This is a genomic window from Chromohalobacter sp. 296-RDG (assembly GCF_029889885.1).
Classification (GTDB): domain Bacteria; phylum Pseudomonadota; class Gammaproteobacteria; order Pseudomonadales; family Halomonadaceae; genus Chromohalobacter.
Window position 1 is genome coordinate 1 of record NZ_JARANY010000025.1, and the last position, 40,593, is coordinate 40,593.

The 40,593-nt window shown below is 60.7% G+C and carries 35 protein-coding genes; 21 read left to right on the top strand and 14 right to left on the bottom strand.

Annotated elements, in window-relative coordinates; translation table 11 throughout:
• The first annotated feature begins 402 nt into the window (after positions 1 to 402).
• The 8 genes from OP495_RS10550 (at position 403) to tusA (ending at position 8,634) form a co-directional block, all read left to right on the top strand.
• Positions 403 to 1,116, top strand: a complete 714-nt coding sequence (locus OP495_RS10550) for a response regulator (protein ID WP_280564274.1) — start codon at positions 403 to 405, stop codon at positions 1,114 to 1,116.
• Positions 1,117 to 1,163: 47 nt separating this feature from the next.
• Positions 1,164 to 2,555 carry an ATP-binding protein gene (locus tag OP495_RS10555; RefSeq protein ID WP_280569091.1) on the top strand — a complete coding sequence of 464 codons (1,392 nt, stop codon included), beginning with the start codon at positions 1,164 to 1,166 and terminating at the stop codon, positions 2,553 to 2,555.
• 352 nt (positions 2,556 to 2,907) lie between these two features.
• Entirely contained in the window at positions 2,908 to 4,161 is a 1,254-nt protein-coding gene (locus OP495_RS10560; RefSeq protein ID WP_280569094.1) for an ABC transporter substrate-binding protein, read from the top strand.
• Between the two features lie 72 nt (positions 4,162 to 4,233).
• Positions 4,234 to 5,163, top strand: coding sequence for a sugar ABC transporter permease (locus tag OP495_RS10565; RefSeq protein ID WP_280564270.1), 930 nt, complete (start codon positions 4,234 to 4,236; stop codon positions 5,161 to 5,163).
• A complete protein-coding gene (locus OP495_RS10570; protein WP_280564269.1) occupies positions 5,156 to 6,034 on the top strand; it encodes a carbohydrate ABC transporter permease in 879 nt (292 codons plus the stop codon). The genes OP495_RS10565 and OP495_RS10570 overlap by 8 nt, the downstream gene beginning before the upstream one ends.
• A gap of 14 nt (positions 6,035 to 6,048) precedes the next feature.
• On the top strand, positions 6,049 to 7,176 hold the full coding sequence (gene ugpC, locus OP495_RS10575) for a sn-glycerol-3-phosphate ABC transporter ATP-binding protein UgpC (RefSeq protein WP_280564268.1): 1,128 nt from the start codon (positions 6,049 to 6,051) through the stop codon (positions 7,174 to 7,176).
• A 75-nt stretch (positions 7,177 to 7,251) separates the two neighbouring features.
• Positions 7,252 to 8,325, top strand: a complete 1,074-nt coding sequence (rlmM, locus tag OP495_RS10580; protein ID WP_280564267.1) for a 23S rRNA (cytidine(2498)-2'-O)-methyltransferase RlmM — start codon at positions 7,252 to 7,254, stop codon at positions 8,323 to 8,325.
• A 57-nt stretch (positions 8,326 to 8,382) separates the two neighbouring features.
• Positions 8,383 to 8,634 (top strand): sulfurtransferase TusA, encoded by a 252-nt coding sequence (tusA, locus tag OP495_RS10585; protein ID WP_280569096.1) that lies wholly within the window; start codon positions 8,383 to 8,385, stop codon positions 8,632 to 8,634.
• Positions 8,635 to 8,646: 12 nt separating this feature from the next.
• Here the strand turns inward: tusA and OP495_RS10590 are convergent, their stop codons facing one another.
• The 6 genes from OP495_RS10590 to OP495_RS10615 form a co-directional block, all read right to left on the bottom strand.
• A complete protein-coding gene (locus tag OP495_RS10590; protein ID WP_280569098.1) occupies positions 8,647 to 9,360 on the bottom strand; it encodes a hypothetical protein in 714 nt (237 codons plus the stop codon).
• Positions 9,361 to 9,527: 167 nt separating this feature from the next.
• A complete protein-coding gene (locus OP495_RS10595; RefSeq protein WP_280569101.1) occupies positions 9,528 to 11,702 on the bottom strand; it encodes a TRAP transporter fused permease subunit in 2,175 nt (724 codons plus the stop codon).
• A gap of 85 nt (positions 11,703 to 11,787) precedes the next feature.
• Positions 11,788 to 12,765 (bottom strand): TAXI family TRAP transporter solute-binding subunit, encoded by a 978-nt coding sequence (locus OP495_RS10600; protein WP_280564263.1) that lies wholly within the window; start codon positions 12,763 to 12,765, stop codon positions 11,788 to 11,790.
• Between the two features lie 307 nt (positions 12,766 to 13,072).
• Positions 13,073 to 14,458 (bottom strand): sigma-54 dependent transcriptional regulator, encoded by a 1,386-nt coding sequence (locus tag OP495_RS10605; RefSeq protein WP_280564262.1) that lies wholly within the window; start codon positions 14,456 to 14,458, stop codon positions 13,073 to 13,075.
• Positions 14,451 to 16,364, bottom strand: coding sequence for an ATP-binding protein (locus tag OP495_RS10610; RefSeq protein WP_280569103.1), 1,914 nt, complete (start codon positions 16,362 to 16,364; stop codon positions 14,451 to 14,453). The genes OP495_RS10605 and OP495_RS10610 overlap by 8 nt, the downstream gene beginning before the upstream one ends.
• Positions 16,365 to 16,465: 101 nt before the next feature.
• The gene (locus OP495_RS10615; protein ID WP_280564276.1) at positions 16,466 to 17,869 is read right to left on the bottom strand and encodes an MATE family efflux transporter; all 1,404 of its coding nucleotides are present in this window, start codon (positions 17,867 to 17,869) and stop codon (positions 16,466 to 16,468) included.
• 190 nt (positions 17,870 to 18,059) lie between these two features.
• Here OP495_RS10615 and OP495_RS10620 point away from each other — a divergent pair, with 190 nt between their 5' ends.
• Positions 18,060 to 18,605, top strand: a complete 546-nt coding sequence (locus tag OP495_RS10620) for an elongation factor P hydroxylase (RefSeq protein WP_280569104.1) — start codon at positions 18,060 to 18,062, stop codon at positions 18,603 to 18,605.
• A 64-nt stretch (positions 18,606 to 18,669) separates the two neighbouring features.
• Here OP495_RS10620 and OP495_RS10625 read toward each other — a convergent pair whose 3' ends face one another.
• Both OP495_RS10625 and OP495_RS10630 read right to left on the bottom strand, forming a co-directional pair.
• Entirely contained in the window at positions 18,670 to 19,149 is a 480-nt protein-coding gene (locus OP495_RS10625; protein ID WP_280564259.1) for a hypothetical protein, read from the bottom strand.
• Position 19,150: 1 nt separating this feature from the next.
• Positions 19,151 to 19,957, bottom strand: a complete 807-nt coding sequence (locus OP495_RS10630) for a TatD family hydrolase (RefSeq protein ID WP_280569127.1) — start codon at positions 19,955 to 19,957, stop codon at positions 19,151 to 19,153.
• Between the two features lie 162 nt (positions 19,958 to 20,119).
• Between OP495_RS10630 and OP495_RS10635 the strand changes: the two genes are divergently transcribed.
• Positions 20,120 to 22,069, top strand: a complete 1,950-nt coding sequence (locus OP495_RS10635) for an ATP-binding cassette domain-containing protein (protein ID WP_280564258.1) — start codon at positions 20,120 to 20,122, stop codon at positions 22,067 to 22,069.
• 79 nt (positions 22,070 to 22,148) lie between these two features.
• On the opposite strand, the gene OP495_RS10640 is transcribed toward OP495_RS10635, so the two are convergent.
• On the bottom strand, positions 22,149 to 22,604 hold the full coding sequence (locus OP495_RS10640; RefSeq protein WP_280564256.1) for a universal stress protein: 456 nt from the start codon (positions 22,602 to 22,604) through the stop codon (positions 22,149 to 22,151).
• Between the two features lie 96 nt (positions 22,605 to 22,700).
• Between OP495_RS10640 and OP495_RS10645 the strand changes: the two genes are divergently transcribed.
• Positions 22,701 to 23,201, top strand: a complete 501-nt coding sequence (locus OP495_RS10645; protein WP_280569105.1) for a preprotein translocase subunit YajC — start codon at positions 22,701 to 22,703, stop codon at positions 23,199 to 23,201.
• 96 nt (positions 23,202 to 23,297) lie between these two features.
• On the opposite strand, the gene slyA is transcribed toward OP495_RS10645, so the two are convergent.
• The gene (gene slyA / locus OP495_RS10650; protein WP_280564254.1) at positions 23,298 to 23,741 is read right to left on the bottom strand and encodes a transcriptional regulator SlyA; all 444 of its coding nucleotides are present in this window, start codon (positions 23,739 to 23,741) and stop codon (positions 23,298 to 23,300) included.
• A 79-nt stretch (positions 23,742 to 23,820) separates the two neighbouring features.
• Positions 23,821 to 24,951: a DUF5924 family protein gene (locus tag OP495_RS10655; protein ID WP_280569107.1), complete on the bottom strand. Its 1,131-nt coding sequence runs from the start codon at positions 24,949 to 24,951 to the stop codon at positions 23,821 to 23,823.
• Between the two features lie 316 nt (positions 24,952 to 25,267).
• Between OP495_RS10655 and fadB the strand changes: the two genes are divergently transcribed.
• The 3 genes from fadB to OP495_RS10670 all read left to right on the top strand — a co-directional run bounded on the left by fadB (position 25,268) and on the right by OP495_RS10670 (position 29,489).
• Positions 25,268 to 27,451 (top strand): fatty acid oxidation complex subunit alpha FadB, encoded by a 2,184-nt coding sequence (gene fadB / locus OP495_RS10660; protein WP_280569108.1) that lies wholly within the window; start codon positions 25,268 to 25,270, stop codon positions 27,449 to 27,451.
• A 26-nt stretch (positions 27,452 to 27,477) separates the two neighbouring features.
• Positions 27,478 to 28,656 carry an acetyl-CoA C-acyltransferase FadA gene (fadA, locus tag OP495_RS10665; RefSeq protein WP_280569110.1) on the top strand — a complete coding sequence of 393 codons (1,179 nt, stop codon included), beginning with the start codon at positions 27,478 to 27,480 and terminating at the stop codon, positions 28,654 to 28,656.
• A 230-nt stretch (positions 28,657 to 28,886) separates the two neighbouring features.
• Positions 28,887 to 29,489 carry a Yip1 family protein gene (locus OP495_RS10670; protein WP_280569112.1) on the top strand — a complete coding sequence of 201 codons (603 nt, stop codon included), beginning with the start codon at positions 28,887 to 28,889 and terminating at the stop codon, positions 29,487 to 29,489.
• 123 nt (positions 29,490 to 29,612) lie between these two features.
• Here OP495_RS10670 and OP495_RS10675 read toward each other — a convergent pair whose 3' ends face one another.
• Positions 29,613 to 30,284, bottom strand: a complete 672-nt coding sequence (locus OP495_RS10675; RefSeq protein WP_280564876.1) for a GntR family transcriptional regulator — start codon at positions 30,282 to 30,284, stop codon at positions 29,613 to 29,615.
• A 135-nt stretch (positions 30,285 to 30,419) separates the two neighbouring features.
• Here OP495_RS10675 and OP495_RS10680 point away from each other — a divergent pair, with 135 nt between their 5' ends.
• The 4 genes from OP495_RS10680 to madM all read left to right on the top strand — a co-directional run bounded on the left by OP495_RS10680 (position 30,420) and on the right by madM (position 34,678).
• Positions 30,420 to 31,787 (top strand): malonyl-CoA decarboxylase, encoded by a 1,368-nt coding sequence (locus OP495_RS10680; protein WP_280569129.1) that lies wholly within the window; start codon positions 30,420 to 30,422, stop codon positions 31,785 to 31,787.
• Between the two features lie 29 nt (positions 31,788 to 31,816).
• Positions 31,817 to 33,364 carry a malonyl-CoA synthase gene (locus OP495_RS10685; RefSeq protein ID WP_280564877.1) on the top strand — a complete coding sequence of 516 codons (1,548 nt, stop codon included), beginning with the start codon at positions 31,817 to 31,819 and terminating at the stop codon, positions 33,362 to 33,364.
• A gap of 117 nt (positions 33,365 to 33,481) precedes the next feature.
• On the top strand, positions 33,482 to 33,904 hold the full coding sequence (madL, locus tag OP495_RS10690) for a malonate transporter subunit MadL (RefSeq protein WP_280564878.1): 423 nt from the start codon (positions 33,482 to 33,484) through the stop codon (positions 33,902 to 33,904).
• A 12-nt stretch (positions 33,905 to 33,916) separates the two neighbouring features.
• Positions 33,917 to 34,678 (top strand): malonate transporter subunit MadM, encoded by a 762-nt coding sequence (gene madM / locus OP495_RS10695; RefSeq protein ID WP_280569115.1) that lies wholly within the window; start codon positions 33,917 to 33,919, stop codon positions 34,676 to 34,678.
• Between the two features lie 35 nt (positions 34,679 to 34,713).
• Here madM and OP495_RS10700 read toward each other — a convergent pair whose 3' ends face one another.
• The gene (locus OP495_RS10700) at positions 34,714 to 35,598 is read right to left on the bottom strand and encodes a LysR family transcriptional regulator (RefSeq protein ID WP_280569118.1); all 885 of its coding nucleotides are present in this window, start codon (positions 35,596 to 35,598) and stop codon (positions 34,714 to 34,716) included.
• Positions 35,599 to 35,719: 121 nt separating this feature from the next.
• Between OP495_RS10700 and OP495_RS10705 the strand changes: the two genes are divergently transcribed.
• The 3 genes from OP495_RS10705 (at position 35,720) to OP495_RS10715 (ending at position 39,526) form a co-directional block, all read left to right on the top strand.
• Positions 35,720 to 36,601: a hypothetical protein gene (locus OP495_RS10705; RefSeq protein WP_280569120.1), complete on the top strand. Its 882-nt coding sequence runs from the start codon at positions 35,720 to 35,722 to the stop codon at positions 36,599 to 36,601.
• A gap of 95 nt (positions 36,602 to 36,696) precedes the next feature.
• Entirely contained in the window at positions 36,697 to 37,980 is a 1,284-nt protein-coding gene (locus OP495_RS10710; protein ID WP_280569121.1) for a Xaa-Pro peptidase family protein, read from the top strand.
• 55 nt (positions 37,981 to 38,035) lie between these two features.
• Entirely contained in the window at positions 38,036 to 39,526 is a 1,491-nt protein-coding gene (locus tag OP495_RS10715) for a CoA-acylating methylmalonate-semialdehyde dehydrogenase (protein ID WP_280569123.1), read from the top strand.
• Positions 39,527 to 39,665: 139 nt separating this feature from the next.
• On the opposite strand, the gene OP495_RS10720 is transcribed toward OP495_RS10715, so the two are convergent.
• On the bottom strand, positions 39,666 to 40,593 hold a 928-nt coding region (locus tag OP495_RS10720), incomplete at its 5' end, for a glycine betaine ABC transporter substrate-binding protein (RefSeq protein ID WP_280569125.1).

The following is a 40,593-nucleotide window of genomic DNA, read 5'->3' on the forward strand; positions in this document are numbered from 1 at the left end:
TCAGGCATTTATTTCGAACCCCGGCCATTGGTCGGGGTTCATTCATTGAGGGCCTTCCCCATGGAGAGTCCCGGATGGCCGGCCCCGTCATCGTCAGGCATTTATTCGAAACCCCCCGCTTCGAAAGAGGCGGGGGTTTTGTCGTTTGGGGCCTGAAAAACAATGGGTTTGACTCCGACGAATGAAAAGCTACTACGTCGAGTATCGTCCAGGCGCCGATAAAACCCGCCAATGTTGCGTATGTACGTTATATTCCTCCCCCTTTGGTCGTGTCGCTCCCTGATTCTCTTGATGCGCAGGGGAAGCCATCGCATCATTCAGAAAGAATCGTGATGATAACCAACAAATATCCGCAGCGCCTTCTGTCGAATTGGGAAGCAGCGGCAGGGAGCGTCTCTCACTATGACAATGAATCATACGACAGTAGCTGTCATCGATGACGACGTCGAAATTCGTGAGTTGTTGCAAACTTACCTTGAGCAGCATGGTTTCAAGGTCGTGTTGGGGAGCGATGGCGATTCCTTATCGACCTTGATACGTAATGAAGATCCCGACTTGCTGATACTCGACATCATGATGCCGGGAGAGGATGGCTTGTCGCTTTGTCGTGATCTTCGCCGCCACAGCAACTTGCCTATCATCATGTTGACCGCCAGCGTGGATGAGACCGATCGTATTCTCGGGCTCGAACTAGGGGCCGACGACTACCTGGCTAAGCCCTTTAACCCGCGTGAGCTACTGGCACGCATCAAGGCGATATTGCGCCGTGTCAAACCTTTGCCGGCTGTGGCGACACGTATTATAAGGTTTGGACCTTGGTCCTTAGACCGAATTACGCGTGAGTTGATCGATGGTGCGGGCAATCGGAGTCATTTATCGGGTGCGGATTATCAGCTGCTAGGTGTGTTTCTTGATCACCCCGAGCAGGTTCTGTCTCGCGAGCGCCTGTTCGATCTGAGTCGAGGACGTCGTGCTCCGCCTCTGGATCGATCCATCGATGTACACGTCTGCCGCTTGCGTCAGCGCCTGGGAGAAGATGCCCAGCATTCGCAATTGATCCGCACCGTACGCGGGGCAGGTTATGTCCTGGCCACTCCCGTGGAATCTGTGATGTGAAGCGGTGGTGGCGTCCACGAACCCTAAGGGGCCGCTTCGTATTGATCATGTTGCTAGGCGTTTTAGGCGCGCAGATTGCCAGCTATGGCATCTGGAGTTGGCAGGAAAACCGTGAGCGCCTGGCGAGGCTCGATACCCTATCGCGTCATCTCGCCGAGAGTCTGGCCACCACCGTACGTTACTTCAATTCCTTGCCGTATGAGTATCGACATATCGTGCTCGATCAATTGCGCGATATGGGGGGGACCCGCTTCTTCGTCAGCGTCAACGATCACCGTATCCCCTTGCCGAGCACGAGTGGAGGCAACACGCGTGAGATGGTGGCCGCTACTTTGCGAGATGGGCTCGTGCAAGCGCTTGGGCAGCGCGAAATGTACATCGGATTTTCACGGCCCAGCGATCTGCGTGTGTTCAATAATGAAGTCCCCCTTGCGGAGCTCCCCGCCCATTGGGCACACCGCAGCTTGGCTATCACACCATTATCGACGCCCATTCTCGTCGTGCAAATGCCACTCGAAGGGGGCAATTGGCTGTTTGTCGCGACGTCCCTTCCCATGGCGGAGTCTCTTGAAGACGCCACTTGGCTATCCGCTGATCGACTTTTCGTCTCTATCGTCGTATTGCTGACGGTCATCGCCCTGTCGTTGTGGGGAATACGTTGGTCGACACGACCGCTCTCGATCCTGGCCAAGGCGGCGAGACGTCTGGGGGACGACCTTGAATCGCCGCCCCTTGCCGAACGCGGGCCACGTGAATTACGTGATACGGCGGCGGCGTTCAATCGCATGGGTGAACGAATTCGTCATCAGGTCGAGGAACGTGAGCGCTTGTTTTCCGCCATTTCGCACGACCTTAAAACACCCATCACACGCTTACGCCTGCGCGCCGAGATGCTCGATTCTGCCGATCAGCGCGAAGCTTTCATACGCTCCCTGGATGAAATGGATCAGTTGGTGAAGGGGGCCTTGGCGTCGGTGAAAGGGTTAGACCTTCATGAGACGACCTCCGCAATCGACATAGATGCTCTGGTGAAAGACATCATGGAAGATCTCGCCGTACATGACGGCGCTTCGATCCATCTTGAGGGGCGAGCAGGGTGGTTATCAGCGAAGCCCTTGGCACTCAAGCGTTGCTTGGCCAATCTCATCGAGAACGCCATTTTTTATGCGCAGTATGTGAATATCGCACTTCAACGGGATAGCGAGCATATTGTCATCGGCATCAGTGACGATGGGCCGGGCATTCCCCAGGCACAGCGGGAGCGTGTCTTCGAGCCCTTCGTGCGGCTCGAGCCTTCCCGGAGTCGTCACACGGGCGGTAGTGGTCTGGGGCTTGCCATTGCTCGGCATATCGTGCGTGCCCACGGTGGGGAGATCTACTTGAGCGAATCCGCTGAAGGCGGGTTGAGTATCCGGCTAAGCCTACCCTTGGCGCATTAAGCTTCCGGAGAAGGGAAGCGGCGTTGAATATTACAGAGCTGCAATATGTCGCCAAGACTTTGTAAGACTCGGAAACCCAAACGCATGTTGGCATGCGCTACGCTCGAAACCAGGTATCGGGGGCGTTCGATCCGCTGGCTCATAGTCGCCAACGAGGGACTGACGTAATAACGAAAACGGCCGCGGATGGCGCCATTCCTTCGAGTGTGAGCAGTGCTGGGCTTCGGGCCTTCTGTCTTCCTTCCTTGCCCCGTCGACGCTTCACTGGCCGCTCCCGAGACTGGTAAGACACGAGGACCCCCCTCGTGATTGAGCGACCCATGTCGCGATAACAACCATAAGGAGTTACGTCATGAAAACGATCCATGCGCTCGCAGCAGGTGCTTTGCTGGCTGCTGCCGTGGGACAGGCCAATGCTGCTGAAATTGAGGTTCTCCATTGGTGGACCTCGGGAGGCGAAGCCAAGGCTGCCAAGCTTCTCAAGGAAAAACTCGAGGACAAGGGACATACCTGGAAAGATTTCGCGGTTGCCGGCGGGGCCGGCGATAGTGCCATGACGGTACTCAAATCACGCGCACTCTCTGGAAACCCTCCCGCTGTGGCACAGATCAAGGGCCCGTTGATTCAAGAGTGGGGCGATATGGGGTTCCTGGGTAATATCGATAAAGCCGCCGAAGCCGATGGGTGGGACGACTTCCTTCCCGAGGAAATCGTCGCCGCCGATAAAGTCGACGGTCACTATGCCGCAGTCCCCGTCAATATTCACCGTATCAACTGGATCTGGGCCAACCCCGAGGTCCTGGAAGACTCCGGCGTCGATCACGTGCCGCAGACCTGGGACGAGTTCTTTGACGCTGCCGATAAGATTCGCGAGGCGGGCTACATTCCGCTCGCTCACGGTGGACAACCCTGGCAGGATGCGACCGTTTTCGAAGTGGTCATGATGGGGATCGGGGGCGGCGATTTCTATCGCAAGGCGTTCGTCGACCTGGACCCTGAAGCGTTGACCAGTGACACCATGATCGAGTCGCTCAAGACCTTCAAGAAGCTACGCGGCACGATGGACGACAACATCGCCGGCCGTGACTGGAACATCGCTACATCGATGGTCATCAATGGCAAGGCGGCCATGCAGATCATGGGTGACTGGGCTAAGGGTGAGTTCACTGCCGCAGGCATGATGCCGGGCGAGGACTACGAATGCGTTGCCCCGCCGATGACCGAAAGCATGTTCTCCTACAACACCGATAGCTTGGCCATGTTCGATGTCGACGATGAAGGTCAGCAACAGGCCCAACGGGACCTGGCGAGTATCGTGCTGTCGAAGGACTTCCAGGTCCAGTTCAATCAAGCCAAAGGCTCGATTCCGGTGCGCTTGGACGTCTCCCTCGACGATTTCGATGCCTGCGCCAAGGCGTCGCGTGAGGCCTTTGATGTCGCCCTGGACGAAGATGCGCTGGTGCCCAGCCTGGCACATGGCATGGCGGTGTCGGACAGCCAGCAAGGTGCGGTGTTCGATGTCATCACCAACTTTTTCAATGATCCTGACATGAAGGCCGAGACCGCCTCGGAGCGACTGGTCAGCGCCATACGCGCGGCCGAGTGAGGTGAGTCTTTGCTCGCTGCCGAATCTTGAATCGGTAGCGAGCAATCGTGTCTTTTCAAAAGGATATCGTCGATGCCATCAAATGTATCTGCGCCTGCTTCCGGAGAGCGACGACACCGACGCTCTCTGGCGGGCCATATTGAACGTGTATTGCCCCGTCTGGTAATAGCACCCTCGCTCGGGGTGGCGTTGTTTTTCGTCTATGGCTACATGCTCTGGACGTTTCTGCTGTCATTGACCAACTCGCGGATGTTGCCGCAATACGATTTCGTGGGGTTCGCGCAGTACGCACGACTCTTTGCCAATGAACGCTGGCACGTGGCGGCCACCAACTTGGTGGTGTTCGGTGGCTTGTTCATCGTGAGCTGTCTGGTGATAGGGCTACTGCTCGCGATTTTTCTCGATCAACGTATCCGACAGGAAGGTACGTTGCGCACGATTTACCTGTATCCGATGGCACTCTCCCTGATCGTGACCGGTGTCGTCTGGCGCTGGTTGCTCAATCCGGGATTGGGGATCCAGGCGATGGTGCGTGGCTGGGGGTTCGAAGACTTCACCTTCAACTGGCTCGTCGATAGCGACATGGCGATTTACACCCTGGTGATTGCCGCCGTATGGCAAGCGTCCGGGTTCGTGATGGCCTTGTTCCTGGCCGGTCTAAGGAGTATCGACGACAGCCTCTTTCAGGCAGCGGCGTTGGATGGCGCCAGTTTGCCGCGTATCTACACGCGCATCGTCCTGCCGAGTCTGCGTCCTGTGGTGTTCAGCGCGGTGATGATTCTCGCCCATATCGCCATCAAGAGTTTCGATCTGGTCATGGCGCTGACGGGAGGCGGCCCCGGCTACGCGACCGACCTGCCGGCCACTTTCATGTATGCACACACCTTTACACGAGGACAGATCGGCCTGGGGTCGGCGAGCGCGATCATGATGCTATGCGGCGTGTTGGCAATCTTGGTGCCGTATCTGTATTCCGAATTGCGAGGGCAGCGACATGGCTAACATGGTACGTCGACATACGACCTCGGCACGGCTCTGGCGAACTGGGTTATATACGCTACTGATCGTGGCGGCGCTGGTGTATCTATTACCGCTCGTGGTCATGCTTCTGACATCGCTGAAGCCCCTAGATGACATTCGTGCCGGTGGCCTCTTGTCGCTACCCAGCACGATCTCCTTCGAGGCCTGGAGCAAGGCGTGGGGATCGGCCTGCACCGGTATGCGCTGTAATGGCATGTCGGGCTACTTCCTCAATTCGATAGCCATCGTCGTCCCTGCCGTGGCGATTTCCTCTTTCGTGGGCGCGCTCAATGGTTACGTGTTGACCAAATGGCGGTTTCGCGGCGCGAACCTGTGTTTTGCACTGCTGCTGTTCGGCTGCTTCGTGCCGTTCCAGGTGGTGCTGATGCCCATGGCGAGGACGTTGGGCTGGTTGGGGCTGGCCAGTTCCACCAGTGGCTTGGTGCTTGTACATGTGGTGTATGGCATCGCGTTCACGACGCTTTTCTTCCGTAACTATTACGTGTCGATACCCGATGAAATGATCGCCGCCGCCAAGCTCGATGGAGCGGGGTTCTGGCGTATTTTCTGGCGTATTCTGCTGCCGGTATCGGGTCCCATCATCACCGTGACGGTCATCTGGCAATTCACTCAGATCTGGAATGATTTCTTGTTTGGGGTGTCGTTCGCGGGCTTCGACTCGCAGCCGGTGACGGTGGCACTTAACAATATGGTCAACACCTCCACCGGCGTTAAGGAGTACAACGTCGACATGGCAGCGGCCATGATCGCCGCTTTGCCGACACTGGTGGTGTATGTGTTGGCCGGAAAATATTTCGTGCGCGGGTTGACCGCGGGATCCGTCAAGGGTTGATTACAGAGGTCATTATGTCCGCTTTGAACATCCGTCACGTCAACAAGACATTCGGTAGCACGCAGGTACTCAAGGATATTTCTCTGGCGATCGATTCCGGGGAGTTCCTGATCCTGGTCGGCCCCTCGGGCTGCGGGAAGTCGACTTTGATGAATACCATCGCAGGGCTCGAGCCCGTCACCAGTGGCGAGATCCGCATTGGTGATGACGATGTGACCTGGCATACGCCGTCCGAGCGCGATATCGCCATGGTGTTTCAGTCCTATGCGCTTTATCCGAGCATGAACGTGCGCCAGAACATTTCCTTTGGTTTGGAAATGCGCAAGATGCCCAAGGCCCAGCGCGAAGAGGCGGTCTCGCGCGTGGCTGAGCTGCTGAAAATCACGCCGCTGCTTGATCGCAAGCCTTCGCAATTATCGGGTGGGCAGCGTCAGCGTGTCGCCATGGGCCGCGCCTTGGCGCGTGAGCCGCAGATCTATCTGTTCGACGAGCCGCTCTCGAATCTGGATGCCAAGCTGCGCGTGGAGATGCGCACCGAAATCAAGAAACTGCATCAGCGTCTCGGAACCACCATCGTCTATGTCACGCACGATCAGATCGAGGCCATGACGCTGGCCGATCGAATCGCGGTGATGCGCGACGGAGAAATCCTGCAGTTGGGCACGCCTCACGAAGTATACAATGATCCCGTGGATATGTTCGTGGCAGGCTTCATGGGCTCGCCATCGATGAACTTCCTTCCCGTCACGCTCGTGAGTCATGCAAGCGGTTATGCCTTGCAAGTCCATGATGAAGAACAAGGCGGGACGGCGTTGACGTTGCCTTGGCCGGTGGAGCGTGACACTCAGGAACTATCGGCCCGCGTCGGCGAGCGTTTGATCCTGGGGTTGCGGCCTGAGCATTTTCTCGAAGACGACGCCATACAAGAAGCGTCAGGTGAGGGTGCGCGGCTGGAGGTGACGGCAACAGTGGTCGAGCCGACCGGTGCGGATACCTTGCTGCAGGCGTGGCTGGGTGGCAGTGAGGTAACGACCCGCCTCGGCCCGAAGAGTCGTGTAGTGGCGGGAGACCGAGTGGTATTGCGCGCTGACTTGAGCCGTGCCGTCTTGTTCGATGAAAAGACCCAGCGGCGCCTGGCATAGCAAGGCGTCGGACGTGGCTTGCCTCGCGTACTGTCCGCTCGTTAGACTGCCGGCCCGCCGATCCTGGAGTCCAACATGGCCGTCTGTCCGCACGAGTGGCTACTCTATTGCCGTCCCGGTTTCGAGAAGGACCTGAGCGCCGAACTCTCTGACAAGACCGCCCATATGGGACAAGAAGGATACCCCATTGCAGCGCCGGGCAGCGGCCATGTGCGTTTCGTGCTCGACCCCGCCATGCCTGCCAATGACGTGCATCGTGGCCTACCGCTCGAGTCCTTGGTGTTTGCGCGGCAATCGCTGGTGGCATTTCCGCCCCTGGAAAATTTGCCTCGCGACGACCGGCTGACGGCGATCGTCGAGCTCGTTGTCGCCAGCGGCTGGTCGTTCGAATCGGTCTGGCAGGAAACGCCGGATACCAACGAAGAGAAGGCGCTGGCCGGCTTGATGAAAGCCTTGCGCAAGCCGTTGGAAAGCACGCTCAAAAAGCGCGGTGCGCTGCGTCGCAAGGCCGGTGGTCGGCGCTTGCATCTATTCTGGACGGCGGGCAATCGTGTCCAACTGGCGATAAGCTTCCCCGCTAACCGGGCCGAGCATCTCGGCGGCATATGGCGCCTGAAGTTCCCGCATGAAGCACCGAGTCGCTCGACCCTCAAGCTCGAAGAAGCCTGGCATGTCTTCGTGCCTCGTGATGCTTGGCCGGCGCGCCTTAACGATGCCATGCAAGCTGCCGATCTCGGTGCCGCCCCAGGGGGCTGGACCTATCAGCTCGTGCGCCAAGGCATGTATGTCTACGCCATCGATAATGGCCCCATGGACGCAACGCTGATGGCCACGGGGCAAGTCGAGCACTTGCGCGAGGATGCTTTTGTCTGGGAGCCCCCGATGCGCCTCGACTGGTTAGTGTGCGACATCGTCGACAAGCCCATGCGCGTCATCGACATGGTGGAACGCTGGTTGCTCCAGAGGTGGTGCCGTGAAGCGATCTTCAACCTGAAACTGCCCATGAAGAAGCGCTGGGAAGAAGTGGCGCGCTGCCTGACACGTCTTGAGGATAGTCTGCAGCGAGCCGGCGTGCGGGCACGGATACGCGCTCGCCATCTTTACCACGATCGCGAGGAAGTGACCGTGCATGTGGTCCTTCAGGATTGAGGTCGTCACGGCGATAGCGCATCATCGAGTTTGAGCGAACACGAGGTTACGTCATTTATGTCTGATCCCGAGACGTCCCTGCCTACGCCGGATGCGGTGCTGGATACTACTGGCCTGTATTGTCCCGAACCGATCATGATGATGCACAATCGGGTGCGGGACATGAACGTTGGCCAACTTCTAGAGGTCATCGCCACGGACCCCGCCACGACACGCGACGTGCCCAAATTCTGCACCTTCCTGGGCCATGAGCTCATCGCGCAGTTGGAGGAAGACGAACGCTATCGCTATGTCATTCGTCTAGCGTGACGTCTCTCTTCTTCAAGGCGATGAAGAGGGCGTCGTCATCACGGCGAGGGCCTCCATGGTGGTGGGGTCCTGCTGCTTGATCTGATTGGCGATATGACGCTGGAAGTAATACACCGTCTCATGACGACTATGGCCGGCGTAGAGGCAGGCATCGCCAGCCACGATCGGCGTCTGCTCGACACGTTTCTCGTCGACGAGTAGCGATTCTATATTGCCGTCGTTGTACAAGCGCCAGCCAAATACCTGCTTGAGTTGCCAGCTCTCGCCGTCGCCGTCGCCGTCGCTGGCGAGGCACAGCGCATGCGTGCCCTGAGTATCGGGTAGCTGCTGTATCAAGGTCGGGGCCGACGTTTCTTCATAGTCGAAATACGCGGCGGCATGTTCCAGTTCATGGACCTTGTGCTCGGGCGGCGCATGGAAGATCTCTTCCGTTTCAGGGTCGCGATAGCCGAAAAAGCGCCCATGATCGGGACTGTCCATCTCATGACAGGCGGTCAAGGATTCCATCCAGGGCACCAGGCCAACCACCTCGCCGCTTTCGCGGAGCCCCCAGGCCAACAGCGGCATGCCATACAGCGTGTCCGGGTCCGACGCCAGGTGATACAGCATCTCGAGGCCATCCAGTTCCGGCGCCAAGCGTAGAATGCGGCGCTGCGCCTGACGTCGCTGCCTCATGGTGTCCAGGTCAATGACCCGGGCGGTGCGTGGGGACGAAACGTTACCCATGGCAACCTCCTTGCGCAGCAGTGATAGGCCAAGACCTAGCTTCACTATTAGCACAGGCCAGCGTGGAAAGTTAAGCACTGAGGCAGTGTTTTTTCTGTTACCACACGTCACGCCCCCGAACGGTCAAGCCGAACGGGGGCGTTTTGGGGTAGAGCGGTCTCGGGAATTTAGCGCGGCGTGGCGGGAGACGTACCATTACGAGCGCGTTGCATGGCATAAAGCCCCACACCGATCATCAGGCCGATGATATCGGTGTAGATGCCGCCATAAATCATGCACAGAGCGCCTATCAGCATCACGAGGCGCTGCCAGGCCTTGACCGGCCCGAAGAGCCATGCCTGCACGGTGGCCGACAGCAGCACGATACCGAGCGTTGCGGTGACGCCGACACGCAGGATCTGTAGCCATGAGCCCTCCATCAGCATCGCCGGGCTGTAGAAGAACATGAACGGCACGATGAAGGCCGCCAGGCCGATCTTGAACGAGGCCACGGAGGTGGCCATGGCATTGTCGCCCGAGATCCCCGCCGCCGCGTAGGATGCCAGCGCCACCGGCGGTGTGATCGCCGAGACGACCGCGAAATAGAACACGAAGAAGTGCGCCACTAGCGGCTGAATACCGATGTCGATCAAGCCGGGTGCTACCACGGAGGCTGCAACGGCGTAAGCGGCGGTGGTCGGCATACCCATGCCCAATAGGATGCTGATGCACATGGCGAAGATCAGCGCCAGCAATTGGCTGACCCCGGCTAGGCCGAGCAGTAAGGACGAGAAGCGTGCCCCGACCCCCGTCAGCGCGATCACACCGACGATCAACCCGGCACAGGCGCACACGGCGATGATCTGAATCGACATCGTCCCGGCTAGTTGCAGTGCCCTGAGAATGGCTCGTATTCCCATCTTGTGCGGCGAGACCCAGCTCACCACGGCGGCGGATGCCGTCGCCAGCGTACCCGCGCGAATCACCGAGTAACCCATGAACAGTGCCGCGATTAGAATGATGATCGGCGCGAACAGATAGACTTGCTTGACGAGCTTCGAGAAACGCGGGATCTCGTCTTGACGCATGCCGCGCATGCCTTTGCGAGCGGCCTCGAAATCGACCATGAAATAGACCGAGGCGAAGTACAGGATCGCCGGAATCAGTGCGGCGATGGCGATCTCGGTGTAAGGAATGCCGGTAATTTCGGCCATGATGAAGGCACCGGCACCCATGATCGGGGGCATTATCTGCCCGCCAGTGGAAGCGGCCGCCTCGATGGCCCCGGCGCTGCGTGGTGGATAGCCGACCTTCTTCATCAATGGGATGGTCAGCGAACCGGTGGACACCACGTTGCCGGCGGAGGTGCCATTGATCATGCCCATCAAGCCAGAGGCGAAAATGGAGACCTTGGCGGGTCCGCCACGCGCACGTCCGGCAGCGGCGAAAGCGAAGTTGACGAAATAGTCACCGACCTTAGAGGCTTGTAGAAACGCCGCGAAGATGATGAATAAGATGATGTAGGTCGAGGAAACGGCAGTGGTCGGCCCGAGAATACCGGCATCGGTGTAGACCTGACTAAAGAAGCGGCCCACCGAGAGGCCTGGGTAGCCGAGGAAGCCCGGTAGATGAGGCCCGACAAAGACATAGACCAGAAAGATCGTGGAGATGATGATCAGCGCGAGACCGGCGACGCGGCGCGTCAGTTCGAGAATCAGCAGCGAACCGGCAATGGCCGCGTAGGAAATCCCCATGGGCGCGAAGGGCGTACCGGTGGAGGCGCGTAGCTGGCTATTGAACATCACCAGCAGATAGCCGGCCACGGCCAGCGAACAGACCATCAACACCACATCCGCCGGCGACAGCCCGTCGCGAACCTGACGATAGCTCCATGACAGTACGATGCCCGCGACGGTGGCCAGCAGCAACGGATAGCCGTAGTGCCAGGCCTCGATCTCGGGGGCGATGCGCATGGCGCCGTCGTTCATCGTCTGATACATCATCGCCACCCGAACCAAAGCGTAGAGCGCAGGGATCAACATGGCATAGCTCAACCAACGCAGCCAGGCACTCGAGCGCGCTTGCGGGGTCTCGGCGAATTGCGTACCGGCGTAGAAGCCATAGCCCAGTATCAGGGCACCGGCAATGTGCAGAATGCGAAACGACCACGTCTCGAGCGGATAGATGTTGAGCGAGACCAGGTGAAATAGCGAATACATGATGGCCAGGGAGCCGAACAGCCACCATTGCCATCCGCCGTAGAGACGCCGATTGGACTCGACAGCGACTTCGTCGACACCGTCGGCATTGACGGATTGGACGTCGTCGGCTCCCTCGTCAGGTGATTGGGTATGTTGAGACATTAAAACACCCTTGGGTGTGAATGGGAGGACACACAAGACGTCCCGCATCGCGACGATGCGGGACGGCGTTCAGGCGATCAGCCGGTTAGCGCTTCAGTTCCTCGGGAATTTCGTAGCCATTTTCCTCGTACCAGCGTACCGCACCCGGATGGAAGGGCAGCACGGTGTTGTACTTGAGGTTCTCCGGAACACTGAATTCGGCACTGCGGTGGATATCGCGCATCTTGTCGTTGTTTTCCATGCTCAGCTTGGTGATTTCGTAGACCAAGTCCTCGGGGAGGTCGCAACCGGCGATGGTGAAGTTCCACATGGAGACCGCGCGAGCATCGTCTTCAAGGGTCTGGTAGGTATCGGCGGGAATCGAGAATGCCGAAACCGGGAACTCTTCCATCACCTTGGCCTGTTCCTCCTCGGTGAACTCGACGATATTGACGTCGGTTTGCACCTCGAGTTGGCTGACGGCGGGAATCGGAATACCGGCAGCAAAGGCGATGACGTCGATCAGGCCGTCCTGCAATTGGCCACCCAGATCATTCCAGCCGCCGTTACGACGGTCGAACTCGACGCCGAGCTCTTCGAGCATGGCCGGGAAGTAGGTATCCGAGGTGGACGCCGCCGGGCCGAAACCGATGCTGGCCCCGTCGGGGATATCGGAGATCGACTCGATACCGCTGTCGGCGAGCGTGGTGATGGAAAACGGCGTCTCGTACATTGGGAACAGCGCACAGACATTGTCCATTTTCACACCCGGCGCCAGTGAGCTCTTGCCGGCCACGGCATCGGCCGCTGGTCCCATGGTGGTCAGGCCGAACGCCACCTCACCCGTGTGTACCAAGGCCAGGTTCTGGTTGGGGCCACCAGTGACTTCGCCGCCCCCTGAAAGCCCTAGTTCGTCGGCGATCATGTTGGCCCAGCCGGAGCCATACACGAAGTAAGTGCCGCCCTGGCTGGCGGTACCCACGGTAAAGCTTTCCGGCCAATCGTCACGGTCGGCTTGTGCCACGGTGGCGAGGCACATGGTCCCTGCGAGGGTGGCGGTCAAGGCGTGTGTCTTGATGGACATGGCGAATTCTCCCGATATCGATTGTGGTTATGCGTATCCATTACCGAGCGATGCTGGGCATCAAACTCGTTAAATACGTACTATCAGTGCAACCGCCATTCCATGTTTTTATTAACCTTTAATTTTCATCAAGTTACATTTTATTCATTCAACGAAAGTGGAAAGAGAATTGGCCTGTCATGGCTGGAAGTCCGCACAAAGTGACCAAACCCTTGTGTGGATTTCCGCACAGGGAGACTGATTATAGGAAGAATGGCGATGGGGCTTATCCGAGAATCGAGAATAGGGCCGACTAAGGTAGCCGGCATTACTCCGTCTCGACGATGTGGCGGTAATCCTCGGCCTTCAAACCGTGTTTGTTCAGCTTGTCGTAAAGCGTCTTGCGAGGCACACCCAGTCGGGCGCATATATCGGTGATGCATCCCTGGTAGCGAATCAGTGCTTGGTTGATCACGCTCTTTTCGAACACTTCGACCTGCTGAGAAAGCGGTAGGTCGCCGTTATCTTTGTGTGCGCCTTGAAGTAGCGTCTCGAGGCTATAATCACAGGTTGCCCCCAGCAACACGTAACGCTCGGCGACATTGCGCAACTCGCGGACATTGCCCGGCCAATCGTGGGCCAGCAGGGCGGAAACTCCCTGACTGTCGAGCGGCGGCGCTTCCAGCCCGCTGCGACTGGCGGAGACGGCAACGAAGTGCTGAAAGAGCAGGGGAATATCCTCGCGGCGCTCGCGTAGCGAGGGAATCGGCAAGGTCACCACATTGAGCCGGTAATACAGATCCTCGCGAAATTTCCCCGCCTCGGCGGCGAGCTTGAGGTCCGTCTTGGTCGCAGCGATCACGCGTATATCGAGTGTCACCAGGTCATTGGATCCGAGCCGCTCCACGGCACGCTCCTGAAGCACACGTAGCAGCTTGACCTGCAGTGACAGCGGCATCGACTCGATTTCGTCGAGAAACACGGTGCCGCCGTTGGCATGTTCGAATTTGCCCACGCGACGTTCCACGGCGCCGGTAAAGGCGCCTTTTTCATGCCCGAATAACTCGGATTCGATGGTGCTTTCCGGCACGGCCCCGCAATTGATGGCGACAAAGGGTTTGCCACCGCGTGAACTGCGCTCATGGACAGCACGTGCGACCAGGTCCTTGCCGGTGCCCGTCTCGCCGTAGAGCAACACATCGGTTTCGACTTGGCTGATGCGCTGCACCATTGAGGCGAGTTGCTGAATGGCGGGCGCCCGCCCCACCAGGCGGGGCCCCGGAATCGATTGCTGTGCCTCGAGTTCAGCCTTCAGATGACGATTTTCCAGGCTCAGGCGACGCTTCTCGATGCCGCGCCGGACGACCTCCACCAGGCGTTCTCCCGCGAAGGGCTTTTCCAAAAAGTCCCAGGCGCCATCGCGCATGGCTTCCACGGCAGTGGAAATATCGCCGTGCCCGGTGATCAACACCACCGGCAAGTCGGGGTCGCGATGGCGGACTTCGCGAAGCAAGGCCATACCATCCATGCCGGGCATGCGGATGTCACTGACCAGCACGCCGGGGAAGTCCGTGCTCAATGCCGCGAGCGCGGATTCCGCGCTTTCATGCACGTCGGGCGTATAGCCCGCCAATTCCAGCGTCTGACTGGCGGTGATACGCAGATGGGCTTCGTCGTCGACGAGCATGACCGGGATGGCGGACGTTTCATGCATGAGAGATTTCCTCGGGGCGCGCGGGATCATCGGGGTCCGCGATGCGGGGAAGTGTGACACGGAAATGGGCGCCGCCGTCATCATGACCGCCGGCGTCGAGCTGACCACCGAGATCTTCGATGATGCGTCGCGAGATCGAAAGCCCTAGCCCCAGTCCGCTGCCCATGGTTTTCGTGGTATAGAAGGGCTCGAAAATGCGTGTCAAATGCGCTTCAGGAATGCCTGGCCCGTTATCGATGACATCCAGGTGAACGCAGGTGACTTCGATGGTGATGGTGAGCGTCAGGCGTGGCTCGGGCATCTCGCTCATTGCCTGCAAGGCATTGCCGATGAGATTCACCAGCACCTGTTCGAGGCGTACCGGATCGGCACGTACCCATGCTTCCTGTGTGGGCCAATGCTGCGCGATGGTGACCTGGTTTTCCTGAATGCGCGATTGGAACAGGCGTAGCGCGTACGCGAAGCACGACGCCACGGAAACCGCCGTGAGATTGTCGCCGCTCTTGCGCGAGAACTGGCGCAGTTGCGCGCTGATCTCGGCCATGCGTTCGGTGAGCTCGAGGACTTGGGCCAGGTTGGCGTCGGCGCTCTCGATACGTTGTCGAGCGATAAAGGCGCGCGCGTTCTCGGTATAGGCACGAATCGCCGCCAGGGGCTGGTTAAGCTCATGATTGATGCCGGCAGCCAATTGCCCGAGGACGGCGAGCTTGGCAGCTTGAACCAACTCGTCCCGCGTAGCGCGTAGGTTATCCTCGGCACGCTGGCGCTCTTCGATCTCTGCCGATAGCTGGCGGTTGGTGGCGACCAGATCACGGGTTCGGCTTTCCACGTGGCGCTCGAGCTCGTCCCGTGCCTGGGCCAAGGTGCGTCGCTCGCGTTCGGCGAAGCGCTCGCGCTCACGCCGCAGACGCAGGCGCTGCCACCCTATCCCGGCCCCCAGGGCGACGAGCCCGTAAAGACCGCCGGCGAGAAGCGCCGCCAACCACTGTGCCTGGTTGACCGGCGTCAGCGGCTTGAGGATTTGGATGTGCCAATCGAAATCTGCCATGGGGCGCGTCAAGCTCAAGTAACGCTTGCCCTCTAGGGGACCGGAAGCGAAGTCCACCAAGCGTGTGCGATTATCGTGGCGTTGGCGCTCTTGCAAGCCCGAGGCCGGCAATGGCGCATCACCATAGCGCCGCGAGGCGGCGATGGTCTGACGCTGTGCCTGGGTCAGCGGTGCCATGGTGGTCAAGCGCAATTCGGGGCGGCTCGCCATGAAGATGACCCCATTGTGGTCGGTGACCAGAAGCTCTGCGTCCTGCTCAGCCCATCCGGTTTCCACCGCGTCGAGCAGGACCTTGAGCACCATGACGCCGTCCGGGCGTGCGTTCGGCGCCGTGTCGTCGAGCCGCACGGGGGCCGAAAAGTAGTAGCCGCGATCCTGGGACTGGGTGCCCAGACCGTAGAAGCTGCCGTTCTTCCCGGCCATGGCCTCCCGGTAGTAGGGCCTAAAGCCGTAGTTCTGCCCGATGAAGGTATCGCGACGATGCCAGTTGCTGGCCGCCAGGGTTTCGCCGGTATGGTCGAGCAGGTAGATATCGGAGACGTTGGCGGTGGCGCGAAAGCGATCCAGCAGGCGATTCAAGGGCATCGAATCCTGTCCGGCGGGATCATCCAGGAAGCGCTTGACCATTTCGCGTGAGGCCAGCAGTTCCGGCAGGTAATCGTGCCGCGACAAATGGCCGACGAGGCTCGCCGCCGACAAGCGCAATTCGTTCTCGGCATCTTGACGAAGCGTCTGAAGCGCTTGCTCGCGCGCCAGGCGCGACGTTTGCCACATGCAAAGGATCAGACCGGCGATGACGCCCAGCACCAAGAGTGTGCGCGGGCGTAGCGGAACTGGAAAGCGGCGCTTAATGGACATGAGAACGTGCTGACTCGTGGCGAATGACGTGGCGTATCGCGGGGCCACATGGCCACATTCCCATGATGAGCGGCGGTTTGCCTAAAGTTAAGCACCAGCGCTTAGTCTTTAGTCGCGATCCCGGTCGAGGAGCTGTCGCTCACCGCCAGGCTACGCTGGACACGGTGATGCAGGCGCCAGCCCAGCAACAGGGCGGCTGCCGTCAGCCCGGCACACAACCCCAGCCAATAGCCGTGAATGCCGAAGGGCGCGAAATGGCCTTCCCAGCCGCGCCCGAGCCAATGGCCACCCGCCAGCCCGATCAGCCAATACGACAATACCGTGATCAACATGATGATCCGGGTGTCCTTGTAGCCGCGTAGCGCGCCGGCCAGATTGACCTGGAGCGAGTCGGATATCTGATAGAACATCGCCAGGGTAACCAGTGACATGGCCAGCGCGTGCACCTCCGTGTTCGACGTATACAGCGCGAGAATGGGCGAGGCTGTCATCCACAGGATGGCATCGTTGACCAACGCGACCAGCAGGCATACGACGATGCCGTTCCAGGCCACAAAGCGTGCCTCGTGCATGTCACCGCGTCCCAGTGTATTACCCACCCGTACGGTGAGTGCCATGCTCAGCGACAACGGCAGCATGAACAGGATCGAGGTATAATTGAGCGCAATCTGGTGGGCGGAGACGACGACTTCCCCCAGGCGTGCGACGAACAGGGCGATCAAAGTGAATAGCGTGACTTCGACGAAGATCGCCACGCCGATGGGCACGCCGACATGCAACAGCTCGAGGATGTCGCGCTGGCGAGGCGGCTCTGGCGAATGCCACAAGGTGACGCTGCCATAGGCTCGGGCACGGTGCGTATAGATCATCATCGCCAGGCACATGACCCACATTGAAATCGCCGTGGCGACGCCGCAGCCCACGGCGCCCAGGGCAGGCAATGCGGCGATCCAGCCGGGAGTGAGGTCGCCGAGCAGCGAGACGATGCCGGGACCACCGTAGATCAGCGCATAGTTGCAGGGAATGTTGACGCCCAGTCCCAAAAGGCTGATCCACAAGGCGGGGCGGGTATGGTTCATACCGTCGGAAAAGGCGCGCAAGGCTTGATAGAGGCCGATCCCCGGCATGCCGAACGCCACGGCGGCCAGATAACCGGCGGACAGCTCGGCCACGTGGCTGGGGACCCCCATGAGCCGGAAAACCGGGCCGACACCGAACCACAGCAGCAACGCCGATAGGGTCCCCAGCAGTAGAGCGATCCACAGCGCTTGATGGACGTAAGGACGAATCGACGCCTGGCGCTGGCCTCCTAAAAGCTGCGCCACGATGGGTGTAAGCCCCATCAGAGCGCCGGTCATGAAGAGCATCAACGGTAGCCACAGGCTAGAGCCGACCGAGACGGCGGCCAAGTCGGTTGCGCTGGCGTGGCCTGCCATGATGATATCGACTGCGCTCATGCCCGACTGCGCCAATTGCGCGCCGCAGATGGGCAGCGTCAACCGCATCAACAGGCGCGATTCACGAAGGCTGTGAGCGAACAAGGCGTGTGGCGCGGTCAAACCGATCCTCCCGGATAGGCAAAAGCGGCATTCTAGCAAGGGTGCGCCGGGGATGCCTTTCATCATGCGGCCCGAGAATGCCTTTCATCGCGCAGTGCAGTGCCTATAATAGGCCCCCGCTTTTGAAGGAGGTCGCGTGACTCACCGTATCGACGATGTCATCACCGTTTTCGACGGCATCTTTGCCGCGTCGTATCGAACATGCCTGGTCAGCGGTGACGACGAGCCCTTGTATTGTCCCGCCGACAGTAAGCACGTCATGCATCGGATCATCTTCGCGCATGGTTTCTTCGCCAGTGCGCTGCATGAAGTCAGTCATTGGTGCATCGCCGGTGAGCGTCGTCGTCAACTCGAGGACTATGGCTACTGGTACGCGCCGGACGGTCGCGACGCGGCGCGGCAACGCGAGTTCGAGAGTGTCGAGATCGCTCCCCAGGCGCTTGAATCGCTGTTCAGCGAGGCCTGCGATCTGCGGTTTAACGTCAGCGTCGATAACCTGGACGGCATCGAGGTCGACCGACATGCTTTCGCCGAGCGGGTTGCCGCCCGCGCGGCCCATTATCGCGAGACCGGCCTGCCTCTCCGAGCGGCGGCGTTTCGCGACGCCCTGCATGCCTTTTATCGGCGAGGGCTATCGCGCGAGGCCGCAATCGCCGAGGGCCGAGCGTGCCTTGATCGGTAGCGCATGAAATAGGCAACCGACCGCGGGGCGTGGCGGACGGCGCCCCGCGTCATCGCCACCCGCGCTACTCTTCTTCGCCGCGCAGGCGCTGGTGTAGATAAAGCATGACCTGCACTTCGTGATCGGCGCGCATGGGCTCGAGCCCGAGATCGCCGAACAATTCGCCACGGGCGCGTGTCCATTCGCCCGGCTCGAGGTCGGGGTAGAGGGTTTCCGCCGGCGCCAGCTCGACGAAAGGCGTTACCGCAAAGTCCTCGAACAGGCGTGACAGTGCGGCTTCGTCATCGCCGATTCCTGCGGTATAAAGCGTCACGTTGAAGTGATCGGTCTCTAGCTCGCGCAATACGTCTAGAGGGCTGAGGCCCAGGCTGCGGAGTTCGTCCAGGCTATAATCGCCGAGTTTGAGGAGGTCCTCTTCGAGCCAGTCGTCGTCGGGCTGAATCAGCGCGTGCTTGATCTGGCCATCGGGCAGGGCCCAGGAAATGGCGACGGGAATCGCGTCCTCATCGCCAGTTTCGATGGTGATGAAACCGGGGAAGTCCATGTCATTGCTCCTCATCGAGTTGAAAGAACCGGCGTGCTGTGGCGGTCGTTGCAGCGGCCAGAGTGGTCTCGCTTTCACCGCGCCAATGGGCGATCTCGCGGACGATCCAAGGCAGTAACGCCGGTTCGTGGCGGCGTCCTTTGAGCTTGGCCGGCAGGTTGCGTGGCAACAAGTACGGACAGTCGGTTTCGACCATCAGACGTTCGGCGGGAATGTCGCCGACAATCTCGCGTAGGTGATGACCACGCCGCTCATCGCACAGCCAGCCCGTCAGGCCGATATGCACATCGAGATCCAGGTAGCCGTGCAGGGTCTCGCGGTCGGCGGTAAAACAGTGGATGACGGCATTGCCGATATCGTCGCGCCAGTGACGCAGAATGTCGCGCATCCGCGGGCCGGCGTCGCGCTCATGAAGAAACAGCGGCAGGCCGCTTTCGGCCGCCAGGCCGAGCTGGGCTTCGAGGGCGCGTTCCTGCTCGGTCTGGGTGGAAAAGTTGCGATTGAAATCCAGCCCGCATTCGCCCACCGCGACGACCTTGGGATCGGTGTGCAGCGCACGCATGGCGGTTTCCAGCGTGGCATCCCAGTGGCTGGCCATATGCGGATGCAGCCCCGCCGTGGCGTAGAGGCCGTCGTGGCGATGCGCCAGCGCGGCGGCTTGTTCACTGTGCGCCATGTCGGTGCCGGTGAGGATCAGAGACGCTACCCGGGCCGCTTGGGCTCGCTCGAGTATGACGTCGAGATCCTTGGCGAAGCTTTCGTGCGTCAGGTTCGCGCCGATGTCGACCAGGGGGGCGGGCGACGTCATGCGCAGCGCGTCAGGTAGCGGATTGGCGTCGTCGTGTGTCACGGAAGTGCTCTCCAGCCCAATGAATCGCGAAAACCTACCATTCTACCCCCGGACCCAGGAGGCGACCATGCGTTACACTAGCGTCTTTACTACGAATGTCTGTCAACGAGGTGGTTACGCGTGACGCTGTTACGTCTGGAACAGTTGCAATTGGCTTATGGCACTCAGGTGCTGCTGGATAACGCCGATCTGACGCTGGAAAAAGGGGAGCGCTTGGCGCTGGTGGGGCGCAACGGCACGGGCAAATCGACGCTGCTCAAGTTGATTTCCGGTGAGACGTTGCCCGATGGAGGACACATCTGGCGTGCACCGGGATTGAAGGTGGGTGTGCTAGCGCAGGAGTTGCCGAATGCCAGCGGTAACACCATTTTCGATGTGGTCGCCCAGGGCCTTCCCGAAGCGGGCGCCTTGCTGAGCGCCTATCACCATCTAGTGATGAGCGATGCGCCCGACATGGATGAGCTCGAGCGACTGCAAACTCAGCTCGAATCGGTGGATGGCTGGTCGTTTCATCAACGCATCGACACCATTCTCTCGCGTCTGGGGCTGCCGGAAGATATCGAGATGGTAAGCCTCTCTGGCGGTTGGCGACGGCGTGTAGCGCTAGCACGTGCCCTGGTGGCCGATCCTGATGTACTTCTGCTCGACGAGCCCACCAACCATCTCGACCTGGATACCATTGGCTGGCTGGAAGAACAGTTGCTTGCCTTCAATGGCTCTGTGCTTTTCATCACCCACGACAGGGCCTTTTTGTCGCGGCTGGCGACCAATATCCTTGAGCTCGACCGGGGCTTGCTGGGGCGTTATTCCGGTAACTACGCGACGTATCAAGAGCAAAAGCAGCACGAGCTTGAGGTCGAAGCACGCGAGCGCGCCGAGTTCGACAAGAAACTCGCCAAGGAAGAAGCCTGGATCCGTCAGGGCATCAAGGCGCGTCGCACGCGTAACGAAGGGCGAGTGAGAGCGCTCGAGAAGATGCGTGGTGAGCGCGCCGAGCGTCGTGAGCGAGTGGGCCGTGCGCAGCTCAGTGTCGACAGCGGTGAGCGTACCGGCAAGCGCGTCGTCGAGCTCACCGATGTCAGCCAGCGTTTCGGTGACGATTGGGTGGTTCGCGATCTGTCCCTTGAAATTCAGCGTGGCGATCGTATCGGCTTCATCGGCCGTAACGGCGCCGGCAAGACGACATTGCTGAAGATCCTGCTGGGCGAGCTCGAGCCCAGCGAAGGGAAAGTCCGGATGGGGACCAACCTCAGCGTGGCTTACTTCGATCAGCTGCGCGCCGGGCTCGAACTCGAGAAGACGGTCTACGACAACGTAGCTCAAGGCAGCGATCGCGTGGAAGTGGGCGGCAAGGACCGGCATGTCATGAGCTACCTGCAGGACTTCCTGTTCTCGCCGGACCGTGTGCGTCAGCCAGTCAAGGCGCTCTCGGGCGGGGAATCCAACCGCTTATTGCTGGCCAAGCTGTTCACCCAGCCGGCCAACGTCCTGGTGCTCGACGAGCCGACCAACGACCTGGACGTCGAGACCCTCGAACTGCTCGAGGAATTGCTGCTGGATTTCGACGGCACCCTGCTGCTGGTCTCGCACGACCGTGCCTTCATGGACAACGTGGTCACCAGCGTGCTGGCCTTCGAGGGCGAGGGGTGCGTTCAGGAATATGTCGGCGGGTACAGCGACTGGGTGCGTCAGGGTGGCAAGTTGCCCCCGGCGCCGGGCGAGTTCGGCAATGCCGCGAACGTGCTGCCGGCTCGCGAGGCCGAGCCTGCGACGCCTGAGCCTACCAAGGCCGATACTGGCAAGAACAAGGCCACAACAGCGTCAACCACGTCCAAGCGGGCCAAGCTTTCCTACAAGTTGCAGCGCGAGCTGGATCAGTTGCCGACGACCATCGAGACGCTGGAAGCCGAGGTCGCCGACTTCGAGGCGGAAGTGGGCGCCCCTGAGTTCTACCAGCAAGACGCCGAGATAGTTACCCAGCGCCTGGAAGCACTAGAGTCGAAGCAAGCCGAGTTGGATGTGGCGATGTCGCGCTGGATGGAACTGGAAGCCATGGCCGAGGGCGAGTGAGTGACCAAGTACAAGTGAGTGGCCGAGGAAAAGTAAGTGGCGTCGCGCCGGGCACTTTGATTGTGCCCGGCGCATACGCTCATTCGTCGGCTTCCCCATCTTGTCCCACGCGTACTGCGAGCACGTCGCATTGCGCGCCGTGCAGCACGCCGGTGGAGGTCGAGCCGAGCAGCAAGGCGAAACCGTGGCGTCCGTGCGATCCCACCACGATCAAGTCGACATCATGTTCGGCGGCGAAACGATGGATCTCGGTATCCGGCATGCCGACCACGACGTACTGGTTGTCGGCCGAGATCCCGTGAGGATCGGCGATTTCCGCGAGCCGCTGCTTGGCATGATCGTCGAGCTGGTCCTGGATGCTGGTCAGATCCATGGGGATATCGCCGCCATAGGCGAACCCCAGTGGCTCAAGCGTATGCATGATCGATAGCTTGGCATGGTTGCGTTCTGCGATGGGAATCGCACGCTCGAGTACCTTACGGGAATCCTTGGTCAGGTCGACGGCGACTAAAACGTGCGTGTACTCGTTACTCATGGGGCATCTCCCACCTTGTCGATGAACGCTTCCACTTTATGCGTGCCGAATCGACGAGACAATGCTTTAGATCAATCAGCGCTTACGGAGGCAGGCTTGGAGATCTTTCTATTCTTGGGGCTGGCGGTATTTCTCATCCTCTCGCCAGCCTTGTGGCTCAGGCCGGGGCTTCATGAAAAGCGCCGCAGTGCGTTGCGGGTGGCGGCGCGCGAATCGGGTGTGGATATCCGTGCCGACAAGCCGCCGCTGCAAGCGATGGATGGTTTGGTGGGGTATCGCTGGCGTTATCCGCAGGCCGCGCCGGGGAGTGACTTCACGCTGGTGCGCGACGGCCACGCCAGTGATCGGTTGCAGGAAGCCATGGCGGGATGGCGTTGGCGTCAGGCACCGTTGCCACCGTTGAGCGAAGATAATGAGCATCGCTTGAAAGAAGTGCTGCTTGCTTTGCCCGAGGACGCGCTGGTCGTGACGTCGGCGCCGCAAGGCTTGACGCTGTGGTGGGAGGAATCGTGCGAGACTAAGGCATTCGAGCCATTACTGCGCGCACTCGATGATCTCGTCGACCAACTGGCGGGAAGTGGTCGCCATCGCAAATAGCATTGCCGACAAGTGAGTATCGCCGCACAAGAATACCGCGCGCATTAGCGCCGCGAGATGGCTCACACGGCGCTCAGATCGATAGCAAGCGAGCCCTCACTCCTCGCAAGAGCGTGACAGTAGCCGCTGCCCGTTCTGCTCGATGCGCGTCAGTATAGCGTCCAACTGGTCGACGTCGTCCTCGCTTAACCCCTCGATCATCTCGATACGCGCCTGCTCGACGACGGTCTCGATCTTCTTGAGCAGGGGCGTCGCCTTGTCGGTGAGGTAAACACGCTTGGTGCGGCGATCCTCATCGCTCGGGCGGCGCTCGATGAGTCCTTGCTCACTGAGTTGGTCGAGTGTCCTGACCAAGGACGGAGCTTCCACGCCGATTGAGCGAGCCAGATCGCATTGCGGCTGGCCATCACCCATTTTCGACAGGTGGTAGAGTGTCACCCAGCGCGTCTGCGTCAGCTCCAGAGGAGCGAGGCGTTCATCGAGGATGGCGCGCCACAGGCGTGGTACGCGCGACAGTTTGAGTCCGATATCCTGTTGCATGGGCCTTATGTTGGTTAGGAACCTAACGGGATTGTCTCGGGTGCAACGTGTTATTGCAAGTCACACCATCGTCGACCTTTCATTCATCGTCCTGAGTCGCACCGGCGACCAAGTGACGGATGTTCCAGCCAGGCAAACCCGGGGGTGAATGGATGTCGCTATCAACATGCGTGGCGTTCGAGGCGTCTTCGTCGACACGAAAACGCAGTGTACCGAGTCGCTGGTCGGTGGCCGTCATTACATCGATCTGCCAACTGCCTTGCGATGCCAAGGGAAAGTTTTGCTTATGCGTCCAGGCGCGATAGCCCTGCTCGCGTCCACCGCGGATGACCAGCGGTATGCGATCGACCACTTCGCCATCGTGCCGCCATACGTGATAGATCTCTTCGCGTAGGCCGCGTGGCGCGCGAATCGCGGTGTAAGCGTACAAGCCTTGCCCCGAGAGTGTCGATGGGGTCAGCACGCTTTCGCCGCGCGGCGCGCGCGATTCGATATCGAACCCTGGCGAGAGGGCGCTACCGGAGATCCAAAGCGTTGCCGGAGGAATCCACACTCGCCCCATCCAGGCCGTGGAAGCCAGCACCACGATCAGCCCGATCATTGCCAGCCATCGCCAGAAGCCTTGAGGCTGAATCAGGTTGATCAGGCTGGGCACACTGAAGATCGCCATGGCCACGATCGCCAGTATCAGGCTTTGACCGGTAGTCAGATGCAACATGATCGGCAACGTCACCAGCACTACCACGAACACGCACAATGCGTGGAACATGAAGTATAACCAGCGATGGCGTTGCGCGAGGCTGAAATACAAGGGATCGAGAATCGCCAGCAGGCCGCAGCCGATCAGCAACAATGTGAAGACGGCCTGACCGCTTGCCCATACCGTGGTGGCGAGAAAAAACGGCAATACGAAGAACAGCGTTTCCTGATGAATGAGCTGCGCGATGAAGGTCGTCACCATGCGTGGCAGACCGGGCTGGCCACGAAAGTTGAGCAACCGGGTCAGGAGACTTTCGGCCAACAGCAGGCACCATGCGAACAGCAGACCCAAGGCCAGCACTGCGCCGAGCCATTGCTGGCGGTTGACCAGGAAAAACCCCAGCAAACCGACGACGAAGGCGGTGGGTGGCCAAAGCCAGGCAAAGCGTTTGAGCTTTTCGACAAGCGGTGTGATGCAAGCGAGCAGAGTCGCGCTAGCGGGTAAGGACATGAGGCGTGTGGATGTTCCGATGCAGCATGTAATAAAAGGCAGTGCGTAAAAAACGGCGCGATGGTTGGCGGACCGCAAAGGGGCCTATCCTATCAGGAGTCCATCGCGTCCGGGAGTTGTCTCTTCTCGATAAGACGCATTTCTACGCGACCATTCGCTAATGGGGGAAGACTTGACGACACCGTTTGACGGGCGCAAGCTGATCTGCATTCAAACGACTGTATGAAAGTGTGCGAGGAGCAGCGTCACGCCCGAGCTCGGCGCATGCCTCCTTCGTGAATCGTAAGGTCCAGGCTAACAGCAGGGAGAGCCCTGAATGATCTATCAAGGTAACGCCATCACGGTGGTGCAGCGCGATGACGGCATCGCCACGCTGACCTTCGATGTGCAGGACGAGTCCGTCAACACGCTCTCGAGCAAGATGATCGAAGAGTTTGAAGCGGCCCTGACGGCGCTCGGCGAGGCAACGAATGTCAAAGGCCTGGTCATCACCAGCGCCAAGGACGCCTTCATCGTCGGGGCAGACATCACCGAGTTCCACGGCATGTTCCGCCGTGACGAAGCCTTCCTGGTCGACATGAACACGCGTGTGCACGGTGTCTTCAACACCTTGGAGGATCTGCCGTTTCCCAGCGTGGCGGCGATCAACGGCCTGGCTCTCGGCGGCGGCTGCGAAATCACCCTGGCGTGCGATTTCCGGGTGATGAGCGACAGCGCCAAGCTGGGCCTGCCCGAGACCAAACTGGGCATCGTGCCGGGCTGGGGCGGTTGCGTGCGTCTGCCGCGTTTGATCGGTGCCGATAACGCCATCGAGTGGATCTCCGGCGGCACGGAAAACCGTGCCGATACCGCCTTGAAGGTCGGTGCGGTAGACGCCGTGGTCTCGGGAGACGCCCTGGAGTCCGCCGCGCTGGATATTCTGGCCCGCGCCAATGCTGGTGAGCTCGACCACCAGGCGCGCCGCAGCGTCAAACAGTCTCCGCTGATGCTCAACGCCATCGAGCAGATGATGGTCTTCGAGACCGCCCAGGGTTACGTGGCGGGCAAGGCGGGACCGCATTACCCAGCCCCCATCGAGGCGATCAAGGTCATCCAGAAGGGCGCCGGCGAAGGCCGCGAACGCGCGCAGGCCATCGAAGCCAAGGCGTTTGCCAAGCTTGCCAAGACCGATGTCTGCTACCACCTGGTCGGCTTGTTCCTGAGCGATCAACTGGTCAAGAAAAAGGGCAAGCAGTACGCCAACCAGGTCGCCGCCGTGAACAAGACGGCGGTGCTGGGGGCGGGCATCATGGGCGGCGGTATCGCCTATCAGAGCGCGTACAAGGGCACACCGATCCTGATGAAAGACATCAAGGAAGAGGCGCTACAACTGGGCCTGCAGGAAGCGCGCAAACTGCTCGGCAAGCAGCTCGAACGTGGCCGACTGAGTAGCGACCAGGTCGCCGAGGCGCTGTCCAACATTCGCCCCACGCTCTCCTATGGTGACTTCGGCGATGTCGATCTGGTGGTCGAAGCCGTGGTCGAGAACCCAAAGGTCAAGGAGGCCGTGCTGGCCGAGGTCGAAGGGTTGCTCGACGACAACGCCACGCTGACTTCCAACACCTCGACAATCTCCATCGACCGCCTGGCGGCCAACCTCCAGCGTCCCGAAAACTTCTGCGGCATGCACTTCTTCAACCCCGTGCATCGCATGCCGCTGGTCGAGGTCATCCGTGGTGAGAGAACCAGCGACGCCGCCGTGGCCGCGACCGTCGCGTATGCCCGGCAGATGGGCAAGACACCGGTCGTGGTCAATGACTGCCCAGGCTTTCTGGTCAACCGTGTGCTGTTCCCCTATTTCGGTGGTTTCAGCCTGCTGGTCGAGCAGGGCGCGGACTTCGAGCGCGTCGACAAGGTCATGGAAAAGTTCGGTTGGCCCATGGGCCCCGCGTATCTGCTGGACGTGGTGGGCATGGACACCGCCGTGCACGCCCAGCAGGTCATGGCGGAAGGCTTCCCCGACCGCATGGCGCAGGAAGCCAAGAACGGTGGCAAGACGGCGATTCAGCGCATGTATGACGAGGACCGTCTAGGCCAGAAGAATGGCAAGGGGTTCTATCGCTACGAGGAAGAAAAGAAGGGCAAGCCCAGGAAGGTCTCCGACGAGCAGGCGCACGCGCTGGTCGAGGAAACCGTCGACACGCGTGGCGAGTTCAGCGACGACGATATCGTCGCGCGGATGATGGTGTCGCTGTGCATGGAGGCCGTACGCTGCCTGGAAGACGGCATCGTCGCGACGCCGGCCGAGGCGGACATGGCATTGATCTACGGTATCGGCTTTCCGCCGTTTCGGGGTGGAGCGCTGCGTTATATCGACGCACTGGGTGTCGAGGCGTTCGTCGCTCAGGCCGAGACGCTGGCCGAGGAACTCGGGCCGCTGTATCGCCCTACTCAGCGGCTGCGTGACATGGCCGCCCAGGGCGAGCGTTTCTATCCCGACACGTCCGCATCCGATCAATGAGCCACCACGCAACGAGGAGCGCGAAAATGAGTTTGAATCCTAGAGATATCGTGGTGGTCGATGCCGTCCGGACCGCCATGGCCAAGGCCAAGCACGGCGCTTTCCGCAACGTGCGCGCCGAAAACCTATCCGCCTCGGTGATGCAGGCGCTGTTCGATCGCAATGCCAACCTGGAACCCGCCGAGGTCGACGACGTGATCTGGGGATGTGTCAACCAGACCCTCGAGCAGGCCATGAACATCGCGCGTAACGCCGCCATCATGACCGGGATTCCGCGCAGCGTGCCGGCGCAGACGGTCAATCGCCTGTGCGGCTCGTCGATGAGCGCGCTGCACATCGCCACGGCCAACATCAAGGCCGGCATGGGCGACTTCTACATCATTGGCGGTGTCGAGCACATGGAACATGTGCCGATGGACCATGGCGTCGACGTCAACCCGGCGGCCAGCAAGTACGCTGCCAAGGCCGCCATGATGATGGGCCTGACCGCCGAACTGCTGGGCAAGATGCACAATGTGGGCCGTGAAGAACAGGACGCGTTCGGCGTGCGCTCGCATCAACGCGCGCTGGCCGCCAACGAAAACGGCTATTTCGATAACGAGATCGTTGGCGTCGAAGGGCATGACGCTAATGGCTTCCGGCGCCTGGTCGACCGCGACGAGGTGATCCGCCACGACGCCAACCTGGAAGACATGGGCAAGCTCAAGCCGGTCTTCGACCCCAAGGGCGGCACGGTCACTGCGGGCACCTCCTCGGCGCTTTCGGTCGGCGCCTCGGCGCTGGCGGTGATGAGCTACGAGCGCGCCCAGGCGCTGGGGCTCGAGCCGTTGGCGCGGGTGGTCTCCACGGGCGTCGCCGGCTGTGATGCCTCGATCATGGGCTACGGGCCGGTACCCGCGACGCAGAAGGCCCTCAAGAGCGCAGGCCTGAGCATCGGCGACATCCAGACCGTCGAGCTCAACGAAGCCTTCGCCGCGCAATCGCTGCCCGTGCTCAAGGATCTCGGCCTACGCGAGCGCATGGACGAGGTCGTCAACCTCAATGGCGGCGCCATCGCGCTGGGCCATCCGCTGGGCTGCTCCGGGGCGCGACTCTGCACCACGCTGCTCAACGTCATGCGCCAGCAGGACACCAAACTGGGCCTGGCGACCATGTGCATCGGCATGGGCCAGGGCGTGGCGACCGTTTTCGAACGCTTGAAGTAACGCGCCACTCCTGGCCGGTGACCTATTTTCGCCACTCATTCTCATCACCACGCGATAGCAAAGCGACACCCGCCACGGGTGTCGCTTTTTTACGTGTATGCCGTTTCAACCAGTAAATCTGATATTGCTGAGCAAAATACTGACTACACTGATAAAAACGTCGGGTCGCATCGAATCCTGAAGCGCGCCGCGACGTGATGTGTACATCGGCGATGGAGGAGGTGTTTTCTATGCTCACGCATGTCTGGGGACTCTTGGTCCACCCGAACCGTGAATGGAAGCAGATCCACGACGAAAAGGAGACCATCACCCACCTCTACAGTCACCACGTTCTGGAAATGGCATTGATTCCTGTGGTGTGTGCGTTCATCGGCACCACCCAGGTCGGCTGGGATTTCGGTGGCGGGCATACCATTCAGCTCAACTATCTGGACGCCTTCTTCGCCGGGGTCGCCTTCTATGTAGCGATCTTGATAGCGGTGGGCTTCATGGGCTCGGTGATCCATTGGATGGCGCAGCGTTACGCCAGTCCCCCGAGTCGTCGGCGCTGCATCATCTTCGCCGGCTACGTGGCCACACCGATGTTCGTTGGCGGGGTCGTCGCCCTCTACCCGCTGGTCTGGCTGTGCATGTTGGCGACCATCGTCGGGCTCTGTTACAGCGCCTATCTGCTGTATCTGGGAATTCCCAACTTCCTCGACATCGGCTCTGAAGAGGGCTTCATCGTCACCGGTTCGACGCTCGGCATTGGCGTGCTGGTGCTCGAGGTACTGCTTGGCGTGACAGTGCTGCTATGGGGCTACGGCGCCAAGTTGCTGGGTATCGACTTGTAGCAAGTCACCGAGAAGGAGTATCGAATAGAGTAGAGAGTGTCGAGCCGAGTGCGTCGAGCACTCTGAAATGCTCATGCGAGCCAAACGCCAACGGCGCCTCCAGGGCGCCGTTGGCGTTCATGCTCAGTCGCTTCCGGTCTGCTGAAGTTGTTGCACCGAGGCGACCAGATTGTTGAAGCGCTCACCCTGAATCTGAACATGAGCCTCAATTTCGGCCTCGGCATGTTGCTCGTCACCCGCGGCAATAGCGGCAAGCACTGCCTCGTGTTCTGCCAGGGAGCGTTCCGGGCGGTGGCGCAGATGCAGCTGCATGCGGCGGTAGGGTTGCAGCACCGCATGCAGGCGCGTGGCCTCCTGGGCCAGAAAGGCGTTGTGGCTGGCCTCGTAGATGCGCTGATGGAAGATGCTGTTCTCGTAGTAGTAGCCGTTGGCGTCGCCGGCCTCGGCCATGCGTCGGCATGCTTCGTGAGCCTTGTGCAGCGCTTCCAGCTCTTCTGAGCCGATGCGTCTCGCCGCGAGTCGAGCGCACATACCCTCCAGTTCGGCCATCACTTCGAAGCGCTCCACCAATTCGGCCACGCTGAGCTTTGTCACGAAGGTGCCGCGCTTCGGCACCACCTCCACCATCCCTGACATCGCTAGCTGCTGGATCGCCTCGCGGACCGGCGTACGTGAACAGTCGTATTCCCGCTCCAGTGCTTCCGGGTCGAGGCGTGCGCCGGGCGGATAGCGTCCCTTGATGATGGCGTCTTCCAGCAGGTCGCGCAGTCGCTGCGCTTGGGAAACCTTGCTCATTGACTGTCCTCCCGCTTGACATAGGTATATCTTGCGCCTATTTGTTATATATAACAACTCGGTATCATGTATCCATGATCCGAATCAACGTCATCGACAGAGACGGCTTAGGCTTCTGGAGGGCGCAGCATGAAGATGAACATGGATTTCCTGGAAAATCTGCTGTCGAGTGTGGCTCGGCGGGCACGTCAGCGCCCAGGGAGCGATCGGGCTTCACAGCGTGGGAGGGAAACAGTGGCATCCGGCGTCGATGGCCTCATTTCGGCGTGTGATGTCCTGCTGACCGGTGGCGGCGGTGAGGCATCGCAGATACTGGTTGCCCAACGATTGCTTGCGGGCTATGCCGAGCTGGATGCCGACGAGCGTCGTATCTTCCTGACCAAACTCGCCGAGCGCCACGGTGCTAGTTCCGAGGCGATCCACGCCGCCTACGAGGCCTATCGCGAGGGAGAAAGTGAAGCCGACCTGCGGGCGCTAATCGAGGCCTGCGAACCTCCGCGTCAAGAGTTGCTACGCCGTCTCAACCTTTGCCCGGGTGGTACTTATGAGCTGGTCAAAATGCGCGCCGACCTGCAGGCGCATCTCGGCGAGTCGCCGGAGCTGGCCGGTCTTGACGAGGATTTTGCGCATCTGTTCGCGTCCTGGTTCAACCGTGGCTTTCTGGTACTAAAGAGCATCGACTGGAATACCCCGGCAGCGGTGCTCGAGAAACTTATCCGTTACGAGGCTGTGCACGAGATTCAGGACTGGAACGACCTGCGCCAGCGCCTTGATCCAGAGGACCGACGGTGCTACGCCTTCTTCCATCCGGCCATCGGCGACGAGCCGCTGATCTTCGTCGAGGTGGCGCTGTGTCGCGGGATACCGGGCAACATTCAGGTACTACTGTCCGGTGGCGACGAAGTGGCTCCCCAAGATGCCGACACGGCGGTTTTCTACAGCATTAGCAATTGTCAGGCCGGGCTGAAAGGGATTTCCTTCGGCAACTTCCTGATCAAGCAGGTAGTGCATGAGTTACGCCGAGAGCTGCCCGAACTCGACAACTTCGTGACCTTGTCGCCGGTGCCGGGCTTTGCCAAATGGCTGGCGGAACGGCGCGAGGCTGGCGAGTGTCGGCTGACGACTGACGCCGCCACTGCCCTTGATGAGACTCGCTGGCGTGACGACCCGCAGGCTCGGGAAGTGCTCGAGTCCGAACTCTTGCCCTTGGCCGCTCACTATTTCACCCAGGCCAAGCAGCGCCAAGGCTTGCCACGTGACCCTGTGGCGCGCTTTCACCTGGGCAACGGGGCGAGCCTGCATCGACTCAACTGGCCCGCCGACATCTCCACCAAGGGCTGCCGTCAAGCCCATGGCTTGATGGTCAATTATCGCTACGAGCCGGACCGCATCGAGCAGAACCACGAGGCCTACACCCGTGAGGGCAGCGTGATTTGCACCACCGAGATCCAGCGCCAGGCAAGGCGAGCCCAGCCATTGCTGGAACCCCTCGTCGACGTCTGATACCCCCGACGACTCCCAGGAGACGCCATATGAATCACAATCTGTTCCTGCAGTTTGAGGCCCACTTCCGTGCGACGCCGAACAAGACGTTGATCGATACCCCCGAGGGGCGTCGCTATTCTTATGACGAGGTGCTGGCCACCTCACAGCGTCTGGCGGGTGTGCTTCAGTCCCTTGATGTTCAGCCCGGCGATCGAGTCGCGGTACAGGTCGATAAGAGCCCTGAGGCGATCATGCTGTATCTGGCCTGCCTGCAAGCCGGAGCGGTCTACCTGCCGCTCAACACCGGCTACACCGGTGCCGAGATCGAGTACTTTCTCAGCGATGCCGCGCCACAGATCTACGTGTGCCCAACGGAGTGGGAGGCGGATGCCAAACGCTTCTACCAAGAGGGCCTGGTCGTCCACGTAGAAAGCCTGGGTACGGCAGGTGATGGTAGTTTAATGGAGCGCGCCGCCATCGCCGAACCAATGACGGATATCGCCAGTCTCGAGGCCTCCGACCTTGCGGCGATCCTCTATACCTCGGGCACTACCGGGCGCTCCAAGGGCGCCATGCTGAGCCATGCCAACCTGGCTTCCAACAGCCGGGCGCTGTCCGAGGCCTGGCACTTTACCGCCAATGATCACCTGCTGCACGCACTGCCGATCTTCCATACGCACGGGTTGTTCGTGGCCTGCAACATCGTACTGACGGTAGGGGCTTCAATGACCTTCCTGCCCAAGCTCGATGTCGAAAAACTGCTCGATCTGATGCCTCGAGCCACGGTGTTGATGGGGGTGCCAACTTTTTACACCCGGCTGCTCCAGTCCCCGCGGCTGGATCGTGATGCCGTGGCCAGCATGCGGCTTTTCGTCTCTGGTTCTGCACCGCTGCAGGCCGAGACGCATGATCAATTCCGTGAGCGGACGGGCCATGTCATTCTCGAGCGTTATGGCATGACCGAAACCAACATGAACACCTCCAATCCCTACGACGGTGAGCGACGTCCCGGCACGGTTGGATTTCCACTGCCGGGTAGTGAAGCGCGTATCACCGACCGCGAGAGCGGTGCCGATTTACCCCGTGGCGAGACCGGGCTGGTCGAGGTGCGGGGCGACAATGTCTTCCAGGGCTACTGGCAGATGCCCGAGAAGACCCGCAGCGAGTTTCGCGACGACGGCTTCTTCATTACCGGTGACCTGGGGCTGATCGACGACGACGGCTACCTGCATATCGTCGGGCGCGACAAGGATCTGGTGATCTCTGGCGGCTACAACGTCTATCCGAAAGAGGTCGAGCAACTGATCGACGAGTTGCCAGGCGTCGCCGAGTCGGCGGTGTTCGGCGTCAAGCATCCGGACTTGGGTGAAGGTGTCACGGCCGTGATCGTGGCCCGCGAGGGTGAAGCGCCCCCCGAAGAGGAAAGCATTCAGTCGGTCTTGAGCGATCGGCTGGCACGCTACAAGCAACCCAAGCGGATATTCACGATCGAGGCACTGCCGCGCAACGTGATGGGCAAGGTACAGAAGAACCAACTGCGTAACGTCTATGCCGACATCTATACCGTGAAGGAGGCGGACGAAACAGCCGTGTGATACGGCCCAGGGCCTGGCTGGCAGCCGGGCTTCCTAGTCGTGCGGAGATACGACGAGGAGCACGCTAATGCTCGGGAGCTCCCGAGGATCGATTACAACGACAAGAAGGAAATGATCATGGTGATCTACGGAGTGGCCTTACTGGCCGGATGCATGATGATAGGCCTGGTAATCGGAGACCTGTTGGGTCAATTACTGGGCATCAATGCCAATTTGGGCGGTGTGGGTATTGCCATGCTGCTACTGATCTTCGTGACGGGCTATCTCAAAACGCGAGGCAAACTGCCCGATGCCACCGTCAGTGGCATCAAGTTCTGGAATGCCATGTATATCCCTATCGTAGTGGCCATGGCTGCCAGCCAGAACGTGGCTGCGGCTTTCGGTGGTGGGCTGGTGGCACTTCTTGGCGGTGCGCTGGCAGTTGTGCTGGGGCTGGCGATGGTGCCGGTATTCGCGGGTCGACGTTCGAGCTCGCGCGTTGCCATGGGCGCCGATGAGTCGTGCCCCGAGTCCTTGACAACTCATGTCGCCGGCCGCTGAGGAGGGTGCCCCATGCTTCAGTCACTGTACGAGCTTGTCGACAAGTATCATCTGGTGGCGGCCTTCGCTGTCATCGGTTTTACCATGTATCTCGCCTACTGGATCAGTGAACGCTTTACCCGTGGCAAGCTACATGGCTCGGCTATCGCCATCATACTTGGCCTGGCGCTGGCCTATGTGGGTGGGAAGGTCACTGGTGGGTCTGATGGTCTCGCCGATATCACCCTTCTCTCCGGCCTGGGGCTGATGGGCGGAGGTATGTTGCGAGACCTGGCCATCATCGCTACCGCTTACGGCGTGCGCTTCGAGGAGGTGCGCGAGGCCGGTATGCGTGGCGTCATGGCGCTGTTCGCTGGAGTAGTGGTGTCTTTCATCGCGGGTAGCCTGGTAGCGGTCGGCTTCGGCTATACCGATCCGGTGGCGATCACTACGATCGGCGCGGGAACGGTGACCTACATCGTTGGTCCCGTCACCGGAGCAACATTGGGCGCGAGTTCCGAAGTGGTCGCGTTATCGATCGCTGCGGGGTTGGTCAAGTCAATCCTCACCATGATCGCCACGCCTATGGCAGCGCGTTTTATCGGCCTTGATAATCCGCGCTCGGCGATGATCTTCGGCGGCATGATTGGCACGACCAGCGGTGTTGCGGCGGGGCTTGCCGCCACCGACGCCCGCCTGGTGCCCTACGGCGCAATGACCGCGACGTTCTATACAGGGCTCGGCATTCTGCTGGCGCCCACGGTGCTGTTCCTCGCTGTGCGCGGGCTGGCCTAGTCGCAAGTGGCGCCTTTCGAGGCGCCGTTGGCCGTTCAGGATCCTCCGCTCACATACTCTAACGACTCCAGTGAGTCGGTGGCGGTCACGATGCTTTCCAGCTCGTCGCAGAAGGTGACGAAGGCGTCGCTGGAGTGTCCCGGTGTGCGGTGCAGCTCGATCTCGACGTGCCCGAGTGGCGGCAGGCCTTCTACCTCGCCGACGATGCGACAGCCCTCGGGAACGCTGCGCGGGGTCTTGACTGTGGCCGCCAGCCCAGCCTGTACTGGTAGGTTGATGCCGGTGGGGGAGCGGCTGGAATAGCGCACGTCCCAACGTCGGTCGGAGGGTCCCAGCGCCGCGAATGCATGGGCGCGGAAGATGCAACCCTCGGGGTTCAGCGCTAGGGGCAGGGTCTCCCAATCGTCGATGGCGCGGTCCTCGGCCACTACCCACACCATGGGCTCGCGGCCCAGCAGGCGGCCGGTCTGCGTGGGGCCGTGACGTACCACCAGCACGACATCCAGCAGCCCCTCCTGGAAGTCATGCACCAGCGAGCCGCTGATGCTGCAGCTCACTTCGAGGCGCACCTCGGGAAAGCGGGCAGCAAAACGCGGTAGCAGCTCGGGCAGGTAGGTGCTCGCCTGTTCCTCGGAAGTACCCAGGCGGATCAGCTCGCCCTGGCGGTCCACCCCCATCACCCGACGTGCCTCGTCCTGGAGCTTGAGGATGTGTCGGGCGTAGGGCAGCAAGCGCCCGCCCGGTGGGGTCAGCATGACGCTGCGGCTAGTGCGCTCGAACAGCGACTCTCCCATCTGATCCTCGAGCCGTTTGATCTGCAGGCTGACCGCCGACTGCGTGCGATGCAGCACCTTGCCGGCGGCGCTGAAACCCTCGCATTCGGCGACCGTAACGAAGGCGCGGAGCAGGTCGGTATCCATGATCTATGAGCCTTTGCAATCTTTTTTATCTTAACCATTCATTTCTATTATTGAACCTGCCTCTCTACCCTGTCCATACGTTACTTGAAACGTCTTTGGATAAAGTCAGGAGCAGATCCGCATGCCAGCCAACGCTACGCAGGCAGACGACAATACACTCCACGGTTTGATCGATCTCGAGCGCTATCCCATCGACCAGTTGGATGGCGAGCGCGGCCGGACCCTCGTCGAAGAGTGCCGTGCCCAGCTCGGCGAGGACGGCTGCGTGGTGCTCAAGGGCTTCGTACCCGATGAGGCCCTGACACGGCTCGAACGCGAGACCGAGCGACTCTCGCCGGAAGCGCATTACAACCAGACCGAAACCAATCCCTACAATAGCGACGGCGACCCCAGCCTGCCGGCCTCGCACCCCAAGAACCGCTTCGGTGACCGTACCAACGGCTTCGTCGCCGGGGATCGCATCGGCGCCGATACCATCATCCGCCAAGTCTACTCGCATGCCGGCTTCCAGCGCTTCATCGCTAGCGTGGTAGACATGGAGGAGATTCACCAGTACGCCGATCCGCTGGCCGACCTGGTCGTCAACGTGCTGCGCGAAGGCTGCCAGCATCCGTGGCATTACGACACCAACGAATTCATCGTCACCATGATGACGCGCCAGTCCCACGGCGGCGGTCGGTTCGAGTACGCACCGGGCATCCGTAGCCCCGAGGGCGAGAACTTCGAGGGGGTCGAGAAGGTCATCGACGGCGACCGCTCGCAGACCAAGTCGCTGGATCTCCAGCCGGGCGATTTGCAGATCTTCTTCGGCCGTTACTCGCTACACCGCGTGACGCCGGTGGAAGGCGACCGCGAGCGCCATACCGTGATCTTCGCCTATGCCAAGGAGCCGGGCTTCATCGGCCGTCCCGAGCGCGCCAAGCGCATCTTCGGGCGCATGGCGCCGGTGCATGAGCGCTTGCTGGAAGAAGGCATGCAGCGCAGCGACAGCCTGGCCGACTGACGAGGAGCTTGAACGGCTAGGTAGAACGACTCCTCTGGTCGCTTTCGCCGACGCCTCGTCAAGTATATGCACCCCGATTTTCCCAAGGAAACACCATGAGCATCGTCGATTTCGAAAACCTGACCGATCACGAACCCAACGCCATTCCGGTGGTGCCTTCCAGCCCGATGGCCAACGGCGACAGCATTCCCACCGCCTTCGACCCGGTCCAACTGCGCGCCGGCCGTCTCGAGCGTCTACGCGCGATGATGGCCGAGCAGGGCTACGCCGCGCTGGTACTTTTCGATCCGTACAACCAGCGCTACGCTACCGGCTCGCGCAACATGTTCGGCTATTTCCTGCGCAACTCCACGCGCTATATCTACGTGCCGCTCGAAGGCCCGGTGATCCTATTCGAATATCCGGGCAGTGCCCACGTCTCCACCTGGTTGGAGACCATCGACGAATCGCGCACCTCCAAGGTGGTGTGGTCCGCCGTCAACCAGCGCGACAACATGTCCTCCGACCCGTTCGGCATCGAGATCGCCGAGTTGATGGAAGAGCACGGTAAGGGCAACAAGAAGATCGGTCTCGACCGCTGCATGCTAAACCTGGCGCGCTCGCTGGAAGCCCAGGGGCTGGATGTCTATGACTGCATGCAGGACACCCTGCATTGCCGGCGTATCAAGACACCGGAAGAGATCGCCTGTCTGGCCCAGTCGATGGCCGGCAGCGAAGCCGCTGTGTCCGCAGTGGAAGCCGCCATCAAGCCCGGCGTCACCGAGAATGAGCTGTTCGCCATCATGTACGGCGATGTCATCCGCCAGGGCGGCGAGTTCATCGAGACGCGGCTGCTGTCCTCCGGCCCGCGCACCAACCCCTGGTTCAACGAAGCCAGCAACCGAGTGGTGCGTCCTGGCGAGTTGGTGGCGCTGGATACCGACACCATCGGCTGCCACGGCTACTATTCCGACTTCTCGCGCACCTTCCATGTCGGGCCGGGCCGCCCCAGTGCCTATCAGCAGAGCCTCTATCAGATGGCCTATGACCAGGTGCACCACAACATGTCGATCCTCAAGCCGGGCATAAGCTACCGCGAGATTGCCGAAAACGCCTGGAAAATTCCCGAGCGCTTTTTCGACCGTCGCTACCCCTCGGTCATCCACGGCGTGGGCATGCACGGCGAGACTCCGCTGGTCGCCCACCACATGGACTTCGACCGCTTCTCCAAGGACGGCGTCCTCGAGCCCGGCATGGTGGTCTCGGTGGAAAGCTACATCGGCGAGGTCGACGCCGCCGACGGCGTCAAGCTCGAAGAAGAAGTGCTGGTGACCGAGACCGGGATCGAGAAGCTGTCGCGCTATCCGTTCGATGAGGCCTTACTGGGCCGCCAATTCTGATCCGGTGCGACACCCCGATACCGCGAACACGACCCAAGGTTGGAGTCATCCCTAGATGCATACCCTGAATCATCATATCGCCGGTGACGCCGTCGGCGGCGAGCGTACCCTCGAGGTCGTCAACCCGGCGACCGCCGCGCCGGTGCGCCGCCTGGCGATGGCCGATACCGCCACCGTGCAACGCGCCATCGACGCCGCCCGTGAAGCCCAGCCTGCCTGGCGCGACATGCCGCCGGCCAAGCGCGCCCAGGTGATGTACCGCTTCAAGACCCTGCTCGAGCGCGACGCCGACGAGATCTGCGCGCTGGTCAGCGAGGAACACGGCAAGGTGCTCGAGGACGCCATGGGTGAGCTCAAGCGCGGCATCGAGAACGTCGAGTACGCCTGCGGTGCGCCGGAGCTCTTGAAGGGCGAGTACTCCCACAACGCCGGGCCGGGCATCGACACCTGGTCCAACCATCAGCCGCTGGGCGTCGTCGCCGGTATCACGCCGTTCAACTTCCCGGCCATGGTGCCGCTGTGGATGTACCCCATGGCGCTGGCTTGCGGCAATGCCTTCATCTTGAAGCCCTCCGAGCAGACGCCCTCGGCCGCCGTGAAGATGGCCGAACTGCTCGACGAAGCCGGACTGCCCAAGGGGCTGTTCAGCGTGATTCATGGCGACCGCGAGGCCGTCGACGCGCTAATCGAAGCGCCCGAAGTACGCGCGCTTTCCTTCGTTGGCTCCACTCCCGTGGCGCGCAAGATCTACGAGGGCGGCACCCAGCAGGGCAAGCGCGTGCAGGCCCTCGGCGGCGCCAAGAACCACGCCGTGGTACTGCCGGACGCCGACCTCGACAACGCTGCGAGCACCCTGATCGGCGCCGCGTTCGGTAGCGCCGGCGAGCGCTGCATGGCGATCTCCGTCGCCGTGTGCGTGGGTGACGCCACTGCCGACGCCCTGGTCGAGCGTCTCGCCGTCCAGGCCCGCGAGCTCAAGATCGGCCCCGGCACCGAGAAGGGCCTCGACATGGGCGCGCTGATCAACGAAGGCCAGCGCGGCAAGGTCGCCGACTACATCGGGCAGGGCGAACGCGCCGGCGCCGACCTGGTGGTCGACGGCCGCGAGCACCCGCTGGTGGAAGGCTCCCCCGGCTACTTCCTCGGCGCCACGCTGTTCGACCGCGTCACGCCGGAGATGAGCATCTACCGTGACGAGATATTCGGTCCGGTGCTGTGCGTGGTCCGCGTCGAGACCTTCGAGGACGCCATCGCCCTGATCAACGCCCATCAGTACGGCAACGGCACCTGCGTGTTCACCCGTGACGGTGAAGCCGGGCGCCGCTTCGCCGACGCCATCGAAGTCGGCATGGTCGGCATCAACGTCCCGCTGCCCGTCCCGGTCGCCTTCCACAGCTTCGGCGGCTGGAAGGACTCGCTGTTCGGCGACCTGCACGCCTACGGCCCTGACGCCGTGCGTTTCTACACCCGCCGCAAGGCCATCTCCCAACGCTGGCCGAAGCGCAGCGACCAGGAAACCGCCCAGTTCAGCTTCCCCTCCAACTGACGTTGCTCTGCGCCTTGCGTCCGCCCATCCTTGGTGATGGGCGGTACTGCTTCGATTCTCTAGAGCGGCACTCGCCGTATCGTTTCTTACCACTCTAGGCGCGCCCCTGCGCTTCTAGTGCTTTATATCAGGCACCGAGTCAATTCCCGAGCATTTCGTTCACGCGCTCGCGGTTATCCTCGATCCATGCGGCGGCGGAATCCTCGAATGGGACGTCGTCATTCTCGTACGCGGCCATCATCGCTTCCAAATCGGCCACGCTAATGTGCCACTGGGACATGATGTCGTAAGCACGCGGATACTTGTCTTCGATGCCTTTATAGGAAAGCACGAAAACGCTGTCATACTTGAAGTGTTCTTCCGTATCTTCCAGGAACTTCAAGTCGTATTGCGAGAACATGGAGTGCGGGCGCCAGCCAGTGATGATAAATGGCTCCTGCTTGGGCACCTTGTCTTTGATTACGCCCATCATGGCAGCTTCGCTGGTATAGGCAAGCTGGTACCCATCGAGGTCATAGTCTTCATCTGCCATCACCTGCTCGGAGAGGTCGACGATGCCCGCTCCGGCGCCAATGGTTACTATTTGGCCGCCGAACTTCTCTGCCTTGCCCGCCAGATCTCCGATTGTCTCTTCTTCGACATAGGCAGGAACCACCCAGCCTAGCGGTACGTTTTCATAGCTGGTGGCGACTTTCTGCAGATCATCTTGGTATTCACTCCACAGTGCCTGCTCGGTGTAGGGCAGCCAGGCGTCCATGAAGAAATCGACCTGCTCGGCTTGCATGCCTTGGAAGATCGCTGGTTGAGCAAGCAGCTTCTTTTCGACGTTGTAGCCTGCCTCTTCCAGGATCAGTTCGGCGATGGCCGTTGGTGCTTCGGTACTAGTCCAGGCCGGCATACCGAAAGTGATGGTCGTGTCCTCGACCCCTTCAGCGACCAGCGGACGCTGATCGGTGGCATGGGCACCTGCAGCGATCAATGTAGAAGTTAGCAACGTCGTGGAGACGGTTATTAATTTCATGTGCTTTCCACAGTATCTGTGGCCAAACTCGCCCTGATCACTGCTC

Coding starts and splice junctions, on each gene's coding strand:
- OP495_RS10550 (WP_280564274.1), top strand. CDS start 403: ATGACAATGAATCATACGACAGTAGCTGTCATCGATGACGACGTCGAA.
- OP495_RS10555 (WP_280569091.1), top strand. CDS start 1,164: ATGTTGCTAGGCGTTTTAGGCGCGCAGATTGCCAGCTATGGCATCTGG.
- OP495_RS10560 (WP_280569094.1), top strand. CDS start 2,908: ATGAAAACGATCCATGCGCTCGCAGCAGGTGCTTTGCTGGCTGCTGCC.
- OP495_RS10565 (WP_280564270.1), top strand. CDS start 4,234: ATGCCATCAAATGTATCTGCGCCTGCTTCCGGAGAGCGACGACACCGA.
- OP495_RS10570 (WP_280564269.1), top strand. CDS start 5,156: ATGGCTAACATGGTACGTCGACATACGACCTCGGCACGGCTCTGGCGA.
- ugpC (WP_280564268.1), top strand. CDS start 6,049: ATGTCCGCTTTGAACATCCGTCACGTCAACAAGACATTCGGTAGCACG.
- rlmM (WP_280564267.1), top strand. CDS start 7,252: ATGGCCGTCTGTCCGCACGAGTGGCTACTCTATTGCCGTCCCGGTTTC.
- tusA (WP_280569096.1), top strand. CDS start 8,383: ATGTCTGATCCCGAGACGTCCCTGCCTACGCCGGATGCGGTGCTGGAT.
- OP495_RS10590 (WP_280569098.1), bottom strand. CDS start 9,360: ATGGGTAACGTTTCGTCCCCACGCACCGCCCGGGTCATTGACCTGGAC.
- OP495_RS10595 (WP_280569101.1), bottom strand. CDS start 11,702: ATGTCTCAACATACCCAATCACCTGACGAGGGAGCCGACGACGTCCAA.
- OP495_RS10600 (WP_280564263.1), bottom strand. CDS start 12,765: ATGTCCATCAAGACACACGCCTTGACCGCCACCCTCGCAGGGACCATG.
- OP495_RS10605 (WP_280564262.1), bottom strand. CDS start 14,458: ATGCATGAAACGTCCGCCATCCCGGTCATGCTCGTCGACGACGAAGCC.
- OP495_RS10610 (WP_280569103.1), bottom strand. CDS start 16,364: ATGTCCATTAAGCGCCGCTTTCCAGTTCCGCTACGCCCGCGCACACTC.
- OP495_RS10615 (WP_280564276.1), bottom strand. CDS start 17,869: ATGCGGTTGACGCTGCCCATCTGCGGCGCGCAATTGGCGCAGTCGGGC.
- OP495_RS10625 (WP_280564259.1), bottom strand. CDS start 19,149: ATGGACTTCCCCGGTTTCATCACCATCGAAACTGGCGATGAGGACGCG.
- OP495_RS10630 (WP_280569127.1), bottom strand. CDS start 19,957: ATGACGTCGCCCGCCCCCCTGGTCGACATCGGCGCGAACCTGACGCAC.
- OP495_RS10640 (WP_280564256.1), bottom strand. CDS start 22,604: ATGAGTAACGAGTACACGCACGTTTTAGTCGCCGTCGACCTGACCAAG.
- slyA (WP_280564254.1), bottom strand. CDS start 23,741: ATGCAACAGGATATCGGACTCAAACTGTCGCGCGTACCACGCCTGTGG.
- OP495_RS10655 (WP_280569107.1), bottom strand. CDS start 24,951: ATGTCCTTACCCGCTAGCGCGACTCTGCTCGCTTGCATCACACCGCTT.
- fadB (WP_280569108.1), top strand. CDS start 25,268: ATGATCTATCAAGGTAACGCCATCACGGTGGTGCAGCGCGATGACGGC.
- fadA (WP_280569110.1), top strand. CDS start 27,478: ATGAGTTTGAATCCTAGAGATATCGTGGTGGTCGATGCCGTCCGGACC.
- OP495_RS10670 (WP_280569112.1), top strand. CDS start 28,887: ATGCTCACGCATGTCTGGGGACTCTTGGTCCACCCGAACCGTGAATGG.
- OP495_RS10675 (WP_280564876.1), bottom strand. CDS start 30,284: ATGAGCAAGGTTTCCCAAGCGCAGCGACTGCGCGACCTGCTGGAAGAC.
- OP495_RS10680 (WP_280569129.1), top strand. CDS start 30,420: ATGAACATGGATTTCCTGGAAAATCTGCTGTCGAGTGTGGCTCGGCGG.
- OP495_RS10685 (WP_280564877.1), top strand. CDS start 31,817: ATGAATCACAATCTGTTCCTGCAGTTTGAGGCCCACTTCCGTGCGACG.
- madL (WP_280564878.1), top strand. CDS start 33,482: ATGGTGATCTACGGAGTGGCCTTACTGGCCGGATGCATGATGATAGGC.
- madM (WP_280569115.1), top strand. CDS start 33,917: ATGCTTCAGTCACTGTACGAGCTTGTCGACAAGTATCATCTGGTGGCG.
- OP495_RS10700 (WP_280569118.1), bottom strand. CDS start 35,598: ATGGATACCGACCTGCTCCGCGCCTTCGTTACGGTCGCCGAATGCGAG.
- OP495_RS10705 (WP_280569120.1), top strand. CDS start 35,720: ATGCCAGCCAACGCTACGCAGGCAGACGACAATACACTCCACGGTTTG.
- OP495_RS10710 (WP_280569121.1), top strand. CDS start 36,697: ATGAGCATCGTCGATTTCGAAAACCTGACCGATCACGAACCCAACGCC.
- OP495_RS10715 (WP_280569123.1), top strand. CDS start 38,036: ATGCATACCCTGAATCATCATATCGCCGGTGACGCCGTCGGCGGCGAG.